The following is a 56,986-nucleotide window of genomic DNA, read 5'->3' on the forward strand; positions in this document are numbered from 1 at the left end:
AAGATGGCCGGTTCGAGAGCCCGCTGCTGGTGCAACACCAGCGCACCGTCGGCTCTGGCCTCCGGGACGACCTCACCATCCGGAACTACTCCGCGCAGCCCACCACGTGCGCCATGGAACTGCTGATCGACGCGGACCTGGCCGACCTTTTCGACGTCAAAGGCGGCCGGGCAAGTACAACCGGGGAGACCGTCAGGTCTGTCCGCGGGAACGATCTGCATATCGAGTCACTGCACGCCGACGGGCAGCGCCGCGGCGTATCCTTCCAAGCCCAGGAAGCTACAGCTACCGAGGACGGGCTCACCTTCCAGGTCACCATCCCGCCCCGCAGCCACTGGTCCACCACAGTGATCGCCCTGCCACTGATCAACGGCAAAGCACCCGACAACCCGTTCATCGCCGGCGCGCCCCTGAGCCACAGCGTGGCCGCCCAACGCTACGTCCAATGGGAAGAGCACGTACCGCGTATCCGGCTGACAGACCAGAACGTGACGGACGTGCTGGACCAGAGCCAACGCGACCTCGGCTCCCTCCGAATTTTCGACGATAACCACCCCGGGCGTGCTGCAATCGCGGCCGGAGCACCATGGTTCATGGCGTTGTTCGGACGCGACTCCCTCCTGGCCTCCTACATGTCCCTCATGATCGACCCCAGCCTGGCCGCGGGAACCCTCCAAACCCTGGCCGGCCTGCAGGGCAGCAAAGTGGACATCGATTCAGAGGAAGAACCGGGGCGGGTGCCCCACGAAGTCCGTTTGGGAGCCAGCGCCGGCTTGTCCTTGGGCGGCACGGCGTACTACGGGACAGCGGACGCGACACCCCTTTTCGTATCCACGCTTGGCGAACTCAGCCGCTGGGGCCTGGGCGAGGACATCATCGAATCCCTCCTTCCCCATGCCGACCGGGCCATCGACTGGATGGAACAGTACGGGGACAAAGACGGCGACGGGTTCATCGAGTACCAGCGGCCCAACAAGCATGGGCTGGTGAACCAAGGGTGGAAGGACTCCTGGGACGGCATCAACTTCGCCGACGGCACGTTGGCTGAGACCCCGATAGCGCTCTGCGAGGTGCAGGCATACGCTTACGCGGCCTACGTGGGCCGGTCCCTGTTGGCGCGCGCGGCGGGCGACACCGCCGTCGAACGTCGCTGCGCCGACCGGGCCGAAGCCCTGAAAGCTGCCTTCAACGAACGGTTCTGGCTCCCGGACCGCGGGTATTTTGCGCTCGCCCTGGACAAGGACAAAAAGCCCGTGGACTCGTGCACCTCCAACATGGGCCACTGCCTGTGGGTGGGCATCGTGGATGAAGACAAAGCGCCGCAGGTTGCCGAACGGCTCATGTCACCGGAGATGTTCACCGGCTGGGGCATCCGCACCCTGGGCTCCGACATGGGTGCCTACAACCCGGTCAGCTACCACAACGGTTCCGTCTGGCCCCACGATACAGCGCTCGCCGCCACCGGGCTCATGCGGTACGGCTTCGTGGAGGAGGCCAGCAAGGTGGCGGGTGGATTGTTCGACGCCGCCGAACACTTCGGCGGCCAGCTCCCCGAACTTTTTTGTGGCTTTGACCGCGGCGACTTCACCAACCCGGTTCCGTATCCGACGGCGTGTTCCCCACAAGCGTGGGCGGCTGCGGCACCGGTCCAACTCGCCCGGATCCTGCTGCGGTTCGATCCCGACTTCACCCGCAGTGTGCTCCACCTGGCGCCGATCCTGCCGGCTTCCCTGGGCACCTTTGAGGCCGACAACGTGCTTCTGGGGCGATCACGGATCAGGGTGGAAGCGAACGGTTCTTCCGGCAGCGTTGCCGGTCTCCCCGCGGGACTGGAACTGAGGTCCGATCCGCGGCCGCCCCTTACCGGCGAGCTGTTCGGCTAGAGTTCGTGCTCCATGACGAAGTCGTGCTCTACGGTGTTACCCAGTTTGAAGGACTTGGTGCCCACTTTCTGGAAACCGCTCTTCTCGTAGAAGCGGATGGCTTTGGCGTTCTCGCTGTTCACGCCGAGCCAGACACCCGCCGCGCCCTTGTCCGCGGCGTTGGCCAGGGAAGCCTGCATCAGCCTTGATGCCGCTCCGTGGCCGTGGTGGTCCGGGTGGACATAGCACTTGCTCAGCTCCGTGGACGGCAGGAACGAGAGCACGGAGGCGACGTCGGGATCGCTGGCCGGCTTGGCAACCAGGAGGGTGTAACCGTTGAGCTGGCCATCGTCGTCGAGCACCAGGATGGTGATCTTCGGATCGGCCAAGTAGTCCAGGAAGTTGGACTCGCTCAGCGTCTTCTCAAGGTGGGCCTGAATGTCCGCCGGTGAAGCGCCGGGCGGGCAGGCCAGCGGAAAGGTGACGGCTGCCAGCTCAGCCAGTTTCCCGGCGTCGTGTGCGGTTGCCGTGCGGATGGTCTCGGTCATGTGTTTCCCCCTCGGAGTCCCTTGGGCAGCTGATGCCCCTAAGAACGAATCTTAAGGGCATCAGCTGGGCGAAAAACTCCGGATCACAAAGTAGGGGTGGCCCTGACGGCGTTGGTGCCCCTGTCCGCGACCACCTGCGCATCACTGCCGGAATCGAGGATGGTGTTGCGCGCTGAAGCGGAATCCACCTGGACGGTGGTCACGGCCAGGTCCTCTACGTCATCAGTGGCCAAGAGGGCATCCACTTGGGCTTCGAAGCAATCATCGCTTGTTGAGGAGTGGACGTTCATGGCCACTACATGGTTGTTGGACACGAAGTTTCCGGCGCCCTCGCGCAGCCGGACGATGACCGGCGTCGCGCCTTCCGGACGGATGCTCGCCGAGTCGATGATCTGCGAGAAATGGTTGCCGATCACGGAGTTGTTGCTGCCGCTGACGGTGAGGATCCCGTGCAGGTCGTCCAGCCCGTTGTCGATCCCCAGGAACGGTGTCCACGGCTCATGGTCGCGCAGGAAGTGGTTGGTGGCTACGAGGTTCTCAGAGCTGTTGCCTTCAAGGACCACCATGCCCGGGTAGAAGGAATGCAGGCGGTTGTTGGTGACGCTCGAGCGGGTGACGCCGCTGAACCGGACGCTGCTCGCCCCGCGGGGGAAGACGTTGTTGGCAGTGACCAGCAGGCCACCATGGTTCTCGGCGTAGATCGAGTGGCCTTTGAAGCCAGCCCCGATCAGGTTGTCCGTGATCTTGGAGGCCTGACCCCAGCCGCGGAGTTCGATGCAGCTTCCACACTCGGCAATGAAGTTGTTGTGGATAGAGAGGGCGTCCGCGTTGTGGATGGTCAGCGCGTGTTCAAGGTAGATGAAGCCCATTTCGTTGATGCGGAACGAATCGTTGGCGCTGGCCACATGGATGCCGGTCTTGCCGTTCACGTAGGTGTTTTCCGCGGGCAGGTCCGAGCCGTCCGGGGTGAAGTGCAGTCCGTCGATGCAGAAGTTGGCGAACTCCACTGAGCTGATCCGGGGGCTGCCCGCCCGCTCGACAAGGAACGCGGCTCCACTCGCAGGGTCCGCGCTGTCACCGACGGGGAGGTCAACCAGGACGCGGCTTCCCCCGGGCCACAGCTCGTGGAGATCCGGCCATTCGTCTTCGGGAACGTTGAACCGGATGCTTGAGGACGTAAAACCGTGTCCCGAGCCCTGGATCCTGAGGAAGCTGATGTCAATCAAAACCTGTGTCCGCAGGCGGTAGTCGCCGGGCGGGAGGTAAATCACGGCTCCCGGCTTGCCGCCGTCGTTCACGTTCGAGACGTTCTGGCGGTCCTTGATGTCGGCGATGATGCTGTTGATGACCTCGCCGACATCTTCGGAGGGATTGCCGACGTGCCAGCTGGTCACGTCGTAGTAGTTGCTGCTGGACATGGTGTGGATCCTCTTGGAGTGGGGGAGGTGGTCAGATGGCGGGTTGGTGGTCGGGCAGTTCGGCCAACAGCTCGTCCGACGTCGGCGGGTTGGCGCCCGCGCGCCGCACCGTGATGGCCGCGGCCTTGGTGGCCAAACGCCCCAACGACTCCAGGGCTTCCGACCCCAGCCCTTCGGCTTCCCTTGCCAGGAGCCCGTAGATCAGGGCGGCCATGTAGGAGTCGCCGGCGCCAATGGTGTCCACCACTACAGACCTTACGGACGGAACCAGAACCTGCGCTCCCGGGGTTGAGAGCAGCGATCCATCTGAACCCTTGGTGACCACGGCAAGGCCGGCCCCCAGGTGCAGGATGCGTTGCGCAATGTCTTCCAGCGCCAACCCCGGATAGAGCCATTGGGCGTCCTCATCGCTGAGTTTGACCACCTCAGTGAAGGGGATGAGGTCCTCAAAGATTCCCTTCGCTTCGGCCTGGCTGCCCAGCAGCGCAGGCCGGATGTTGGGGTCGTAGGTCACCAGGCAGCGCCGGTACGACTGCTCCAGGAGTGTCCGGACTGCCGCCGCTCCGGGTGCAAGGAAGGTGGCGATCGATCCGGTGTGAAGAACCTTGGGAAGGGTCATCGGTGCGGTGGAGGGCAGGTCCCAGGTGATGTCGAAGTCGTAGTGGGCTGAACCGTCGGATGCCAGGGTGGCGGTTGCCGTAGCGGTTCGGTCCCGTTTCCCGGGACCAGCCAGGAGCTCGACGCCGGCACTGGCCAGGTGCCGCTGGATGGCGGCACCGTGGTGGTCGTCTCCGATGGACGTCATCAAGGCGGTGCGGACGCCCAACCGGCCAAGTCCGTAGGCGACGTTTGCCGGGGATCCTCCGGGGTGCTCCACAGTACCGCCGGGGGCGACGACAATATCCACCAGGGCTTCGCCAACAACTACAACGTCGGGGTCTGTTCCAGGGTGGGCAGGTTTTGCTTCTTGCATTCCGGGCTTTTCCTTAGGCGATTGATGAGACGGCGAGCTTGCGGACGGTTGCAGTGCCACCCTCGGCAGACAACCAGTTCTGGAGGCTGTTGGCTTCGGGAAAGACGAGATCTGTCAGGACCACTTTGCCGTCCTGTGCGAAGACTTCCACGGAGCATTGATCCACGACGATCAGCAGTTTAAGAATGCCGTCCTCCAAAGCGGCCGGGGCCGATTCCACCGATGCGAACTTCCCGTGGAACTGCGTATCTCCCGACTGCCTGCGGTCCAGGGTGAGCCGCCCGCTGCGTGTGCTGTAGCCCAGCACCGTGCGCTGGCTCCCGTCGGTGCTGCCAAGCAGGCTGAACTCAACGCGTTCGGCGCTTCCCGGAACAATCTCGGCTTCGATGACTTGTGCGGTACCGGGAACGGCGTCGGCCAGCCTCAGGGCAGTGCCGTCCAGATTGAACGGCGCGGGACCGGGCACTGGGTTTTCCTCCACCCGCTGTTCGGGAAGGACCGGTTGCTGGATCAGTTGGAGGGAGCCGTTTACTGAACTGAGCCGGAGTTCCCGTGCCAAGGTCATCGAGGACCGCCAGGGCGCCGTGGGCAATTGGTTGGCGTAGTCCCAGTTGTTCATCCAGCCGATGGTGATGCGCCGGTTGGCAGGGACGTTGCTGAAGGACACGGAGGCGTAGCAGTCGCGGCCCCAGTCCAGCCAGAGGCATTGCTGCAGCGCCGCCTGAGCCGCATCCTTGTCGGGGAAGGACGACAACCCGGCGGGAGCGGCGAGCGAGCCCGCGTCCGGGACGAAACGGACGCCGTCGAAGTCCCCCACGAAGTACTGGCCGCCCGAACCGCCGGCCACGGCACCCGGGTTGACGTTGACGATCAGCACCCATTTGGTGTTGTCCGGATCGCCGTCCACCGCCAACGGGAACAGATCGGGGCATTCCCATTCACCGGCGTCGGCGTTGGCCGGCCCAAAGTCGCTGAGGAAATCCCACGATTTGAGGTCCCGGGAACGGTACAGGACCACTTTCTGGTGCTGCGCTTCAACTGCGACCATCACCCAGAAGGACCCTTCTGCGCCCTCGTAGCGGAAGACTTTGGGATCCCGGAAGTGCGCTGAATTCCTGGTGAGGACAGGGTTTTCATCGTATTTGAGCCACGTCATTCCGCCATCGGTGCTGTAGGCGAGGGACTGGGCCTGCGTGCCGCCGTACGGGGAGGCGGCCTTGAAGGCGCTGGTGTAGACAGCCACCAAGGCTGGGGAGCCGACCGTTCCAAAACCGGACGTGTTGCCGTGGTCCACAACGACGCTTCCGGAGAAGATGTCCTCAACCTCGTCGCCGGCAATAGCGACCGGGTGCTCAGTCCAATGGATGAGGTCGGGGGACGTGGCATGGCCCCAGGACATGTTGCCCCAGACGTTTCCGTAAGGGTTGTTCTGGAAGAAGAGGTGGTACAAACCGTCGTGGAACACCAGGCCGTTGGGATCATTCAGCCACGTGTCGCTTGCCGTGAAGTGGATGGCAGGGCGGAACCGGGGGGTTACGTCCGGGGCTGTTTCCGGGCGTGCGGCATCAAGGCTACTGGACATGTGGTGCGTTCCTTTTGGGACGTTGAAGTGGCTGGCTGGGTGTTAGCGGGGAGCTGCGACGGAATCGCGGGTCACCAACGGACAGCCCAGGATGGTGGGGTGGAGTGCCATTAAGGACAGGTCTTCCTTGCCCTCAATGGCGTCAATAAGGTGTTCCGTAGCCCAGGCCCCCATCTCGTAGTGGGGGAGGGCGACTGTGGTGAGGCCGGGGTGGAGGTTGGCTGCGATCAGTTCCTGGTCGTCAAAGCCCACTACGGAAAGGTCGCGGGGAATGCTGAGTCCCAGTTCGGCGGCCGCCCGGTAGGCACCCATGGCCATGCGGTCGTTGTAGCAGAACAGTGCCGTAGGCCTCTCCGTCCGCGAGAGAATGCGTTTCGCCGCCTCATAGCCGCCCTGCACTTCGGAGGCCTCGGACTCGACAGGTGCGGCATCGCCGTCGAGCCCTGCTTCGTTGAGCATGGCCCGGAAGGCCTGCAGCCGCTGACGGGTTGCTGGCACATCATCGGTGTTGTTGATGAAGCCCACCCGGGTGTGGCCGGCGTCGAGGAGGGCACCGACAGCGGCGCGGGCGCCGCCATCCTCGTCCGGTACCACTGCGGTGATGTTCCCGCCAATGGCAACGGAGTCCACCAGGACCGATGGGACGCTGGCCAGGTTCTCCGGAAGTTCCACGTTGCGGTGGTACATGGTGGCGTAAAGGATCCCGTCCACACGGCGCTCCAGGAGGGCCTGCACGTCGGCTTGCCTTGATTCGAGGCTGGCCGAACCCGGGGTGTTGATGATCATGAGGTTGTACCCCCGGGCTTTGGCGGCCTCATCAGCGCCAAGGATGATCCTGCCCGCGTGGGGCGTGGTGGCGATTTCCTCGCTGACCAGCCCCAGCATGCCGGTCCTTTGCGTACGGAGGGCCTGGGCCAGGCGGTTGGGGCCGTAACCGAGTTCTTCGGCGGCCATCCTGACTTTGTCCCGCGTTTCGGGGCTGATCCGGGCATAGGAAACCTCGTTGAGGACGTGGGACACGGTGGTGACGGACACGCCGGCGGCGACGGCTACGTCCTTGATACCGATGTTCTTGCTGCTCATTGACTCCCACGTCCTTATGGTTGGTGACGCCCCCGAAGGGGCTATCAGTAGGCTACTCGTTGATGGTGGCGCTAGCCCTTGACCGCACCCAGCGTCATGCCCGCCACGATCTTTCGCTGCAGCAGGAGCGTCAGCAGGATGACCGGGATCGAGTACACCGCGGCGAGGGCCGTCATGGAACCCCAGTCCAGGCCGAACTGCGTTTGGAAGTTCGCGATCACCACTGGCGTTGTCTGGGAGCGGATCGCTGTCATCAGGAGTGCGAACAGGAATTCGTTCCAGGAAGCCAGGAAGGCGAAGATCGCTGTGACGGCGATACCGCCGGACACCACGGGGAGGACCACCCGCCACAGGGCACCGAGCCTGCTGCATCCGTCCACGGTTGCGGCTTCTTCAAGGTCCCGGGGGACGGATTCGAAGAAGCTGGACATCAGCCAGATCGAGAGGGGCAGCGAGATGGTGGTGTGCGCAATGGACAGGGCTATGGGGGTGTCGGCCAGCCCTGCGGAGGACATCATGGACGCCAGCGGAATGCCGATGGCCACCGGCGGGACCATGCGGGTCACCAGTGCGGCCATGATGAACACCCGGCCGCTGGGGGTCTTGTACCGGGTGATGCCGTAGGCGGCCGGCACTGCCAGGACCAGTGACAACAGCGTGCTGATGACCGCTGTTTGGATGCTGTTGATGAAGGACGCCACCACGCCGCTGCGGCCCAGTGCGCTGGTGTAGTTCTCCAGCGTCCACTCGCGGGGCAGGATGGTGGGCGGGACGGCGATGGTGTCGATCGGCGTCTTGAACGACGTGAACAGCAGGTACAGGAACGGGAAACCGTACAGCACCATTGCTACCGCCAGCAGGATCCACAGGATGGTCCGCGTGCTGCGCCGGCCGGCTTCGAGCCCTTCACGGTTGACCCCGCGACGCCGGAGCACTTGTGGTTCGCTAAGGCCCGACGGCGGCTGGCTGGCTATGGTGGCTACGCTCGCGTTGCTCATCAGTTGTCCTTTCCTGGCCGCCAGATGGTTGCCACTGCGACGAAGGCAATGGCAAGCATGGCGAGGAGGTAGATAGTGCCCATGGCGCTGGCGAGCCCGGGGTCGCCGAAGCGGATCATGGTGCGGTAGATCAGCAGGCTCATCGTTTCCGATGCCGACTGTGGTCCGCCGTTGGTCTGGATGAGGATGGTGTCAAAGGCCCTCGCAGCGTCGATTCCGCGGACCACCAAGGCAACAGCGATCACGGGGCGCAGCAGCGGAAGGATGATCCGGAACAGGAGCGCTGGAGCCCGGGCGCCATCCAGGCGGGCGGCCTCGAGCAGGTCGCCGGGAATGTTCTGGAGGCCGGCGAAGAGCACCAGGCACATAAAGGACGTCGTGAGCCAGATATCTGGGATGGCCACCGAGAACAACACAATGTTGGGGTCGGACAACCACCCGATCTGGTTGGGGTCCGACAGGATGCCTGCCTGATGGAGGAGCGTTCCGATGAGGCCGAAGTTATCGATCATCAGGAACTTCCACAGGAGGCCCGCAACGATCGGGGCGATCATCAGGGGGTAGAGGAACACTGTCCGCCAGATCTGGGACTTCTTGCCCAGGGCAGTGAAGAGCAACGCCATGCCGAGGCCGAGGGTGAACTCCAGTGCTACTACCACCACGGTGTAGCCCAAGGTCCGCCATCCGGCGCTGGTGAAGGCCTCGGAGGTGAATGCGGTGACGTAGTTTTGGAACCCCACAAAATCGCGGGGGCCGCCGGCGATGGGGGAGATCTTGAAGAAGCTGTCCGCCACCAGGCGGAAGAGCGGGTAGGCCACGAATACGGCCAGGAACAGTGCCGCGGGCGTCATCAGATAGAGGGCGAAGCGGCGATCGGAGATACGCACGGTTTTCTTTTCTGCTGGTTGGGACCGCGGCCGGCACTGTCATTTGAGTGCTGATGGTGCCGGCCGCGGAGTCTTTACTTCAGGAGGTCCTGGATCTGCTTCTTGGCATCGGCCAGGAGGGCTGAGGTGTCGCCACCGGCCACGGCCTTCTGCAGCAACGGGATCAGGACGGTATCAACGATCTGCTGCCACTTGGCGGTGGCGGGGCGGGTGGCCGTTGCCTGGCCGTTGAGGGTCTCGATGAGTGGCTTGAAGCTCTCGTATCCGGGCTGGTCCTGGTACTTCTGGAAGGCGCTGATCCGCGATGCCAAACCGAGCTTGGATTCGATTCCCTTGTCGTTGTAGTCGTAGGCGCACTTGACGAACTTCTTGGCAGCGTCAGTGTTCTTGGTTGCCTTGGGAACGGAGAGGTACCACGGTCCCGGAACGCCTGCGACGCCGGCGCTGCCGCCAATCATTGCTGCGGCTCCCACCTTTCCTGCCACGGGAGCATCGGCGGGAATCTGGCGGTAGGCGTGGGCCCAGAATCGGGTCATGGCGGTCTTGCCTTGGTTGAACAGGTTCTGTGCTGCCGCCCAGTCAACCTGTGCTGCACCGCTCGGGGCGTCCTTGGCCAAGCTCACGTAGAAGTCCAGGGCTTCCTTGTGGGCGGCGTTGTCGATGACCACATTGTTGTCCTTGTCCAGGACCATGGGGGAGCCGGCCTGGAGGACGTGGGCCAGCCATTCGGTTTCAACTGCGCCCTTGACGTCCGTGCCGTACATGCCGTCCTTGGTGAAGAACTCCGAAATGTCCTGGTACTGCTTCCAGGTCTTGGGCGCAGCGAGCTCGTAACCGTACTTGGCCTGGAAATCGGCCTTGTTCTTGGCGTCCTCAAACAGATCCTTGCGGTACAGGATGATCTCGGCGTTGGTCCAGGCCGGCATGCCGATGAAGTGGCCATTTACGTTTGCTTCCTTGACGAGCGCGGGGAAGATGTCCTTCTTGGCGTCGTCGGTAAAGAGCTCGTCGATGGGTTGGACGGCGTCCTTGAAGCTGGGCAGCCAGACCGAGTCCAGGGCTGCGACGTCGAAGGACACGTTGCCGGAGGAGAACTCGCTGGAAAGGCGGTTGAACATTCCGTCGTAGGGGAGTTCGACGAAGTTCACGTCGACGCCGGCGTCCTTCTTGCACTGTTCGGCGACGCCCGTGAGTTCGGCGTGGCCTCCGGCTTCGACCAAAACGTTGATGGAACTGGATCCTCCGGATCCGCCGGATGAGGGCGCCGGGCCTCCGGCGCCACAACCGGTGGCAACGAGTGCGACGGCGGTGCACAGCCCGCCGAGGGTGACGAGCTTGGAGATGGTGTTTCGAGTGGACATCGCTGTCGACTCACTTTCTCTTGAACGGAGTGGCAAAAACGGTGCTGAGGTTCATTTGGGTGACAAATCGTTTTGCCAAAACGACTTGGCAAGAGTTTAGGCCTCTAATATTTCTGGTGTCAAGGGTCACATCGGCGGGAGGTCCGGAGCGGATCGTGCCAAAATACTGGCCCGGATTTTGGCGTTGACAGCCCTCACAACTGCTCTTAGTGTTTCTCCCAACCCCCCTTGGATAAACGATTTGGCACGCCCGTGCCTGACTGCCACGCCGAGGCGCCGGGCTGTGGACGAGGACTGACAGGAGATCCAGTGGGAACTGGCAGGAAGCTTGAAATGACCGACCCGGGACGCCGAATGCTCGTGGGGGCAGGGGCTGTGGGCGCGCTGGCTGCGGCCTTGAGCCTTGGAACATCCCCAAACGCAGAGGCCGCGGAGGAGACTAAAGGGGGTCCCTTCAACTCGCCGAACGCCTATGACGTCACGGCTTGGAAGATCAAAGGAAAGCCCAAGATCACGGCGGAGTCGGATATCGGTGCCGTCATCAATGACATCATCGCTGACATAAAAAAGCGCCAGGCGACGCCGGAGACCAGGCCGGGAGCCGTTGTCATCATTCCTCCGGGGGACTATGACCTTCGCACCCAGGTGGTGGTGGACGTGGACTACCTCACCATCGCAGGGTTTGGTCATGGCTTCTTCTCCCGAAGCATCAAGGACAACGTCGACACCACGGGCTGGGTAAACCTGCAGCCGGGCGGCAGTCACATCCGCGTCCTGACGCCACCTTCGGCGCCCCAGGCATTTCTCGTGCGCAGGAACGGAAGCCCCCGCCTGTCCGGGATCGTGTTCAGGGATTTCTGCCTTGATGGGGTTTCTTTCACCCCGGACGCGAACAGCTACAAAAATGGGAAGACCGGCATTGACGTAGCATCCGACAACGACTCCATCCACATCACGGGGATGGGGTTCGTCTATCTCGAGCACGCTCTGGTAGTCCGGGGCGCCGACGCCCTGCGGATCCACGACAACATGATCGCCGAATGCGGGAACTGCGTGGAACTGACCGGAGCCGGTCAGGCAACGATTGTCAGCGACAACCTGATGGGTGCCGGCCCCGAGGGCGTGACTCTTCTGGCCGAAAACCACGAAGGCCTCCTGGTCACAGGAAACAACTTCTTCCCCAGAGGACGTAGTCTCCTTGAGTTCACAGGCTGCAACCGTTGCAGTGTGATATCAAACAGGTTCCAGGGCTTCTATCCGGGCATAATGCGCCTTCTGAATGGATGCAAAGAAAACCTCATCACCTCCAACCACTTCCGCCGGGGCGCGGAAGGGTTTCCGCCCTTCATCGACCGCACCAACGGACTCGATGACCTCTACGGCGTCATCCATACGCTGGGAGACAACAACCTCATCTCAAACAACCTTTTCGCTTACGACGTCCCGCCGAACAAGGTTGTCCCTGCCGGTGCCCAGCCGACCATCATCCTGATCGCAGGAGGGGACGGCAACGTCATAGCCACCAACCACGTGGTCAGCAATGTTGCCACCCAGCACGTGGTTCTTGACGGATCGACTACCCATTCGAAGGTACTCGACAGCGGAGCCGCAGCCACCATCACGTCATACAGCCAGGACACGGCCATCCGGCCCACACCCTGACGCTCAACGCATAAAGCACGACGGCGGCTGGCCACCTTGGTGACCGGCCGCCGTCGTGCTTCCCGAACCTCAGTCCGCCTTGACCGCCAGCACGGGGCAGTCCGCCTCCAGCAGGATCCGCTGGGAGACGCTGCCCATGATGAGCTTGCCCACCGGGCTGCGGCGGCGGAGGCCGATCACGATCAGCCCGGCGTCATGCTCATCAGCTGCGTCCAGCACTTCGGCTGCTGCGTCGTGGCCGCGGATGGGCTGCTTGATGACGTGCTGCACGCCCTGCGAAGCAAGACGTTCCTCGATGCTCTGGATGTCCGGCTCCTGGGCGTAACGGTTGTCCACCAGGGCGTCGCCCTTGGAGGAGTTGATGACCAACAGAGTGTCATTGCTCTTCTTGGCCTCTGCGATGGCCTGGGTCAGCGCCGCTTCGCCTTCGGGTGTGGGGACGTATCCCACCACGATGGTCATGGTTTCTCCTGTTTCCGATGGGTTGGGATGGTGGCTTCCGTGGTGGTTGACGGCGGCACGGACGCAACGGCGTGGTCCGCGCTGGGTTCAGCGTCGTCGTAGCCAATGGGCATGGCCTTTGCCGGACGGCTGCGCCGGATGAGCTTGAGCACCAGCGGCCACGCCAGGATGATGCCGATGATCACATAAATTCCGACGGCGATCGGCTCACTGAAGAGCCCGGCAGGGTCGCCGGCACTGAGCTGCAGGGTCTTGCGGAGCTGGCCTTCCAGGCGAGGGCCGAGGATGACGCCCAGGATGAGCGGCAGGACGGGGAGCCCGAACCGCCGCATCATGAAGCCGAGTGCGCCGAGGACCAGCAGGATCACCAGGTCGAACGCCTGCAGGTTCACCGAGTAGGCGCCCAGGGTGGCGAAGAACAGGATGCCTGCGTACAGATACGGGCGGGGGAGTTGCAGGAGCTTGGCCCACAGGGGTGCCAGCGGAAGGTTGATCAGCAGGAGCAGGAGGTTGCCAATGAAGAGGCTGGCAATCAACGCCCAGACCAACGGTCCTTGGCTGGAGAAGAGCTGCGGACCAGGCTGGATGCCGTAGGACGTAAATGCTGCGAGCATCACGGCGGCCGTTGCGTTGGTGGGCAACCCGAGGGCCAGCATGGGGGTGAGCGTGCCCGCCGCCGCTGCGTTGTTGGCAGCTTCTGGCCCGGCCACGCCCTCAATTGCACCGTGTCCGAATTCTTCGGGGTGCTTGCTGAGGCGCTTTTCCGTGACGTAGGAGAGGAACGTGGGGATTTCGGCTCCACCTGCTGGGAGTGCGCCGAACGGGAAACCGAACACTGTGCCGCGGAGCCACGGCTTCCAGGAACGCTGCCAGTCCTTCTTGCCCATCCACGGACGGCCCACCGGAATGATGTGCAACGGAGTACGGCGCAGATGCGCGGCAACCCAGAGCGCTTCACCCACGGCGAAGATAGCGACTGCCACCACCACAATGTCCAGTCCGTCGGACAACAGCGGAATGCCGAACGTGAGGCGGCTTTGACCGGTCACGGAGTCCAAACCAACCAGGCCGATGGCCAGGCCCAGGCCCAAGGAGGCAAAGCCGCGGAGACGTGACTTGCCCAGGACTGCGGTGACGGCCAGGAGCGCCAGCATCATGATCGCGAAGTAGCTGGGCGAGCCCAGGCTGACGGCGAACTTCACAACGATCGGCGCGCAGACGGCAAGGAGGGTGGTGCCAATGGTTCCGGCAACGAACGAGCCGATGGCCGCCGTCGCAAGCGCTTGGGCGGCGCGTCCCGCCTTGGCCATCTTGTTGCCTTCAATGGCTGTAACCACGGATGAGGATTCACCCGGTGTATTCAACAGGATGGAGGTGGTGGAGCCGCCGTACATGCCGCCGTAGTAGATACCGGCGAACATGATGAACGCGCTGGTGGGTTCAAGGGCATAAGTAACGGGGAGGAGCAGTGCCACGGTCATGGCCGGGCCCAGCCCGGGGAGGACACCAACAGCGGTGCCCAGGATGACGCCGATCATGGCGTACATCAGGTTCATGGGAGTCAGGGCGGTGGAGAAACCGTCCATCAAGGAGGACCAGACGTCCATCAGAGGATTCCTTCCAGGAGCCCGGCCGGCAAAGCAATGCCCAGGCCGAGGTAGAAGCCGTAGAAGGTGAGCAGGGAGAGCGCCACGGAGATGATTCCGTCGCGAATGTACCGGCGGCTGCCCAGGGCAAGGACGCTGCCCCAGAACAGGACGGTGCCGGAGATGACCCAGCCGGCCCAGTCGATCAGCAGGATGTTCAGGAGGAATGCACCCGCCAACGGAAGGATGGTCTTCCAGTCCGCAGGATGGGTCAGGTCCACATCCTCGCCTTCTTCGGCTTCGCCTTTACCGCCACGGAGGACGTTGATGGCCAGCAGCACCGCGCAGATCAGGAGAATTCCGGCAACAATGAACGGGACCGTTTTGGGGCCAACGGGGTCTGACTTGGAGTACGGGGTTACCAGGCCGTTGGCGTCGAGGAAAACAAGGACGCCAACCACGCCGAGCAGGAGGGCTACCCCCAGCTCGGCGCGGCCTTTCAAGCCTGTTACTGCAGAGCTCACGCCAGACCAAGCTTGGTGAGGACGTCCGCCACCCGCTTGTCCTGGTCGGTCAGGAAGGTCTTGAACTGATCGCCGGTGACAAAAGCGTCCGTCCAGCTGTGGGTCTTCAGCGCTTGCTTCCAGCCCTCGGAAGCGTGCATTTTCTCCAGTGCGGCGATCAGGGACTGCTTGTCGGCGTCGCTGATGCCTGGAGGGGCCACCACGCCACGCCAGTTGCTGAACACCAGGTCAATGTTGGATTCCTTCAGCGTGGGTGCGTCCACGCCGTCGAGCCGCTTTTCACCGCTGGTGGCGAGCACACGGACTTCGCCGGACTTGATCTGCTCCAGGTACTCACCGGCGCCGGAAGCGGCAAAGCCGAGCTTGTTGCCCAGGATGGCGGGCAGGAGGTCGCCACCGCCGTCGTAGGAAACAAAGTTGACCTTGGTGGCGTCGATGCCAACGGCACCGGCCAACTGCATCGGCAGCAGGTGGTCAGGTCCGCCGGGGGAGGAGCCTCCGCCCACTGAGATGGATCCCGGATCAGCCTTCCAGGCTTTCACAAGGTCGTCGATGGTCTTGTAGGGGGAGTCCTTGCTGACCATGATGGCGCCCGGCTCTTCAATCAGCTTTGCCAGGGGCGTAGTGTCCGTCAGCTTTGACTGCGACTTGTTGGTGTAGCTGGCACCAACGACGCCCAGGCCCATCAACATGGCGAGATCGCCATTGCCCTTCTCATTGACCACCCGGGCCAGGCCGACAGTGCCGCCGGCACCGGCGAGGTTGAAGACCTCGGTGTTGTTGGCGATCTTCTCGTCATCAAGGACCTTGGCCGCTGCGCGGGCCGTGGTGTCATAGCCGCCGCCGGGAGTGTTCGGCACCATGATCTGGAGCCCGGTGATGGGTCCGGCTGCCGCGCCGGAGGTTTCCGAACCGGTGGAGTTCTTGCCTGTGGCACCGCAACCTGTGGCCATCAGGGCGAGGCCGGCGGCGACGGCGGCGACTCGCAATGCGCGGATCTGGCGCATGGTGTTCCTCTTCTCAGTTATGAATTCTGTCCAGGGCGGTCATCGTTGAGCCCCGGAGACTGATGCTAGGCGGGCGCGTGACGGCGATCACTCTTGTGTTCGCAGTGATCTTTAAGTTCATTGCGTTCACGGACCGCAAAGGTCCCGGAAGGGTCTGGGGTATAGTTCCCGTACGCCACGCGGAGCACCCCCCAGCCAGCTCCGATCACCGGCACCACCTAAGGAACCGCACCGTGACTCGACGCAGAGGCATGTCCCTTGCAGGGCAATACCTGGTACTGCAGTTGCTCATTGTGTTGGCCGTCCTGGTAGCTGTTGTCGCAATCTCCCTGGCCCAATCCGCCGAAGCTTTCGAACGGACCGAGGGGCGCAGGGCGTTGTCCGCCGCCGAAGCCCTGGGCAACAACCCCACCGTACGGGCACTGCTGCCCACGGCAGAACCACGTGGCGGTTCAGCCCTTCCGGCAGTTGCCGAGTCCGTCCGCACGGTGTCCGGATCGGCGCACGTAGCGTTGGCCAAATTGGATGGCACCGTCATCACTGCCTCCGACCCCGGACTGATAGGCCGCAAGCTTCCCCTGGGTGAAAGCAGGGTCATGGAGGGCCGTGCCTGGACCGGTGTACTCAACGCCAACAACAGCGAAGTCCTTTCCGCCCACGTGCCGGTCATAGACGACTCCGGAACCATGATCGGCATCGCCTCGATCAGCCGCAACTATCCCTCCACACTGGAACGCCTGGGCGACGCCGTGCCCAACCTGCTCACCTACCTGGGAGTTGCAAGTGTCCTGGGAGTGGCCGGCTCGCTCCTGTTGTCCCGGCGCGTAAAACGCCAGACACTGGGCATGGAACCCCGGGAAATCACAGGTCTGGTGGAGAACCGCGAAGCCATGTTGCAGGGTTTGAAAGAAGGCGTTGTCGCGCTGGATCCCCACGAACGGATCACCGTGGCCAACCAAAGCGCGCGGCAGCTCCTGGGCCTTCCGCCGGACTGCGTCGGCAAGAAGCTCCGGTCCCTTCATGTGGACCCCGCGCTGAAGACCGTCCTGACGCGCGACCAAGCAGACCCGGACCAGTTGGTGCTGGTAGGTGAACGGCTAGTGGTGATGAACCGCGTGGCCCTCCACTCGCATGGGCGCGACATCGGTTCCGTGACAACCCTGAGGGACCGGACAGAACTGTCCTCCTTGGAGAGCGAACTGGGCGCCACCCGCACAGTCACCAACACGTTGCGGGCGCAAGCGCACGAGTTCGCCAACCAACTCCACGTCATCTCTGGCCTGATCCAGATCGGCGAATACGACTCCGTGGTGCAGTTCGTCAACGGCGCCACAGTGGAACGCACCCGGCTCAACGACGACATCACCAGCCGGATCGAAGACCCCGCGCTCGCCGCCCTGCTTATCGCCAAGGCCAGCCTGGCGTCGGAACGTGGCGTGGACGTGCAGTTGGACCCCGGGTCCACTCTTTCGCCGGTGCCCGAGGAACTCTCCCGGGACGTCACCACCGTGGTGGGGAACCTGGTGGATAACGCGTTCGACGCCGTCACCGGGTTTGCGGGGGCAGCGGTCACCGTTCTGGTGGCCGACTCGGTGGACGGCGTCACCGTCACCGTTCGGGACAACGGCCCCGGCGTACCCTCGGATTCCGCAGAAGAGATTTTCCGGCAAGGCTTCTCCACCAAGGACCCGGGCCCCGGAGACGCCCGGGGTTTTGGGCTGGCGCTCTCGCGGGTGATTTGCCGGCGCAGCGGAGGGGACCTGACCGTGGCCAACGACGCGGGTGCCGTGTTCACCGCCCGGTTCACAAAGCAGGATTCACACGCAAAGAAAGAGGCAGCGCAGCCGTGATCAAGGTCCTGATCGTCGACGACGACTTCATGGTGGCCAAAGTCCACGCCGGGTTCATCCAGAGGACACCCCACTTTGAAGTGGTGGGAGTGGCCCACACCGGAGCCCGTGCCGTGATGGAAACCGAACGCCTTCAACCCGACCTGGTGCTATTGGACATCCACCTTCCGGACATCAGTGGCCTGGACCTGATGCACCAGCTCCGGGACGTGGCCCCGGACCTGGACGTACTGGTGATCAGTGCCGCCCGGGAAGTAGAGACAGTGCGCAAAGCCCTGCGTGGCGGGATAGTGCATTACCTGATCAAGCCGTTCTCCCAAGCGGACCTGCAGGAAAGGCTGGAACACTACCTCAGCGCCTACCAAGGACTGGATTCTTCCAAGGACCAGGCTGAACAAGCCGACGTCAACCGGGTATTCGGTGTCAGCGTCTCGGAGCGGTCACTGCCCAAGGGCTGCAGCGTGGAGACCCTCGAACTGGTCGAATCCGCGCTCAAGTCCGCGCCCGGAGACCTGTCCGCCGCCGAGGTTGCCGAACAGCTGGGAACTTCCCGTGTGAGCGCCCGCCGATACCTTGAGTACCTCCACGACGAAGGTGCGTTGGACGTCCGACTCAAGTACGGCGTCGGACGTCCTGAACGGCGATACGTGTTGAAGGGGCGGTGACGGGTATCCCTGCCTAGCCGAACAGGACGGCAGCTTCGTCATAACGGTCCTGGGGAACGGTCTTGAGTTTCCCCAAAGCCTCATCGAAACTCACACTCAATATTTCCGTCCCTTTGAGCGCCACCATGGTGCCCCAACGACCCTCGACGACGGAGTGGACTGCGGCCATGCCCAAACGCGTGGCCAACACACGGTCAAAAGCGGTCGGCACTCCACCGCGCTGGATATGGCCGAGGATCGCAGTCCGGGTTTCGATACCCGTAATCACTTCCAGTTGCGGGGCTAACTGATCGGCGATGCCACCCATACGTGGACGGCCGAAGGTGTCCAGGCCCCGTTCGGAGTGAGGGGTCTCCATGTGGTTAGGAACGAAGCCCTCAGCTACTACCAGCAAGGGTGCCCTGCCGCGGGCATGTGCTTCCAGCATCCATTGGCCGATCCGCTCCACGCTGACCTTTTGCTCAGGAATCAGGATGGCATGCGCGCCGGACGCCATACCTGAGTGGAGGGCGATCCAGCCCACGTGCCGTCCCATGACCTCAGCGATCATGCAGCGGTGGTGCGACTCACCGGTGGTCCGGAGCCGGTCCATCGCTTCGGTGGCGATATGCACCGCGGTATCGAATCCGAAGCTGTAATCCGTGGCGTCGAGATCGTTGTCCACGGTCTTGGGAACGCCCACGATATTGAGCCCGGCATCGGTGAGCCTTTGGGCGGCGGCCAGGGTGCCCTCACCACCGATCGCGATGATTGCGTCAATGCCCAGGCGGTCCAAGTGCCCTTTGATGACGTCCGGGCCACCACCATCGCCGAAAGGGTTGGTGCGCGATGTCCCCAGGATGGTGCCGCCTTGCTTGGCAATGCCGCGGACCATGGAGCGGGGGATATCGACGACGTCACCTTCCACCACTCCGCGCCATCCGTCCCGGAACCCCACGAACTCGAGTCCGTGGATGGCGATGCCCTTCAGGACCGCCCCGCGGATCACCGCATTCAATCCGGGGCAGTCGCCGCCGCTGGTCAGGATTCCAATCTTCATGCTTCAGCTCACTTTGTTGGGGCTGGCTTTTGGACGGCCATCAGGAGCCCGCGGCTGCCAGTACGGACAGGGCTTCCTCCACCATGTTCGCCACGGGGTAGGACGGCCGGTGCACGCCTGCCATTTCCTCCATAATCCGGACAACCTGGCAGCTGTAGCCGAACTCGTTGTCGTACCAGACGTAGAGAACCAGGTTCTTGCCGTTCGAGATGGTGGCCAGCCCATCTACTATCCCTGTGTGCCGGGACCCCACGAAGTCCGTGGAAACAACGTCCGGGGAATCGATGTAATCGATCTGATGCCGTAGGTCCGAATGCAGCGCCATTCCGCGCAGGTAAGTGTTGACGTCGTCCTTGGTGGTGCCGCGCTCAAGGTTCAGGTTCAGTATGGCCATGGACACGTCAGGCGTGGGCACCCGGATGGCGCTTCCGGTGAGCTTGCCCTGCAACTCGGGCAGCGCCTTCGCCACGGCCCTGGCAGCCCCGGTTTCGGTGATGACCATGTTCAGCGCAGCAGAGCGGCCCCGGCGGTTTCCCTGGTGAAAGTTGTCTATGAGGTTCTGATCGTTCGTGAACGAGTGGACCGTTTCCACATGGCCATGGACTATTCCGTACTTGTCATTGAGGGCTTGCAGGATCGGTGTGATGGCGTTGGTGGTGCAGGACGCCGCGGAGACGATCGTGTCGTCGTCGTTGACGTCCCGGTGGTTGATGCCGTGCACGATGTTCTTCAGCCCACCCTTGCCCGGTGCGGTCAGCAAAACACGGGCGGCACCTTGACTCAGGAGGTGCTGCGAGAGGCCTTCTGCGTCCCGCCACCGTCCGGTGTTGTCAACAATCAAGGCGTCCCTGATCCCGTACGCCGTGTAATCGACCGTGGCGGGGTTGTCCGAGTAGATGACCTGGATGCGGACGCCGTTGGCCGTAATGGTGTTGGCCTCGTGGTCTACCTTGATGGACCCTTCGAAGGGTCCATGGACCGAGTCCCGACGCAGCAGGCTGGCGCGCTTGGTGAGGTCGTTCTCCGCGCCTTTGCGAACAACAACCGCCCGAAGCCGCAGGCCATGGCCGCCGCCCGCCTGTTCCACCAGAAGCCGCGTCAGCAGGCGTCCAATACGGCCAAAACCATAAAGCACGACGTCGGTGCTGCCGCCGGCCCCGCCGCCGCGCCTGCCCGCTACTCCCGCGAGTTCTGCGCGGAGGAATTCCTCAACGCTGGTGCCCGTGCGCTTGTCCTTGAACTTCTGGTTCAGGCGGGCGATATCGACGGTTGCCGGTCCGAGCTGGAGTTGGACCAATGCGTTGACCAAGGGAGCGGTCTCTTCCAGGAGGAGTTCCTCCTTGCTGATCCGGCGGGCGAAACGATGGGCTTTGAGGATGCTCATGGCGGACTGATTGACCAGGCTGCGTCCGTGGATGGTGGTGACCACGTTGTTTTCCCGGTAGAGCCGGCCTATGACGGGAATCATGGCCTCGGCGAGGGCCTCCCGCCCCATCCATTCGGCAAGGCAAGTATCTGAAGTAAGCATCGGTCTGCCTTTCCGGAGGAGCTGTGGGACAGGTTCGCCTGCGGCAACGAATGCTGCAGCGGCTGACTTCCATCGTCCTTCGGGCGCGACGAACCCGAAACGCTAATTCGGGATGGTTCTTCCCACTCCTTTGAGTGGGCGCGGTCCTTTCAGTCCCGTTGCTGGGACTGGGCGTACTCGAGGGTGAGTTTCGTGTCGATCAGATGGAAGACGTTCCGCCTGATGTGTTCCTGCACCAAGGCCTCCGCTGTGCCCGGTTGGTCCCGGGCTATTGCCCGGGCCAGTCCAAGGTGCTCGGCGGCAGCGGTTGCGGTGTCTACCGGCACCCCGAGAGGAGTCCATAGCTGTTGGACGGTCTCTTGTTGGAGCCGGATCTCGGCGCTGGCAAGCCTCGGTGACCGGGCGGCGACAGCAAGTTGGATGTGGAACCGGCTATCCGCGGCTGCTCGGACTTCGGGAGACGCAGCACCGTCCAGTACGCCGGCCAACATATGCAGGCACTTGAAGTCCTGGGGTTCGGCGCGCTCGCAGGCAAGACGGACAACTGCCGTGGAGATGGCAATGTGCTCCTCACCGATGTCCCGTATTTCCGGAATCGATGTTGAGAGGAACCACGCCTGCATCTCGTCGGCAGGGTACAGGGGGTATCCGGCGACGAACGACCCGCCACTTCGCCCTCTGCGGGTCTCCACGGTTCCCCGGATGCGCAGTTCAGTCAGGGCTTCGCGAAGAGTCGTGCCCCCAACACCGAACTTTTCCGAGAGGGCGGTCTCCGCCGGCAGGCGTTCACCGACGTTGAGCAAACCCAAAGCAACGGCCGTGGAGATCCTGTCGACGATCGCCTCGGCCCGCTCGATCTCCGGCAGTGGCCGGTAGATCTGCGACTCGAACGGAGAAGGCGGTGCCAAGTGTCTCAGCTCCCAAGAACGGCTACGAGGTGGCTCCAATACTACAGAGCACGGTTGCGCAGGCTGGGCTGAGGACTGCCACCCCATCCTTAAGGGTAGGAAGAACCGTCAGAAAACAGTGTTACCCCATCCCTTGTGTTTCGGAAGCATAGTCAACAACCGAACATCACTCCGAAGGCCCCTACGGGCAGAGGACCGAATCGAAGGGACCATAGATTGTGAATCCGGCAGCAAACGCAACGAATGCGGCTCCGACCACGACCCCGTCCGACATTGCCCGCAACATTTCCCTCGTCCTTGACGAGATGTCGGGGACGGTCGTCAAGATTGATGAACAGCAGATGGCCCGCATTGCAAGCCACCTCGCACACCCTGGACGAATCTTCGTGGCGGGAGCCGGTCGCAGCGGGCTGGTCCTTCGGATGGCCGGCATGCGATTGATGCATTTGGGCCTGGCTGTCCATATCGCCGGTGATGTAACAACTCCGGCCATCTCCTCCGGAGACCTCCTTCTGGTGGCCTCCGGATCGGGCACCACCTCCGGGGTGGTCAAGTCCGCGGAAACGGCCGCTAAGGCAGGGGCCCGCATCGCAGCTTTCACCACCAACCCGGACTCGCCGCTCGCTGGGCTTGCTGATGCATTGGTGATCATTCCGGCAGCCCAGAAGACCGACCACGGATCGTCGAAGACCCGTCAGTACTCCGGCTCGCTGTTTGAGCAGGCCCTGTTCGTGGCCACGGAAGCCATCTTCCAGTCCCTCTGGGACAACGATCCGCAGCCTGCCGAAGAGCTGTGGCTGCGGCACGCGAACCTCGAGTAACCCACCCATCGATTTCTCACACTCAGATCAGTTCTCAACAGAAAGCAGTAACGTCATGAAACTCCAAGTTGCCATCGACCTCCTGACCACCGAAGCCGCCCTGGAGCTGGCTGGTCAGGTCGCCGAATACGTTGACATCATTGAGCTCGGCACTCCGTTGATCAAAGCGGAGGGCCTGTCCGTGATTACGGCGGTCAAGGACGCGCACCCGGACAAGATCGTCTTCGCGGACCTCAAGACCATGGATGCCGGTGAGCTCGAGGCCGACATCGCGTTCAAGGCCGGGGCTGACCTGGTAACCGTGCTCGGAGCCGCTGACGACTCCACCATTGCAGGGGCGGTCAAGGCAGCTAAAGCGCATAACAAGGGCGTTGTTGTTGACCTTATCGGCATCGCGGACAAAGTCACCCGCGCCAAGGAGGTCCGCGCCCTGGGCGCCAAGTTCGTGGAAATGCACGCTGGCCTGGATGAGCAGGCCAAACCCGGCTTCGACCTGAACGGTCTCCTCCGCGCCGGCTCGGAAGCCCGTGTTCCGTTCTCAGTGGCTGGCGGCGTCAAGGTTGCCACCATCGGAGACGTCCAAAAGGCTGGTGCCGACGTCGCTGTGGCCGGCGGCGCCATCTACGGTGCCGACGATCCGGCGGTGGCCGCCAAGGCTCTTCGCGCAGCTATCGTGTAGCAAACGGATCGAAGGTGGTGTCCCGCGGACGATGAGTCTTGGGGCACCACCTTTTTTGATGTCCGCGTCAATCACTTCTACTACTCTTTCGAGTAGTTTCACCCCTGCTGCCGCATGCCGTGGCTGTGGGCCAGCGCGATCGCCTCAGTTCGTGAACCGACGTCGAGCTTTTTGAAAAGGTTCCGCACGTGGAACTTCACCGTATTTTCGCTGATGCCCATGGCCGCGGCGATGGTGCGGTTGCGGTGCCCGGAAGCCAGATGCTGGAGGACCTCCAACTCGCGTGCGGCCAGGTTCCAGCCGGCGACATCGCCAGCCGGACGTGCCGGAAGATCCAGCGGCAGTGAAACGAAGACGTCCGCACCCCAGCCGGACATGACGTCCATCCGCAGCTGACCGGTGAGGGCCTGGACCCTGCGGTCCAGGCGGCCGATATTGGGATCCTTGGTGGTCAACGCCCCGCCGCCGTCGTCGCGCACGTTGATCAGCAGGTTCTCGCCGTCGCAATCCCAATGCGTGCGTATCCGGGTTACCTCCGGCTGCTCCATCATGACCAGGACGAGTCCACGGACGATCGCGCGTGCAGCGTGCGCGACCTCCCCGGGGAGCGCCCGGCCGTTGAGGGGTGGTTCGATGAACTGAACCTCGATGCCGCTGAATCCGGTGAGGGGGCGGAGGTCCTCACGCAGGCGTTCAAAAGCCTTGGCCACAGGTTCTTCGACCAAGTCAGTGGTGCGGTCGCTGTGTGTGCGCAGCGCAATCAACGCTTTCGCGGCGAGGTCTGTCACGGTGGTGCGGGCTGTGGCGTGGTCCAGTGCCGATGACCGCAGCGCGGCCAGAAGCGTTTCCAACGTGGTGGAATGCAGGTCGGTCAGCTCGGCTGTGACCCGGAGCCGCTCCGCCGAAGCCGCCCGCGACTCCACCAAATACGACGGCGGTGCGTCCGCGACCTTTTCCTGTATCCGCCGGGCGGTCAGGTTCCAGAGGAACCGCAGCAGATCCAGCCAGGCACTGGTGTCGGGTTCGATCGGGTTGGGATCGGTGAGGACCAGTAGTGCGTTGCTGGGCGCGTGCTTGAGGGCCAGCGCATGCCTTTGTTTGCCGGCGAGTTCGGCCTCACCGAACCACGGATCCTCATCGGACAACTGCGCGCGAAGCAGGTCGAGCTCGGCAATCGAGACCTTGGAAATGATGTCCTCCGCACCGGCCTTTTTCTGCGGGCGCCCAGTGCAGTCCTCCGTGAAAATGACCAAGGCGCTGCTCCCGACGGAAGGAAGGGCAGCTTCACGGAGCCGCTGCGCTATGTGGGACAGCGGGGCATCGGCCAGGGCGGCCACGGCGTTCAACAACGGCCAGGGAAGGTCAGAGAGAGTCATGGCTGCATCCTTGTGCGCTCAGCAGGGCGGCGCCGCAGCGCGCACCCTGTAGGGGCAGAATCGAACCCCGTCCGAAAGTGTAGTCAAAAACTGTCAGAAAACAGTGTTATCACCCACTCCTTGTTTAGGAAGTATGAGGAGCAAGCAAAAGATGACGTGCTGGCCAGCCTTTTTATGGAGGCCAACTGATCGAAGGGGACATATCGTGAACCAAACAGAGAGCACGGCGGTCACATTCAGCGACTCAGGTCTTGCAGCCACACTGGAGTGGACCGTCGAGGACCAGCGGGCTGTTGACACGGCCCGCGTGTTGGCCGCCGACGCCGTGGAGAAGGTCGGCAATGGCCACCCTGGTACGGCGATGAGCTTGGCTCCGGCAGCGTACCTGCTGTTCCAGAAGCTGATGAGGCACGACCCCCGCGATCCGGAGTGGATCGGCCGCGACCGTTTCATCCTGTCACCGGGCCACTCTTCCCTGACGCTCTACATCCAGCTTTTCCTCTCCGGCTATGGCTTGGAGTTGAAGGACCTTGAGGCACTGCGTACCTGGGGTTCGCTGACCCCTGGCCACCCCGAGTACAAGCACACCGCCGGTGTGGAGATCACCACTGGCCCGCTCGGCCAGGGCCTCGCGTCCGCCGTTGGGTTCGCTTACTCGCAGCGCCGCCAGCGCGGCCTGTTCGACGCCGATGCTCCCGCCGGCGAATCGCCGTTCGACCACACCATCTGGGTGATCGCATCCGACGGCGACATCCAGGAAGGTGTCACGTCCGAGGCATCCTCGCTGGCCGGGCACCAGGAACTGGGCAACCTCGTAGTGATCTACGACGAGAACCACATCTCCATTGAAGACGACACCGACATCGCGTTCACAGAGGACGTCCTCAAGCGCTACGAAGCCTACGGCTGGCACACCCAGCGCGTGGACTGGACCCGCCCTAGCGACAACAATCCGACCGGCGATTACGTCGAGGACGTCCAGGAACTTTACTCGGCGCTGCTCGCAGCCAAAGCGGAGACCGCCAAGCCGTCCATCATTTCGCTGCGCACCATCATCGGCTACCCGGCCCCGAAGAAGCAGAACACCGGCAAAATCCACGGCTCCGCACTCGGTGCCGAGGAAGTCGCAGCGCTCAAAGAGGTCCTTGGCTTTGACCCCGGGAAATCCTTCGAGGTCGAACAAGCCGTTCTGGACCACGCCCGCAAGGTTGTTCAGCGGGGTGCAGCTGCCCGTGATCACTGGGATGCGACGTTCTCTTCCTGGCAAAATTCACATCCGGAGGGCGCCGCCCTTCTGGAGCGCATCGAGGCTAAGCAGCTTCCGGCCAATCTTGGCGAGGTTCTGCCGGTGTTCGAGGCCGGCAAGGACGTTTCCACCCGCGCGGCCTCGGGCAAGGTCTTGAACGCCATTGGCCCGGTCCTTCCTGAACTCTGGGGCGGTTCCGCTGACCTTGCCGAGTCGAACAACACCACCATCGAGGGTTCGCCGTCGTTCATCCCGACATCTCGTTCCACGGACGCCTGGAAGGGCAACCCGTACGGACGTGTCCTGCACTTCGGTATCCGTGAGCACGCTGCCGCGTCGATCGTGAACGGTATCTCCCTGCACGGCCGTACCCGCGCATTCTCCGGTACGTTCCTGATCTTCAGCGACTACCAGAAGCCGGCTATCCGGTTGTCAGCGTTGATGGGGGTCCCCTCCATCTATGTGTGGTCCCACGATTCCATCGGCCTGGGTGAAGATGGGCCTACCCACCAGCCTGTGGAGCAGCTCGCGACCCTCCGGGCCATCCCGGGCCTGGACGTTGTCCGCCCGGGCGACGCCAATGAGGTGGGGATCGCCTGGCAGACCATCTTGGAGAACCACCAGAACCCCGCAGGCATCGTGCTGACCCGCCAGAACGTGCCGGTCTTTGAGCGCGGTGACGGCGAAGCCACCGGGGATACCTTCGCGTCCTCCGCAGGTGTTGCCAAGGGTGGCTACGTCCTGGCGGAGGCTTCCCGCGATGGTCAGACGGTCGACCCGCAGGTGATCCTGATCGGCACCGGTTCAGAGGTCCAACTCGCCGTCGCTGCCCGCGAAGCCCTCCAGGCCGAAGGCATCGCTGCCCGCGTGGTTTCCATGCCCTGCGTTGAATGGTTCAACAAGCAGGACGAGGCCTACCGCGAGTCTGTCCTTCCCGCGTCCGTAAAGGCCCGCGTCTCCGTCGAAGCCGGCCTGGCCCTGGGTTGGAAAGAATTCGTCGGCGACGCCGGCCGCTCCATCTCCCTGGAACACTTCGGCGCCTCCGCCGACTACAAGCGGCTCTTCAACGAATTCGGCATCACCGCCGAAGCCGTTGCCGCCGCAGCCAAAGACTCCCTCGCTGGCTTGACGGCCTAATCATCGACTACAGGAGAATCACCATGTCTACTACTCCCACCCAGCAACTCTCCGACGCCGGTCTCTCCATTTGGCTGGACGATCTTTCCCGCCAGAGGCTCTCAAGTGGCAGCCTGCAGGACCTCATCGACCACAAGAACGTGGTGGGTGTGACCACCAACCCGTCCATCTTCCAGGCCGCCATCACGTCCGGCACGGATTACGACGACGCGATCATTGCGCAGGCCGCAGCAGGGGCCAGCGTCGAGGAAACGATCTTCGAGCTCACTACCACCGACGTCGCAGATGCCTGCGATCTTTTCGCACCCATCGCCGCTGCCACCGATGGTGTTGACGGCCGGGTCTCCATCGAGGTGGACCCCCGCCTCGCCTGGGACACGTCCGGCACCATCGCCGAGGCCAAGAAGCTCTTCGCCAAGGTCAACAAGGAGAATGTCCTGATCAAGATCCCGGCCACCCGGGAAGGACTCCCAGCCATCAGCGCGGTTCTTGCGGAGGGAATCAGCGTCAACGTGACCCTGATCTTTTCCCTCGCCCGATACCGGGCTGTGATCGATGCCTTCCAGTCGGGCATCAAGCGGGCCATGGAAAACGGTCATGATCTTTCGAAAATCCACTCTGTGGCATCGTTCTTCGTCTCCCGTGTCGACACGGAAATCGATCAGCGCCTTGACGCCATCGGCACCGAAGAAGCCAAGGCACTCAAAGGCAAGGCAGGGTTGGCCAATGCCCGGATCGCCTATCACGTGTACGAAGAACTTTTCTCCACGGAGCGCTGGGCTGTTCTGGCTGCAGCGGGGGCGCGTCCACAGCGTCCTCTCTGGGCTTCAACCGGTGTCAAAGACCCGGCATACCCTGACACCCTCTACGTCACGGAACTCGTTGCGGCCGGCGTAGTGAACACCATGCCGGAAAAGACACTGGATGCCACCTTTGACCATGGCATCGTCACGGGAGACACCATCGCGGGTACCTATGACGAAGCGACTGTCGTCCTCAGCTCCCTCCGAAACCTCGGCATCACCTACAACGAGGTGGTTGACCAGTTGGAATCCGAAGGTCTTAACAAGTTCGTCGCGAGCTGGAACGACCTGCTTTCCGACGTCGAAAGTGCCCTCACCGCCGCCCGCAATGCAGCGTGACCACCTGGCAATGCCAGCTCTGACCCTTACCGAAAGGCAGGCACCATGTCCCGCTCGCCCCTGACTTGCTGCATCAATCCCAGCATCCTCTCGGCTGACTTCGCCAACCTCGAATCCGAGCTGGCCCGCATCAGCAACGCAGACGCAGTACACGTCGACGTCATGGATAACAGCTTCGTCCCCAACCTGACCATCGGTCTGCCTGTCGTGGAGCGGCTGCAAAAGGTCAGCCCGGTACCGCTGGATGCCCACCTGATGATTTCCGACGCCGACCGTTGGGCACCGCTGTACGCGGACGCCGGCCTCTCGTCGGTCACCTTCCACGTGGAGGCCGCGATGGCTCCCATCAAGCTCGCACGCGAACTCAGGGCCCGGGGGGCCAAAGCGGGCATGGCTCTGCGGCCAGCCACTCCAGTGGAGCCTTACCTTGACATGCTTTCGGAGCTTGACATGCTGCTGCTCATGACGGTGGAGCCGGGCTTTGGTGGCCAGGCGTTCTTGGACGTGGTGCTGCCCAAGATCCGACGTGCCCGTGAGGCCGTGGATGGTTCCGGAGTGAGCGTGGCCATCCAGGTTGACGGTGGCATTACAGAGGAAACCATCCTCCGCGCAGCGGAGGCCGGCGCCAATGTCTTCGTGGCGGGTTCGGCCGTTTACGGTAAGCCTTCACCGTCCGAGGCGATTGAGGCGCTGCGGACCAACGGACAGCTTGCATTGGCCTCCAACAATCCACGGAAAGCCTGAGGCCACGCATGCGTGTTCACATAGCGACAGACCATGCCGGGCTGAAACTCAGCTCGCACCTGATCACTGCGTTGACGGCCAGCGGCTACGACATGGTGGACCACGGACCCGCGTCCTTCGACCCGGACGACGACTACCCGGCGTTCTGCATTAAGGCGGCGACCGCCGTCGTCAATGACCAGGAAGCGGGCGTGGAGGCGCTGGGGATCGTGCTGGGCGGGTCCGGCAACGGCGAACAGATATCGGCGAACAAAGTCAAGGGTGTGCGAGCAGCGTTGGTGTGGAACGTGGACACCGCTGTGCTGGCCCGGCAACACAACAACGCAAACGTAATCGCTGTGGGTGGACGCCAACACAGTGTGGAGGAAGCCACGCAGTTGATCAGAGCGTTCCTTGCCGAACCGTTCAGCAACGCCGAACGCCACGAGCGTCGAATCGGCCAAATTACCGCATACGAGACCGACGGGGAGGTTTCCGAGTAGCCATGCCCATTGCAACCCCAGAGATTTACTCCGAGATGATTGATCGTGCGAAGGCTGGCGGTTTCGCTTTCCCTGCGGTGAATGTGACGTCGTCGCAGACTCTGAACGCTGCGATCCGCGGTTTCGCTGAGGCCGAATCGGACGGCATCATCCAGGTTTCCACCGGTGGTGCAGCGTACTGGTCCGGTGCTTCGGTCAAGGACATGGTGGCCGGTTCGCTGGGTTTCGCCGCGTTCGCCCGTGAAGTTGCGAAGAACTACAACGTCAACATCGCCTTGCACACGGACCACTGCCCGCAGGATAAGCTGGCGGACTTTGTCCTGCCGTTGCTGTCCGCGTCCGAGGAAGCCGTGAAGGCCGGCAAGGACCCGATCTTCAACTCGCACATGTGGGACGGCTCGCACGAGACCCTGGAGGAGAACCTGCGCATCGGCCGGGAACTTTTGCAGCGCGCGGCTGCTGCGAAGATCATCCTCGAGGTTGAAATCGGCACCGTTGGTGGCGAAGAAGACGGCGTGGAGAACGAGATCAACGAGAAGCTCTACACCACCACCGAGGACGCCCTGGCTACGATCGAGGCCTTGGGTGCCGGGGAGAACGGCCGTTACCTGACCGCGTTGACGTTCGGTAACGTGCACGGTGTGTACAAGCCGGGCAACGTGAAGCTCCGCCCGGAACTGCTCAAGCAGATCCAGGCCGAGGTGGGTGCGAAGATCGGCAAGGAAAACCCGTTCGACCTCGTCTTCCACGGCGGTTCGGGTTCCACGGAGCAGGAAATCGCTGACGCTGTTTCCTATGGTGTGATCAAGATGAACATCGACACCGATACCCAGTACGCGTTCACCCGCCCGGTGGCCGGACACATGTTCTCCAACTACGACGGCGTCCTGAAGGTCGACGGCGAAATGGGCAACAAGAAGACCTACGACCCCCGCGTGTGGGGTGCTTCGGCCGAAGCAGGCATGGCCGCACGCATCGTCGAAGCCGCCCAGCAGCTCGGATCCGTCGGCAAGACCTTCTAGCCGTGGAACATCACCTGATTATCGATGGCCACAACGACATGTTGTGGAAGCATCATGAACTGGCTGGCTTGGACTTCGAACGTCTCGATCCTTCGCGTGAGCAGCTGCTGTTGCAGACGGACCTGGTCCGCCTGAAGCATGGGGGAGTAGGGGCACAGTTTTGGTCCATCTGGGTACCCGCCGACTCAGACCCGGCCGAGGCGGCGGCCCTCACACTGGCCCAGATCGAGGCCGTCCACCGTCTATGCGAGACCTACCCGCAGCTCACTGCCCTCGCGCGGTCCGCGGATGACATCGAGCGATGCTTCTCTGAAGGGAGGATCGCCTCCCTGATGGGAATGGAAGGCGGGCACCAGATCCTCGATTCCCTCGATGTGCTGCGGTTCATGTACCGCAACGGCGTCAGGTACATGACCCTCACGCACAACAGAAACACTGCGTGGGCGGACAGCGCAACGGATGTCCCAAGCGTGGGAGGCCTCAACGCCTTTGGCGAGTCCGTGGTGGAAACGATGAACGAACTGGGCATGTTGATTGACCTGTCGCACTGCGCAGATTCGACGATCGAGCAGGTCACCCGCCTCAGCAAAGCCCCGTTGTTCTTCTCGCACTCCGGCGCCCGGGCCCTATCCGACCATCCCCGTAACGTCACGGACAGCATGTTGGGCGCGGTCAGGTCCAGCCGGGGGATCGTCATGGTGGTGTTTCTTCCAGAGTTCCTTTCCGAGGAATACCGTCGATGGTCTGCTGCGCGTCAATCCGCGCAAGGGGACTGGATCGGGCCGCAGGCGGCGGTACGGGAAAATGCCTGGCTCGCGGAGAACCCAAAGCCTCCCTGCGGCATTCGGGAGATCTGTAACCACATCGAGCACATTCGGGACGTCGCCGGCGCGGAGCACGTCGGAATAGGCAGTGACTTCGACGGGATGACCCCGCCTCACGACATCGCATCGGTGGACCGCTTCCCCGCTTTGCTCGAGGAGCTGGAACGCCGCGGATGGTCCAGCTCTGAGATCGCCGCGCTGACCCACGGCAATCTGATCCGCGTCCTGCGGGACACCGAAGCGTCGGCGGAACACTAAACACGCCCCCGAACGGTCATCAGGGTGCCATCCCGCTGATTCGGATTCTTCCTGAAGTGAGTCGGACGCTGCTGCGAACGGCGGGTTCGGACGCATGAACGGCGTGCTTCGGGAGTCCGGCGGTAGCGGCTGTTCGGGAGGTTTGGGCAGGCATAGGTTGTCTCTCAGTTTGCATCATTCGTCAACTAACGGAGCCCTCGGGACTCCTGCTGAAGGAGTAACCATGTCTGGAAGCCCCGACGCCCATGTGGACCTTACCTATGACCGGACCCTTGCTACGCGTCGACCACCTGGCAAACGGAATTGCCCAGTGGCAGGCGGCCAGCCCCACGCAGAAGGGCCCACCGGGCTCGACCTGAGATGCCTCAGCAGGCCCAGCCGTGACGCTAATCCGATGGGCGACGATTTTGATTACGCCAAAGAGTTCCTGTCGGTGGACTTGGACGAGCTGGCCCGGGATGTGGACCAAGTGCTGACCACATCACAAGAGTGGTGGCCTGCCGACTTCGGACATTATGGACCGCTTGTCCTTCGCATGGCCTGGCACAGTGCCGGCACATATCGTCTGGGTGACGGGAGGGGAGGCGCCGGCGCTGGCATGCAGCGTTTCGCACCTCTCAATGGCTGGCCGGACAACCGTAACCTCGACAAGGCGCGCAGGCTCTTGTGGCCGGTGAAACAAAAGTACGGCTACAAGGTCTCTTGGGCTGATCTGATGATCTTCGCCGGCAATAGGGCCTTGGAGTCCATGGGTTTCAAAACCTTCGGGTTTGGGGGTGGACGCGAGGACGCCTGGGAAGCTGACGACACGTACTGGGGTCCGGAGGACACGTGGTTCGCCGACGAACGCCACAGCGGCATCCGGGATCTGCAGGAGCCCCTCGCGGCCAGCGAAATGGGTCTGATCTACGTGGACCCGCAAGGCCCAGCCACAGTCCCTGACCCCATCGCCGCAGCCCGGGACATTCGTCAAACATTCCAACGCATGGGGATGGACGACCAGGAAACGGTTGCCTTGGTAGCTGGTGGCCATACGTTCGGCAAGACCCACGGAGTCGCCCAGCCCGGCACCCATCTGGGACCTGAACCGGGGTTCGGAGGCTTCGAACTGCAAGGTCTGGGCTGGCCCAATTCGTTCGGAACAGGCAAGGGTGCCGACACCATCACCAGTGGGCTGGAAGGGATTTGGACGCCCACCCCGACCACATGGGACAACAGCTTCCTTGAAATACTGTTTGCGTACGAGTGGGACGTGGTTCTTAGCCCGGCAGGTCTCTGGCAGTGGGTTCCCAGCAATGGCGAAGGGGCCGGTACGGTTCCCGATGCCCACGACCCGTCCAAGAGCCACGTCCCCACGGTACTCACCACGGACCTTGCCCTGAAGGAAGACCGAAAATACGAGGTGATTGCCCGGCAATTCCTGGAGAATCCAGAACAACTGGCGGATGCCTTTGCCCGTGCCTGGTTCAAACTCACGCACTCGGATATGGGCCCCGTCAGCCGATATCTGGGCCCGCTGGTCCCGCGCGAACGACTGATCTGGCAGGACCCGGTGCCGGAAGCGGACCACGAGCTGATTGGCGCGGATGACATCCGCACGCTGAAGAGCCACGTGCTCGCATCGGGCCTGTCCGTGGGACAACTCGTCTCTACCGCGTGGGCTTCGGCCTCTACGTTCCGTAACAGTGACAAGCGCGGGGGCGCCAACGGAGCGCGCATTCGCCTTGATCCCCAACGGGGCTGGGACGCGAACGATCCTGAGTCATTGGCCAAAGTACTCGACACTCTTGAATTGATCCGGGATCAGTTCAACACCTCCCAGTCTGGTTCGAAAACGATATCCCTGGCTGACCTGATCGTGCTGGGCGGCTGCGCAGCGGTGGAACACGCCGCAGCCAAGGGTGGCCACGACGTCGAGGTCCCTTTCCGACCGGGCCGGACAGATGCCACGCAGGAGTGGACTGATCCTGAGCGGTTCTCCGTGCTTGAACCCACAGCGGATGCATTCCGTAGCTACCTTGGACCGGCTAACCGTCTCCCATCCGAAGTCCTAATGGTGGAGCGCGCTCATCAGCTGACACTTACTGCCCCCGAGATGACTGTTCTGCTCGGTGGTCTGCGGGTGATGGGTGCCAACCACCAGAACTCACCCATGGGCGTCCTGACCTTAACTCCGGGCGTTCTGAACAACGATTACTTCGTCAACCTGCTGGACATCGATACCGTTTGGACGCAGACGGCTGACGGCAATACGGGTGAAGAGGCCTATGAAGGTAAGGACCGGACGAGCGGGCAACGCAAGTGGGTCGCAAGCCGCACTGACCTCGTCTTTTCGGGAAATGCCGAGCTGCGTGCCCTATCGGAGCTCTATGCGGGCCGGCATGCCGAATCAAAGTTCATCAACGATTTTGTCTTCGCGTGGCAGAAGGTCATGGACCTCGACAGGTTCGATCGCTAGCGATGCGATGCACGAGCACCTTGCCAGGGACTGGCAACACCAAAACTAAGGAGCAAATGGATGTCTCTCGGAACAGTTTTCCTTTCCGAACTCTTCGGAACAGCAATACTGACCCTCTTGGGCTGCGGCGTAGTGGCGAACGTTGCCCTTAAGGGCACTAAAGGAAACAACGCCGGATTCCTTATGGTGACGTGGGGATGGGGTATCGCCGTTTTTGCCGGCGTCTTTGTCGCCGTGAAGTCGGGCGCACACCTCAACCCGGCAGTTACCTTGGGCCTGCTGATCAACGGCAAAGCGGAGTATGCGCCAGGTGTGGCAGTGGACTTCGCCTCCACGGTCACATATTTCGGAGCGCAGTTGTTGGGGGCAATCCTCGGGGCCGTCTTCATGTGGGCCGCACATAAGCAGCATTTTGATGTCGAACCCGAGCCGGTCAACAAGCTGGGCGTTTTCGCCACGGGGCCGGCCATCAGGTCCACGCCCTGGAACCTGGTCACCGAGATCATCGGCACGTTCGTACTGGTCTTCGGGATCCTCACGTTCGGCGGCACGCCTTCTGGACTGGGTCCCCTTGCCGTCGCCCTTCTGGTGGTTGGCATTGGGGTGTCCCTTGGCGGTCCCACCGGTTATGCCATCAATCCTGCCAGGGACCTGGGCCCCCGAATTGCCCATGCGCTGCTTCCCATTAAGGGCAAGGGCTCCAGCGATTGGGGCTACAGCTGGATTCCCGTTGTGGGGCCACTCGTCGGAGGAGCGCTGGCCGGAGTGGTCGCCGCGGTCGTGCCAATAGTCGCGCCCTGAAGAAAGCAGAGCATCATGAAACTACAAGTCGCCATCGACCTCCTAACTGCCGACGCGGCCCTCGAGCTCGCAGGCAAAGTGGCCGACTACGTGGACATCCTGGGGCTCGGGGCTCCGTTGATCAAGTCTGAAGGTCTCCCGGTTGTCAGCGCCGTCAAGAAGGCACACCCCGACAAACTTGTCTTGGCGGACCTCCAGACCATGGATGCTGGAGAGCTTGAAGCAAACCTTGCCTTCGCGGCAGGTGCGGACCTGGTGACGGTGCTCGGTGTCGCTGACGACTCGACCATTGCCGGTGCGATCACAGCGGCCGCGGAATGCGACAAGGGCGTGATCGTCGACCTCATTGGCGTGGCGGACAAGGTGGGCCGGGCCAATGAGGTCCGGGCCTTGGGCGCCAAATACGCGGGGATGCATGCTGGATTGGACGAGCAAGCCCAACCGGGCTTCGACTTGGCGCGGCTGCTCCGTATGGGCAAAGAATCCGGTGTCCCTTTCTCTGTTGCAGGCGGTGTAGAGCTGACCACGATCACCGACATTCAGCAGGCTGGGGCTGACGTGGCCGTCGTCGGAAGTTCCATTTATGGCGCCGCGGACCCGGCCCAGGCGGCGCGGAAGCTCCGCGGTGCTGTCATGTGGCTTCCTGTTCCGAGGACGTGACGACGGATGCGTAGGTCAATCAGCAAAGCCTGGCACCAACTGCTGCAGGCAATGTCTTACGTGCATCCGCTTCCTCCCGGTCAGGAACCCGTCAGCTGCGTGGTGTGCGGGCACAAGGAACCCGGAGACAACGCGGACCAGCTGGACTGGTTCGTCGTCGCCACCGGGTTCTTACCGAGCTGCATAAACTGCGCCTAATCCCTGATGTGGCTTCCCTATATCAAGATCGATGAACGGCTTACGGACAGTTACGTTTGCTCACGGCGTTGATGCTTTTCCGAGTTGATGAATTTCGCAGGGGCAGTACATGTTCCGGCACGTGTAGCAGGCGGGCATCATTTTGCACCGTTGGCAGACCTGGCAGTCGACCGGGTCAACATGCCGACCCGATCCTGCTGACGTATAAGGTTCACCGCAGTGATAGCAGGGGGGACGCGTTGGGTCATCTTCAAGGCCATGAATTTCAAGGTTCTCCATTAGTCACCATCCGTAGGGGCGATGCCCTCATCAATGATGTCGACGCCCAGGAGCATGAGGCATGCCACGACCAGGAGGACAACCCCGGTCAGCAGGTCCATGCGGAGGCGGGGCAGGAAACGGGGAAGGAAGCTGGCGATCGTTCGGCCAATTTGGTGTCCGGCGACTGACATCACAAACGTGGTCAAGGCGAACAGGGCCGGCGCCAGCCAGGGCGAGTGGCCGGCCAGCCCCAGGGTGGCCCCGGCGGCAACATTGTCGAGGCTCAGGGGCAGGGGAAGCCAGCGCCGTGCCGTTTTCATATCGAGATCCGCGTGTTCGGGAGAGCGCAAGGACTTGATGATGAGCCACAGGCTGTAGGCGGCCAAGCCGATCGCACCGATGACTCCCGCCAAACCCTCAATCTTTGTGCTCAGATAGGCGCCGAGCAGGATCCCGGCGACCGGTGCCACGCCGTCCCACATGGCGAAAACCAGCGATGTCCGCACGGACGTGCGCCAATTGGGTTTGAGGCCACCAAGCACAATGGACGTCCGGAAGTTGTCCAGGCCGAGGGCAAATCCCAACCCGAGCAGGGCGATCATGCCTTCTCCCTGAGTATGGTCGGGGACAGCTGGACAGGTATGCCTGTGGTCCTTCGCGGTGTGACATTCGTAGCCCGGTTGGGACGACCCATCGCCATACGGGGGATCAGTGTCCCGCCGGCGGGCCGGGAGGGATCGTTAGCCGTCGCCACAGCCGCCTCGATGAGGCCGTGGTCGGGGGAAAGGTGGCAGACCGGATCTGTTCGCGCGGCGTCGCCGGTCAGCGCAAAGGCCTGGCACCGACAACCACCGAAATCGATCTCCTTGCGATCGCAGCTGCGGCAGGGGTCGGGCATCCATGAGTCGCCCCGGAATTGCTGGAAGAGCGGTGCCTGTTCCCAAATCCATCCCAGGGAGTGCTCACGCACGTTGGCCGCCGGCAGCCCGTGGCCCAATGCCAGCTCGTGGGCGGCCGGACACGGCAGTGCATCGCCATTGGGCACCACGGTGAACTGCCGGCTGGCCCATCCGTCCATGCAGGGTTTTGGGTACTCGCTGTAGTAGTCCGGGATGACGTAGATGATCTCCATGGATTCCGCGAGCCGTTCCCGTGCCTCGCGAACAACATCCTCGGCGTGGTCGAGCTGCTCCCGGCTTGGAAGGAGTTCGGGCTGGTTAAGCCCTGCCCAGCCGGCATATTGCGTGTTCGCCAGCTCGATGCGGTCCGCGTGCATCGCTTCTGCCATGGCGATGATGCCGCCGATCCGATCGATATTGAGCCGGTGCAGGACTACGTTGAGGGTGAGCGGCCAGCCCAGATCCTTAACCTGCTGGGCGACTATCTGCTTGCGGGCAAATGAGGGGGTGCCCGCAATGTCATCGGACAGTGATCGCTCATCCGATTGAATGCTGAGCTGCACATGGTCCAGGCCCGCCTCGCGAAGCTCGGCCGCACGACGCCGGGATAAGCCAAGGCCGCTGGTGATCAGGTTGGTGTAAAGGCCCAACTGGTTGGCGGAGCGCACCAACTCGACAATGTCGTGGCGTTGGAGGGGCTCACCCCCGGATAAGTGCAACTGCAGCACGCCTAGTTCGGCGGCTTCGGCGAAAACCCGTTTCCAGTCCTCTGTGCTCAATTCGTCCCGGTAGTCGTCGAGCTGAAGTGGATTAGAGCAGTAACCGCACTTGAGCGGGCAGGCATAGGTGAGCTCAGCGAGCAGTCCGTAGGGCCTATCCATGTTCTACCTCCATGCCGTGCTTGGTGACGAGCCCCGCCACGAAGCGTTGGATGTCGCCGTATGCGACCTGGTCATACTGGCCGCGCAGTTCGGCCTCGATCTCTGCGAGGGTCCTGGTGGCGTCGCACAGCTCCACGATGGCGGCCCCCGTGGCGTTGATGGTCCAAATGGTCTCGGGCGAGAGCAATGCGTACTCCCCACGCGCGGCGTTGAAGACCAGCCGAACGTGGGGAGACAACCTCGGCCGGGCGGTAGCGTCAACGATTTCCATAGCCCTGGTCAATCGCATCGAGCATGCTCCACAGCACATCGCATTTGAAGGACAAAGCGGCGACGGCGGCGGCCTGCGTTTCGGGGGTGACGCAGTACTTTCTAACGATCTCCAGGCCATGTTCGGAGTCGCGGGGGGCTTGGGAGATACGTGCCCGGAAATAGGCAAGGCCTTCCGGAGCAATCCAGGTGTAGTAGCGCTCAAACGCCGAGAGCCGTTCTGCCATAAGGTCCGGGGCGAACAGCTCGGTCAGAGAAGACGCGACGGACTCCACCCAGGGCTTGGTGCGGGTAAAGGTGACGTACGCATCGACGGCGAATTTCACGCCGGGGAGCAGGTGCCTGGAGTCCTCGACTTCCTCACGGGTCAAGCCGACGGCTTCGCTCAACCGCAGCCAGGACTCAATTCCGCCGGTCCCTTCTGTGACGCCGTCGTGGTCGATGATCCGTTGTACCCAGCGTCGCCGGACGTCGCTGTCCGGGCAGTGGCTGAGGATCGCCCCGTCTTTCCGGGGGATGTTCATTTGATAGTAGAAGCGGTTTGCCACCCACCCCCGGAGTTCTTCCGGGGTGGACTGGCCCGCGTTCATGCGCCGGTGAAAGGGATGCTCGCTGTGATATTGCTTGGCATGCGCGCGGAGGGACTCTTCGAGCTCGTCCGGCGTGAGTATTGCTGTCATGGCTGCTCCTTAGATTTCAAACTCAAGCCCGTCTACAGCGACCTCCACGCCATGCCGGTCGAGGTGCAGGCGTTCTGGCGAGTCGTCGAGCAGGATCGGGTTGGTGTTGTTGATGTGGACGTAGATCTTGCGCGGGATCTCGAGTGCGGACAACGCTTCGAGGCTGCCGCCGGGCCCACTGATGGGAACGTGTCCCATGTCCCGAGAGGTCTTGTCGGCCAGGTCAAGGCTGGCCATTTCGTCGTCGCGCCAGAAGCTTCCGTCGAGCAAGATCGCCGAGCAATCCTGGAACTCCCCGAGGACGCCGGGGGTGAGTTGCTGCACGCCGGGGAGGTAGACAAAGGAGCGGTCTGTGCTGATGTCCGTGACGCGGTACCCCACTACCCGGCCGTAAGAGATTGTTTCCGCGAAGCGCTTCGGCTTGGCAGTGGGAACATTGAAGGCACGATAGGACAACCCCGTCCCAAGTTGCGCCTCCACACCCGGGATCACGGGTGTCCACTTCACAGGGCAATACTGTTGGAGCGTTTGCAGAATCCCTGTACCGGAAGTGAGTGTTCCATGGACGGATTCCGTGGCATGCACTTCGACGCCACGGCCCTCACGCATCAACAGCAGGCCCAGCGAATGGTCAAGCTCAGCATCCGTGAGCAGGATGGCTTGCACCCGTGGACCTTGCCCAGGCACGGGGTGCAGGGCTTCAAAGGATTCTATTTGGGACTGGATGTCCGGTGAACAATTGAGCAGGAACCACTGGTGGCGGTCAGCGCTGACCGCGATGGACGATTGGAGGCGCGGTACACAGGGACGGGATCCGTCCCTCGCCGCGCTGCACGAAGGACAGGCACAGTTCCACTGCGGAAACCCTCCTCCGGCTGCTGAACCCAGAACGCGTACCCACATCTCCGATGATGCCTTTCGTCCGTGTTGGTGGAGGTATGCCGGCGAAGTACCGGCATACCTCCGGGCCACTACTTGGTTGCCACGTAGGCAGTTACTTCTGCCGAGACGCGGATTTCCGCGAGCGTGGGAGCTTCCCAGCTCTTCTTGGTGCTTTGATCAGTCATGTTCCTTCTCCTTTCATTGATGGGTGGGTTTGCAGGACACAGCTCAGTCGGGCAGAGCGAAGGCGATGACCGCGCTGCCGTGGCCTTGGCCAAGTAGTCCGGGCACGATGCCTTCGAGCCAACCGCCCCAACCAACGGGGACGACGACGAACTGCTTGCCGTCCACGCTGTAGGTCGAGCAGCTGCTGTGGTGGCCGCTGCCGCACTGGAATTCCCAGAGCTTTTCACCGGTGCGGGCATCCAGCGCTACGAATTCCCCCGTCGGGGTGCCGGCGAATACCAGGTCGCCGGCCGTGGCCAGCACGGACGCGGCCATGGGGTAGTCGATGCGCCAGCGCCATTTCTCTTCACCGTAGGTGTCGAAAGCGCTGACGGATCCGGCCATGTTGTCGATGTCCACCTGGACACCGGCACCCCAGTACGGAATGCCTTCCTTGAACTCGCGCCGCCGGCGCGTGGCGGTAGCACCGACGTCGGCCACTGGCACGTAGAACAGCTCCGTCTTGCGGCTGTATGCGGCGTGCGTCCATTCCTTCGCGCCGGCCGGGCCGGGGTAGAAGTGGACCGGTTCGCCTTCCTTGTCGGGGTACTTCCGAGGAGTTACTTTCCCATCACGGGTGATGACGCCCCAGTCGATGCGGTCCACAAAGGGAGTTACGTGCTGCAGCTCGCCGTTGGTCCGGTCCAGGACGAAGAAGTAACCGTTCTTGTCGAAGTGGCCGAGGAGCTTCTTGCCATCACGCTCAAACAGGGTCATCTCCATGGTGGAGTCGTAGTCCCACAGATCGTGCGGGGTGAACTGGTAATGCCATTTGATTTCCCCGGTGTCGACATCCATCGCCACGACACTGTCGGTGTAGAGGTTGTCCCCTTCACGGACCCCGCCATCGAAGTCCGGAGCAGGGTTGCCGGTACCTGCGTAGTACAGGTTCAGCTCAGGATCGTACGTACCGGTAACCCAGTGGTTACCACCACCGCGCTGCCAGGCCTCACCGTCGGCGGGCCAGGTTTCCGAGCCGGGTTCGCCGGGCTTGGGCACAGTGTAAGTACGCCAACGCTGCTCACCCGTTTCCAGGTCCCAGCAATCGATATGGCCACGTACCCCGAACTCTCCGCCGGCGCTGCCGGTGATCAGAGTGTCCTTGATGACGGTTGGGGCAATCGAGGCACTTTCACCTGCACGCACATCGCCAATGGTTTTTTGCCACACCACGTCGCCGTTTGTTGCATCCAGTGCCAACAGCTGGGCGTTCGGGGTCACGAAGAAGACTTTCCCCTTGGCTACTGCACATCCCCGGTTGACGTTGCTGCAGCACAGCGAAACGTCAAAAGGAATCGCATGCTTGTAGCGCCACAGCTCCTTGCCGGTCACCGCGTCCAACGCCCAGAACCAGCCGTCCCAGCCGGTGACGTACATGACGCCATCGACAACCAGGGGGCAGGCTTCGAAGGCATAGGTGGAGGTAGCTGCCATCTGACCGGAATGGCCGGCCTGGAAGATCCACGCAGGGCTGAGCTTGCTCACGTTCCCCGTGTTGATCTGGTCCAACAGGCTGTAGCGCTGTCCGTCATAGGCGCCGTAGTACGTCAGCCAGTTCTGTGATTCCGAACGCGCGTTCAACAGGCGCTCGTAATCAATCTCGTTTGTCACGGCGGGGGCGACCCCCGCCATGCTGCTTAGCGCGCTATGGTCTATAGCCTCGCCTGCGTCAACATACTCAACAGTCATCGATCTGGTCCTTTCTATTCGCGGGGTTGGGTGGGACGATCCAGGCGGGCTTCAGGGGGGACTTCGCCCTGCACGACGATCGCGGCAGTGAGGCCCCGTCCTTCGTCGTTGCCTCCCGGCGAGCTGTACCAGTAGTAGCCCGGGCCATCCAGACGGATTTTCGCCTTTCCCCGCGAATGGTTCACCAGCCACAGGAACTTTTGGTCGCCGTTGCTTGGCAACAGGCAGGCATGGGTGTTCTTGTCATCGTTGATGACGGTCAGTTCCAGATCACCGCCATGCGGCAGAACGAGAATGGCCGGATCCCAGCAAACCTCGTCTTCCTTGATCCGGATGGTCGCCTCCATAGTGCCGTCGGCACGTTCCGTCGCCTCCGCGATCGAACCAGTGGCCAACACCCGGCCCATGGATGCTTTGTTCTGTCCGTCCAAACCGAGCCTGGCCAGCAACTCTGACCGTTCCTCAGTAATGTTTTCTTCAGCAATCGTCACCAGACATCACCTCCTCGTGAAATCACATACGAATTACGCGAGCATTCATGCGTAACAGCCAGCTCATCCGAGCAGCTGAGAGCTAACCGTATGCCCGCCCAAACCGGCCGAAAAGGTACTACCGCCGGACCCGCGGAGGCTGCCGTTCAGGCGCTCGAAGGTGCCGTTCACGCTCACATCCATGGCACGCAGACCACCCACTTCGGGCATGCTTTGGGGTTGGGAGGACATGGCGCCCCACGGTGGATCTTTGTGAACTACGTCACGAAACCTGCGGAGCTTCCACTAATGGCATAGACGCGGGCCATGGTTGGCCTTCGGTTCAGAACGCGTTCCTTAACGGGCGCCGAGGAGGTTTTCGTGCCAGGTGAGCATCAATCACAGCAGATTTCCACGCAGTCCAACCGAACCGCCGTATTTCATGCGTGGGAGCGCTTTGTGGGCGGTGGGGATGATGTCCAAGGAGTGAGGCCCGAGGTAGCGATCTCGTGGCAACGCTCCCGGGATGTCTACCGGATAGACCCCTTTCTGACAGAGGCGCCCAACGCGGTATCGGATGCTACCCACTCCCTCGACCAGGACACAGTCTTCGCGGAGCTGGGATTTTGCGCTGCTGCGATGGCGCACGAGTTGGCAAAGGTCGGTGGTGTTGCGACGATCGCCGATGCCAATGGCCGGATAGTTGCCGCTTGGGGCGACAGGAACACGCGCACGATCGCTTCAGAGGGTGGGCTTGCGCCCTTTTTCAGCTGGTCGGAGAGCTCCGTTGGAACGAACAGCATGGGGACCGCCCTGGAAACCCGGCGCGCAGTGATGATCAGGCAATCAGAGCACTGGTTGCAGGCTTTTCATGAGTGGTCCTGCGGTGCCATCGCGGTGCGGGAGTTGGTGGGTGGAGAGCCCATTGCGGTCCTGAACATCTCGTGCTGGGGCGGCGAACTGCCCGGTTCTGCAAGGAAATGGCTGGAGACGTCGGCAGCCCGCACCCAGAATGTCCTGAGGGGAAGGGCCCACGACAGCGGCAACGAGTTGCTCGCAGTGTTTGCCCAGGCCAGGGGACGTACCACCGATCCTCTGGTCGCCGTGGACACTGAAGGAGGCGTGGTGATCGCCGACGACAGGGCCAGCATGATCCTGGGCATCCCGGGAAATGCGCCCGCGGTGGATCCGGTGTTGCGTTGGACTCCGCAACTTCCCCCGTTCATCCATGCCGCACGCTATGCCACCAAGCGCGCCGCTGTTGACTCAGGCTGGACCGGGTCGACCCAGATCTTCACCCGTTTTACGGACGAACCGACGTCGATCGGCATTCGACCAGTGTTCCTCCATAAGAATCTGATCGGGCACCTGATGTCTTTCGGGGCCGTGGCGGGCGAGCACTTTCCACAGGCCGAAACAGGCGGCGTGCTGCTGGGAGGATCGCGGCGGGTCGTAGCCCTACGCGAGGAGAACCGGATGGTGCTGTTGGCAACGTCGGAGGTAGCGGTGGCGGAAGCGGAAGGGAACGAGGTATGGCTGCTGACCGATGAGGGCAGGCTCCGTGCCGCATTGTCCGGCTTGGACAAGCTCGAAACCGATCTGTCGGACACAGGGAGCTTCCTGCGGGTGCACCGTCAGTACCTTGTCAATCTCAGCCGCATCCGCGAAGTGGAGCGACGGGAAAAGGGGGAGTGGGTCCTCATCATGGACAATCCAGAGCGCACAATGGTCCCCGTTTCACGACGAAACACCCGGGCTGTGCGTCGGGCACTGAATATTTAGGCCCTCTCACCCGGTCTGACCTACCCCCACCGTCTTCAAGTAGCTCCGGATCCCGTCGATCACCAGCTGGTGGTCGTCATCGGACGACAACCCGGAGACCGTGATCGCCCCAATGACGCCAACCCCACGAACCCGGAGCGGGAAGGATCCCCCAGCCAAGGTGTAGTCCTCCGGAGCGAGCCACCCACCGCCAAGCGGGTTGCGCTCAGCGAACTGTTCCCCCAGCAAGGCCGTGCTGTGCTCAAACCGCAGCACGGATGCAGCCTTCCGGCGGATCCATTCTTCCTGGTCTGAGGTAGCACCGGGAAGGACGCAGCGGAAGAGCACGATGTTGTGGCGGCGAATGTCGATTGCCACACCAAACCCGGAAGAGATCGCGTGGTTGGCGATCAGCGAGCCCAGCCGCCAGGCATCATGGTTGTCGAAGGCTGCGAAGACCAGCTCTTCCTCCTGCTGGAGGAGTTCCACGAGGCGGGGTGAGTCGCTCATGCGGCATCAGCCCTGTTGGAAGCGCCGTCAGCGTCGTAGCTCAGGCCGATCTGCCGGCGGATCTCGTCCATGGCAGCCATGATGGCCACGGTCTCAGACTGGGGAAGCGTCGTTCCGGAGGTGGAACCCTCCCGGACCAGGCGTTCCAGTTCCGCTGCCTGGTACTGCATGCCCCTGCTGTTCACGGGCTGGTCGTAGCGTTCCAGCACTTCCCCGTCGGCTTTGAAGACGGTAAAGGGAACAGGGTTGTACCAGGTGTGCTCGATGTCGATCCAACCCTCGGTGCCGATCACCATGGCCCGGTTGGCGCTCGCAGCGTCCAGTTCGCAGTCCACTAAAGCCTGCGCACCGCCGTCGTAATCAAAAATTGCTGCCGTCTGCCGGTCCACGCCGGTGGGCGTCATCGAAGCGCTCGCCCGGATCGCGGCGGGCGTACCCAGGATGTCGAAAGCGAAAGAGATGGGGTAGATGCCGAGGTCCAGCAGGGCCCCGCCGCCCAGTGCGGGATCATTCAGCCGGTGCGCGGGATCCTTGGGCAGGCTTTGGTTGTGGCTGGCCACCACCTTCCGGACCTCGCCGATGGTGCCCGCAGCGATGACCTCGCGCACACGGATCATGTGTGGGAGGAACCTCGTCCACATGGCCTCGAGCGCCACGAGCCCTGTCGAGCCGGCCAAATCAACAACGTCCTGAGCCTCGCGCGCGTTCATGGTGAAGGACTTCTCCACCAACACGTGCTTGCCGGCGTTCAAGGCCAGCAGCGCATTGGCGTGGTGGAAAGGATGCGGCGTGGCGATGTAGACCACGTCAACCAGGGGATCAGCCACCAGGTCTTCGTAGCTGCCGTGCGCTGTGGTGACGCCGTACTCTGCGGCGAAAGCCTTGGACGAGTCCAGCGACCGCGATCCGACAGCCTGAACTGTGAAGCCGTTTTCCTTCAGATCCTTGGTTTGCAGGCCCGCGATGAAGCCGGTGCCGAGAATTCCCCAGCGGATGGTGCCGTCGGAAGTGCCATTGCTGAAGGTCACGGGCTTAGTCCTTTGATGGGTCGGTGAGCGGGTACGCCACAAACGCAAAGCGCGTCGAATCCGGCGACCAGCTGTTGACGTTGAGGGTACCTTGGCCGCCAAAAAGTGGCCACGTTTGGAGGGGAACCGTCCAGTCTTCGGTGGATACGAGGACGACGGCGACCGGCAAGTCGGCGGGATGGCCTTCGGTGCCGCTGGGGAACCGGATGTACGTCGCGAAGCGGCCGTCGGGGGAGAGATGCGGGAACCAGTCGACGGAGTCTGACGTCAGGAGCCGCTCGAAACTGCTCCTGTCCCGTCGGATGCGGGCCAGTTGCGCGTGGCCGGGAGCAGAAGTGAAGGACTCGGTATTGAGGTAAATCCACTGGCCATCCGGCGAGTATTCCGGCCCGTCGCAGTGACCGGGCCCAACATCCACGCGGGCGGCAGTGCCGCCGTCGGACGCTATGGTCATGAGGCGACCGGGCTGCGTAAAGTCGCCCGCCTCGATACCCACGTATGCCAGCTCCTTGCCGTCGGGACTGACGCCGTGGAGGAAATGGAATGTGCCGTCCTCGTCCGTGATCCGCCGGGCAGGACCGCCGCTCAGTGATGCCCGGTAGATGTGGCCGTCGTTGGCGGAAAGGTAGATGCCGGCACCGTCGGGCGCGAGCACGTGATCGTTGTTCAGGTCCGGCACGCCGGTCAACGGAACTTCTACGGGTTCGCCACCTGGAACGTCCAGGGTCCACAACTTGCCGTCCCCGTTGAGGACCAGTGCCGTCCCGTCGAGGGTCCAATTCGGGGCCTCAAACAGGACGTCAGTGGAGGTGAACAGCAGCTCGGCCTGGCCGCTGACCGACGCGACCCACACCTCGCAACGCTGACCGGGTTGAAGGGTGCGGGTCGCGTCGGCCAAGGGCTAGTCCTTGCTGCTGAAGGCAGCGTCGAAGCTGGTCTGCGACACCGGGAAATCGAACTTCTTCAGCGCGGCGAGGGCTTCGGGGGCGCCGTGGAGTCGGTCCATGCCGGCGTCTTCCCATTCGATGCTGATGGGTCCCTTGTAGCCGATGGCGGTCAGGGCGCGGAAGGACGATTCCCACGGCACGTCGCCGCGTCCTGCGGAGACGAAGTCCCAGCCACGGCGGGGGTCGCCCCAGGGCAGGTGCGAGCCCATGACGGTGTTCCGGCCGGTGGGGCGGAGCTTGGTGTCCTTGCAGTCCACGTGGTAGATCCGGTCCTTGAAATCCCAAATGAAGGACACGGGATCGATGCCCTGCCACATGAAGTGGGAAGGGTCCCAGTTCAGGCCAAACGCTTCACGGTGGCCGATCGCTTCGAGTGTCCGGACAGTGGTCCAGTAGTCGTAGGCGATTTCGGACGGGTGCACTTCGTGGGCGAAGCGGACACCGCATTCGTCGAAGACGTCCAGGATGGGGTTCCAACGGTCGGCGAAGTCCTGGTAGCCGGCGTCGATGACCTTCTCGGGGACGGGCGGGAACATGGCGACGTACTGCCAGATGGAGGAGCCGGTGAACCCCACCACAGTGTCCACGCCGAGCGCCTTGGCGAGGCGGGCGGTGTGCTTCATTTCCTCTGCGGCGCGTTGGCGGACGCCTTCGGGATCGCCGTCGCCCCACACCTTGGAACCGACGATGGCTTCGTGGCGGAAGTCGATCGGGTCATCGCAGACGGCCTGGCCTTTGAGGTGGTTGGAAATGGCCCAGACCTTCAGGTTGTACTTTTCCAGCACAGCCAGCTTGGACTCGACGTAGCCGGGTTCGTCCCAGCGCCAGGCGTCCAGGTGGTCTCCGGAGACGGCGATTTCCAAGCCGTCGTAGCCCCAGCCCGAGGCAAGGCGAGCGACTTCCTCGAAGGGGAGGTCGGCCCACTGGCCGGTGAACAGGGTGTACGGGCGGGGCATGTCAGGCTCCTTCAATAGAGGTTGCATTGAGCTGGATCAGTGAACTTTTGGCGGCCGCCGACTCTTCGATCGCGGCCAGTATGTGTTGGACGTTGAGTCCTTCTTCGAACGACGGCGACGGCTGGCTTCCGTCGCGAATGGCGAGAAGGAAGTCCCGGATTTGGTGCGTGAACGTGTGTTCCCAGCCGATGATGTGGCCCTGTGGCCACCAGGCTTCCAGGTAGGGGTGCTCGGGCTCGTTGACCAGGATCCGGCGGAATCCTTGTTCCCGGACCGGCACGGTCGCATCCAGGAAACCCAGTTCGTTCAGGGCCTCCAGGTCGAACAGGATGGTGCCTTTGTCGCCGTAGATTTCAAGTTTGAGGGAGTTCTTCTGGCCCGTCGCCACCCGGCTGACCTCCACCGACGCGATTGCTCCGGAGGCGAGGGTCAGGGTGGCCCAGGCGGCGTCGTCGACCGTTACTTGTTCCGGGCCGTTGGGGCCGGGACGCTGGTCGACAAAAGTGTGCAGGCGGCCGGAGACTTCCGTGACGGCATCGCCCAGGAGGTAGAGGACCTGGTCGATGGCGTGGGAGGCGATGTCGCCCAGGGCGCCGGATCCGGCGGTTTCCTTGCGGAGCCGCCAGGTCATGGGAGACTCTGCGTCGGAGAGCCAGTCCTGGAGGTAGGCGGCGCGGATGTGGCGCACGGTGCCGAGGCGGCCTTCGGCGATGAGTTCGCGGGCCAAGGCAAGGGCGGGGACGCGGCGGTAGTTGAAGCCGATCATGGACTGAACCCCGCGTTTGCGGGCCTTCTCAGCGGCGGCGGTCATAAGTTCAGCCTCGGCCAGGGTGTTGGCGAGAGGCTTTTCCACAAGGACATGCTTGCCGGCTTCGAGGGCTGCAATAGCGATCTCGGCGTGCATCCAGCCCGGGGCGCAGATATCGATGATGTCGATGTCGTCCCGATCAACGACCGAACGCCAGTCAGTGGCGGATTCGGCCCAACCATACTTGGCAGCGGCTTCGGCCACCTGGGCTGCGTCCCGGCCCACGAGGACCTTCTGCTCGAAGGCCGGGACGTCGAAGAAACTGGCCACGTTCCGCCACGCATTCGAGTGGGCCTTCCCCATGAAGGCGTAGCCGATGGCGGCAACCCCCAGTGGGCGGTCGGAAGGCAGGGACGAGTGTGTGGGCGTGCTCATGGTTCGTTTCCTCGCTGGGTTCGCTGGGGTTTAGAGGGTTGCGGTTTCCGGCGCCCAGTCCTCGGGCAGGGCAGCCGAGGTGGGGGCGTTGCTGGTGACATCGACGAAGGTGCCGGATTCGACGGACTCTGCGATTGAGACCATGCTGTCCAGCACGTGGTAGGCGAGGTCACCGGTAGCCCGGTGCGGGGTGCCGGCACGCAGGGCCCGGGCCATGTCCAGCACGCCCAGCCCACGGCCGTTGGCGGGACCTGTCGCGGAGATGATTTCGGGTTCTTCCGCGCCGGGTCGCCAGAGCTTCAGGTCGCCGTCGAAATAGTTCGGGTCCGGCAACGAGAGCGTCGCCTCCGAGCCGGTGATCTCCACGAAGCCCATGCGTTGGCGCGGCGACTCGAACGAGAACACGCTGTGCGAGGACTGGCCGCCCTCGAACTGAGCCATGGCCGAAACGTGCGTGGGGACCTCGACGGCGAATTCCTCGCCGGCCTTGGGACCGGAACCGATCACGCGGGTCGCCTTCGCGGAGGAGCCGACGGCGGCCACCTTGCGGATCGATCCGAAGGTCTGGATCAGTGCGGTCAGGTAGTACGGGCCCATGTCGAACAAGGGTCCGGCGCCGTGCTGGAACAGGAACGCAGGGTTCGGGTGCCAGGATTCCGGTCCGGGGGTCTGGAACGTGGTCATGCCGGTCAACGGGGTACCGATGTCGCCGCGCTCGATGATCCGTCGCGCGGTCTGCAGGCCCGCACCAAGGAACGTGTCCGGTGCGGTGCCCAGGCGGATGCCCGCGGCGTCGGCTGCCTTGAGCAGGCCAAGACCGGACTCGCGGTCCAGGGAGAAGGGCTTCTCGGTCCAGACGTGCTTGCCGGCGTTGACCGCCGCCGTCGCCACCTCGACGTGAGCTGCAGGGATGGTCAGGTTCACGATGATTTCGACGTCGGGATGGTTCAGCGCCAGCTCCGGGGCACCCCATTCGGGGATCCCGTATTCCTCGGCGCGCGCCTTGGCCGCCTCTTCGAAGAGGTCGGCGATGACCAGGACCTTGACGTCCGGGAAGGTGGTGAGGTTGTCCAGGTACTGCTTGCTGATGTTGCCTGCACCAATGACGGCTACGCCTACAGTGCCTTTACGGGTGGAAGGTGTGAAGCTCATGCCTTGGCACCTGCCGATTCTGCGTTGAGGAATGCGAGGCTTTCCGTGATTCCTTCGAAGATGTCGCCTGAGTAGTCGTCAAATTCAACGACGCCAACCTCCAAGGACTTCGCCGCCGCAATGACATCCAGCACGGGGATGGTGCCCTGGCCCGCGGGCTGCTGGGCCTTGGTGTCGGTGTTGCCCGGGCCGTCCTTGATGTGGATCAGCTTCACGCGGTCACCGAGCCGGGCCAGCAGCTCCACGGGGTCCTGGCCGCCCACGGCAACCCAGTAGGTGTCTACCTCGAGGACGAGTTCCGGATCCAACAGGCCCTCGAAGTACTCCAGCGCGGTCTTGCCCTCGATGGTGGACTCCAGTTCCCATGCGTGGTTGTGGTAGCCCACGCGGATGCCGTACTCCGCACCCTTCTTCGCGGCGGCGTTGAGCTTGGCTGCCGTACCCTGGATGGTTTCCGCGTCCTGCCAGTGTTCAGCCGGGAGGAACGGGTCGATCACGGTGGTGATGCCCAGTTCCTTGGCGGCGGCGAAGATTTCGTCCTGGTCGGCCGACAGGAGCGGTGCGTGTCCTGAAGGAGCGGTCAGGCCGTTTTCCTTCAGCGCAGCCCCGAGCTCGGCTGCGGTGGCCACGAAGTTGTACGGTTCAACCTGCGTGAAACCGATCTCGGCGACCTTCTTGATGGTTCCAGGCAGGTCCTCCTGGATGGCATTGCGGAGGGTGTACAGCTGGAGTGAGTACGACATTGTTTTCCTTTGCGGGAGTGGTTTGTGCAGGGAATTCAGGCGTTGGCGCCAGTCTAGTTAGCGCCCGGCGAGGGAGCCACCGATTCCGCCAACGCTGAAGTACTTGTTCAACGTGGCGAAGACGATGATCGGGGGAAGCATCATGACGACGGCCAGCGCCATCACGGAGGTCCAGTCTGTGGCGTTCTGCTGGAAGAAGGATTGGACACCCATGGGGAGGGTGAAGATCTCATTGGAGCGGAGGAAGACGATGGCCACGAGGTAGTCGTTCCAAGCGAGCAGGAAAGCAAAGATCGCCGTGGAGAGGATGCCCGGCAAGGAGTTACGCAGCACCACCTTGGTGAAGGAACCAAACACCGAGCAGCCATCGATCCAGGATGCTTCTTCGAGGCTGATGGGGATCGAATCGAAGTACGCGGCCATCATCCACGTGGCGACGGTCATGGTGGAACCGACGTAGATGATGGTGATGCCCAGCAGGTTGTCCACCAGTCCCATCCCTGCGAAGAGGATGAACAGCGGAACCACCGAGGTGATGATCGGCAGGGACTGCATCACGAACAGGAGCAAGGAGTAACCGGAGACTGCCTTGGACCGGCCGCGGGACAGGACGTAGCCCGCCGGCGCTGCCACGGCAACGGACACCACAACCGTGGAGAGCGTGGTGACCAGGCTGTTCTGCAGCCACGTCGCAGCCAGTGTCCCGTTGAACACGTTGGCCAGGTTTTCGAAGGTGAACCCGGTAGCGGTGCTGTTGGGCCCTGGCGTGAAGGCGAGGACCACGGTGACCATGATGGGTACCAGGACGATCACAGTGATGGCCAGGATCAGGACAAAACGCCACCAGCGTCCGCGCATGCCGGCTTCGGAGAGGACCCGGCGGGTTTTGCCTGATTCGCTGATGCCGAGGGCCGGGCCGGTTTCGGGGTGGGCGTGGAGTACAGCGCTCATTATTCGACGCTCGACTTTCGGATCTGGCGGTACAGGATGACGGAGATGACCACCAGGGTCATGGTCATGAGGAAGGCGATGGCAACACCGGGGCCGGTAGCGAAGTCCTGGAAAACCGTTCGGTAAGCCAGGACCACCAGCGAGGTGGTGGCACTGACCGGGCCGCCGCCGGTGAGGAGGTAGATGGTGGGGAAGTCGTTGACGCAAAAGATCGTCATGAGGATCCACGAGATGTACGTGGAGCGGGCGATCAGCGGCAAGGTGATTTGGGTGAATTGCTGCCAACGGCTGGCACCATCCATGCTCGCGGCTTCGTAGACGGTGGTGTCCACCGAGGCCAGGGCCGCGGAGATCATCATCATCATGAAGGGGAAGGAAACCCAGACCTTGAACACCATGACAGTGATGGACGCGAGGGTCGGGTCGGCCAGGAACAGTGGGGTTCCCAGGCCGAGGCCCCGGAAGATCGAGGGGATCAGGCTGTCAGGTGTGGCAACCAGCCAGTTCCACGCGGTGGAGGAGACCACAATCGGCACCACCCACGGCAGGAGCAACAGGACCTTGAAGGTATTGCCTGCGGGGATTTTGGTCCGCAGCAGCAGGGCCAGTCCCAGGCCAACAAGCCAGGAGCCGAACACGCCAACAATCGTGAACCACAGGGTGAACTGTGCAGCCTTCCAGAACGCCGGGGAGGAAAGGACGTGGGCAAAGTTTTCCCCGCCAACGAAGTTTCCGGTCTGGAGCAGGTCGCCGTCGTGGGTGGCCTGGACCGCGGCGTGGATCAGCGGATAGCCGTGGATCAGGACCAGCAGGACCACGGAAGGCAGCAGGAGCCAGAAGAAGGTCCTGGTGGTTTGCGCGCTCAGTTTGCTCTTGCGCTTACCAGGGGAGGCCCCCGGCCCGCCGGGGGCGAGCCCCCGGCGGGCCCGGGACAAGCCCGAAGGTGCGGTGGTGGATGTCATGGCTGGACCCGTTCTACTTCTTCAGGACGGATTCGAGGCCGGACTGGAACGTCTGCAGGGCGCTCTTGGCGTCCTTTGCCTGGCCGGTCAGGATGGACTGGCTGAACTGGTTGAGGGCCTGGCCGCCGTCGAGGGCTGCGAGGTTGGCGTTGAGGGTGCTGCCCTGGGAAGCGAACGTCTTGGCGATGGGCTGCCAGTCCTTGACGATCTTGACGTTGTTGGGGTCATTGGCGAACTCGGGCGTTTCGGTGATCGACTTGAAGACCGGAAGCGCGGACATGAGCTTCTGCTTCCACAGTTCCTTGAGCTGGCCCATGTAGTAGACAAGGAACTCTTCGGAGGCCTCCTGGGAGGGGGTGTTCTTGTACATCATGATGTTGTTCGGGAACACGATGGTGGCTTTGTCGCCGTGCGGGCCGGTGATGGGGTCGGCCACCAGCAGGTCGCCGGAGGTGTCGCCCACGCGCTGGGGAACGTTGACCTGGAAGAGGCCGAAGCCTGCCTTGCCGTCCTTCCACTGTGCCGACATGTTGTCCGTGGTGTAGCTGACCGCGGCAGGATCGATGATGCCGTTGGATACGAGTTCCAGGACGAATTCCATGGCTTCGACGTTGCGGTCGTTGAGGAGGTCCAGTTCGCCGTTCTTGTTCCAGACGCCGCCGCCGTTGTTGACCATCATCATGATCATGGAGTGGTTGCCGTAGTTGTTGCCCGAACCGGCGCCTGTGGCGAAGCCAAACGCGCCAACCTTCTTCAGTGCCTTGCCGGCTTCGAGCAGGGATGGCCAGTCGGTGGGCAGGGAAACCCCGGCTTTCTCGAACAGGGACTTGCGGTACCAGAACACGCGCATGTCCAGCTGCCACGGAACTGCGACATAGCCCTTGTCCGACTTGAACGGATCCAGCACTCCCGGAAGGAAGTCGTCGAACTGGCCGTTGGCCTTCATCTTCTCGATGACTTTGTCTGCGTAGGCGATCTGACCCTGCTGATCAAACTGGAACGCCTGGAAGCCACCACCGGTGGAAACAGCCGGACCGGTTTTGGAAGCGATGGCCGAGGAGAACGTCTGGTAGAAGTTGTTCCACTGGATGATCTGGTAGTTGGCCTTGGCGTTGTTGGCGCCGGAGAAGCCTTCAGCGATCTTCTTGGCGGAATCGTTGTAGGCCGGTGTTGCCCACGGCATATCCCAGAACTTGATAGTGCCACCGGCGCCGCCGCCACCGCCGCCCTGGCTGGCTGAGCCACCTCCGCAGGCGGCGAGAAGCGGCACTGAGGCCGCGGCGGCGGTCAGGCCGAGGAAGCCGCGGCGGGAGAATGCTTTGTTGGCTGTGGACTGAACATTCATAGTGATTCCTTTCGGGACCGGCAACGCGGAGTCCGCGTCGCTACGCCGGTCCAGCTCAACTTTGAGTAGGGCAAACGGATACTGAATGGCTGGTACTGCTTTGTGTTGCGGTGATTCAGGTGAGGGTGGAAACGGATTCGGTCAGTTCCGCGAAGTGGCGCAGATCTGAGGGGACGATGCCTGCGTCGAGGTGTTCCTTCAGCCGGCGCCACGTGGCGCGGTGGGCGGACTCGTACAGGGTGGGCAGAAGCAGTTCGCCGTGCGGACCGGTGACCTTGACCGTGGCCGGCCACGCCGCGGACGGTTCGGGCAGCGTGAGGCTGACGCCGCCGTCGTCAACCAGCATGCTGAGCTGCAGGGACGCGGGCCGGGCGTCGGACAGGATGCCTTGCAGCGCCACCGGCGCGCCGTTGGCGAGCACCGCCGTCGCCGTGTAGCCCCGCGGTCCGCGGTGGAGGAGGCGGAGGCCGTCCAGCGGACCGGTAACGCGTACGACGGCGGCAAGATGGTCCGCCAGCAGCTCACCGGAGTTGGTGCCGGCCGGGGCGGTTGCGACGGTGTCGAGCATCGCGGCACGTCCGGCGAGGGAGCGGACTGCATCCTCGGCTGCCGGCATTGCTGGGTTGGATGCCCAGCGCTGGTCGAGGACCACTGCGGTGTTGCTGCGTTCGGCGGCTGCCGCGAGCGAGTCGGTGTTTTCCGGTGCAGGGTTGATCACCACAATGCCGCGAGCCCCGCCGTCAATGGCGGTGGCTGCCTCGGTGGTCCATCCGGGCTGGCCGGAAACGACAACTACGTCGGCTTTTGCTTCGGCGTCCGGACCGAACGATTCGGGAAGGGATGCGACCACCAAGGCCACGGCACCGGCCGCCTGCGCCTCGGGCGCAGCCTTGACTGTGTACGGGTGGCTCATGCGCGGATTCCTTCGGTAACTGCGTGCTGCGTCTCAAGGCTGGCTACCGTGGCGTCGGCAATGTCCAACGCGAAGGTCAGGTCGTCAATCAGGGTTTGCGCGGTGGGCGGCTGCTTCGCTCCCGTGGCCAGGGCCGCGAGTTCGCGCCACTCACCTTCGTAACCGTTGTGGTCGAAGGGGCCGAGCACCGTGGTCGTGGTGCCCCGCGTCAGGGTGGCGGTGGCTGAACCGGCCTGCACGTATGACGGTGTGAAGTCGATGTGCAGGGCAGCGGCATCGGAGATGGCTTCGAAGCTCCATTCCGGCTTCCATGTGTTGTTCATGGCCGCGCGGAGTTCGATGGTCCGGGTGGGGGTGCGCAGCGAGATGACGTAACCGAAGGGGCGGACGTGGCGTGCCTCGAGCACCTCGATGTCCTTGAAATCCGGGGTGAACCGGCGGATCAGCGGGAGGTCGTGGATGGCCAGGCCCATGATGCCGCCCCGGAGTGCGCCCTTGATGACCTCAGGGTCGGAGTAATCAGGAGTGCCACCAGCGGGCCGCGTGATGATCTCGGTCGCGAAGTCCTCGAACCGGGCGTTGGGTGGGAGGACGATCGAGGAGCGGATGGTGTGCGTGGTCTCCGGGAGGGCGCCCCAGTTGTCCTGGGCGGCGAGCCAGCCCGGATCGAACGTGTGCATGGCACCGACGATGATCGGCACGCCCGTCTCGGCACTGACTGCCGAGATTCGTGCGGCTTCTCCGGCGTTCATGGCAAAAGGCTTCTCGCAGAGGACGGCCTTCTTGCCGGCATGGCAGGCGGCGATAACTTGTTCGGCGTGGAACTGGTGGGGGCTGCAGATCGCGACAATCTCAACGGCGGGATCGCTGAGGAGGGCTTCGACGCTGGTGCTGTGGGTTGCACCGACGCGGGCGGCGACGGATTCGGCGACGGAGGGGTCGACGTCCATGATGTGCCGGACGGTGAGGATGTCGCCGAGCCGGGCGAGGGACGGCAAGTGGATGGCCTGGGTGACCGGGCCGGCGCCGAGGATGCCAACACCCAAAGGGCGGGTGGCGTCTGTGTGGCTGGACAAGTTCAGTTACCTCTTCGTAAGCGGACTTCTGGAGGTGAATCGATGCGGGAGATGGTGAGTATCGATCGCCTTGATGTGCTGCTCATCACAACCTAGGGGGACTTTTGCCGAGCGTCAAGCAAAAGTTGAAATAGGGCCGACATACTTCTGCTGCATGACACGCATAAGCAATCGTGTTTCACTAAAGGCATGACTTCAGCCAGCGGACACGACGCCGGAAATGCCTCCGTGGTGGAGGCCGGCAACCTTTCGCGCGCTGGCGACCTGTTCCAACTTCTCCGCGACGGCCAGGCCCGCACCCGTGCCGAACTTGCCGTCACCACTGGGCTCGCCCGTTCAACGGTCGCTTCCCGCATCGATGCCCTGATTAGTTCGGGTCTGGTCGGTCCGGCAGGGGAGGCCAGCTCCAGCGGCGGCAGGCCGCCGTCGCGCTTCGCTTTCAACCCGGCTGCGCGCGTGGTCCTGGCGGTCGACGTCGGCGCAACCCACGTGATTGTTGCCGTCACCGATCTCAGCGGCAGCATCCTCGCTGAGCGGCGGCTTGGCCAGGAAGTCGCCGACGGCCCCGAAGTGGTCCTGGGCCGTTTGGTTTCCGCGGGGCGTGAGCTCCTCGCGGAGGCAGGGCGGGAGCTCGGGGACCTCGCCGGAATGGGCATCGGACTGCCAGGGCCTGTTGAGCATGCCACCGGGCGGCCCGTGAAGCCGCCCATCATGCCCGGTTGGGACGGATTCGACGTCGTCACTTACGTTCAGCGATTGCTGCCCGTTCCGGTTTTGGTGGACAACGACGTCAACATCATGGCCCTCGGTGAACGGACCGCATTCTGGCCCGACCACGACAACTTCCTGTTCATCAAGGTCGCTACTGGCATCGGTGCAGGCATCATCAGCAGCGGCGAGTTGCAACGCGGCGCCAACGGCACTGCCGGCGACCTTGGACACGTCCGCGTTCCCCGCGGCGATGACGTCCTCTGCCGATGCGGCAACTACGGCTGCCTCGAAGCGCTGGCCTCAGGTCCCGCCGTCGCCCGCCAACTCAAGGCCCAGGGTCTCGAAGCTGCCACGGGCGGGGACGTTTTGCGGCTCGTGGGCGAGGGAAACCTGCAGGCCATCCAGGCGCTGCGTCAGGCCGGGCGCGACGTTGGCGACGTATTGGCCACCGTGGTCAACCTGCTCAATCCGTCCATGATCATCATTGGCGGCAGCGTGGGGGAGGCCGGCGAACACCTCGTAGCCGGCATCCGCGAAGTGGTCTACCGGCGGTCCCTGCCACTGGCCACCACCCACCTGCGCATCGGTATCACCATGGCCGGGGACCGTGCGGCCATCCTGGGCGCGAGCCAAATGGTCACGCAACATGTTCTTTCGCCGGCCGTGATCGAAGCCACGCTGCAAGCTGCCGGCTAAGTCT

53 protein-coding genes (1 of these 53 only partly in view) are annotated in these 56,986 nt (G+C 63.0%); 17 read left to right on the forward strand and 36 right to left on the reverse strand.

Annotation, left to right across the window (positions count from 1 at the left end; all coding sequences use genetic code 11):
- Window positions 1-1,883: the 3' portion of an amylo-alpha-1,6-glucosidase gene (locus QRM57_RS01665; protein ID WP_284985306.1), read on the forward strand. The gene continues 253 nt to the left of window position 1, outside the view; only the last 1,883 of its 2,136 coding nucleotides appear in the window; its start codon lies beyond the left edge, outside the window; it ends in the stop codon at window positions 1,881-1,883.
- On the opposite strand, the gene QRM57_RS01670 is transcribed toward QRM57_RS01665, so the two are convergent.
- The 8 genes from QRM57_RS01670 to QRM57_RS01705 form a co-directional block, all read right to left on the reverse strand.
- Window positions 1,880-2,410, reverse strand: a complete 531-nt coding sequence (locus QRM57_RS01670) for a GNAT family N-acetyltransferase (RefSeq protein ID WP_284985307.1) — start codon at window positions 2,408-2,410, stop codon at window positions 1,880-1,882. The two genes, QRM57_RS01665 and QRM57_RS01670, sit on opposite strands and share 4 nt — an antisense overlap.
- An 83-nt stretch (window positions 2,411-2,493) precedes the next feature.
- Entirely contained in the window at window positions 2,494-3,828 is a 1,335-nt protein-coding gene (locus QRM57_RS01675; RefSeq protein WP_284985308.1) for a right-handed parallel beta-helix repeat-containing protein, read from the reverse strand.
- A 31-nt stretch (window positions 3,829-3,859) separates the two neighbouring features.
- Complete coding sequence (locus QRM57_RS01680) at window positions 3,860-4,801, reverse strand: carbohydrate kinase family protein (RefSeq protein WP_284985309.1); 942 nt, start codon at window positions 4,799-4,801, stop codon at window positions 3,860-3,862.
- Between the two features lie 13 nt (window positions 4,802-4,814).
- On the reverse strand, window positions 4,815-6,383 hold the full coding sequence (locus QRM57_RS01685) for a glycoside hydrolase family 32 protein (protein ID WP_284985310.1): 1,569 nt from the start codon (window positions 6,381-6,383) through the stop codon (window positions 4,815-4,817).
- A gap of 42 nt (window positions 6,384-6,425) precedes the next feature.
- Window positions 6,426-7,466 carry a LacI family DNA-binding transcriptional regulator gene (locus tag QRM57_RS01690; protein WP_284985311.1) on the reverse strand — a complete coding sequence of 347 codons (1,041 nt, stop codon included), beginning with the start codon at window positions 7,464-7,466 and terminating at the stop codon, window positions 6,426-6,428.
- Window positions 7,467-7,537: 71 nt separating this feature from the next.
- Window positions 7,538-8,464 carry a carbohydrate ABC transporter permease gene (locus QRM57_RS01695; RefSeq protein ID WP_284985312.1) on the reverse strand — a complete coding sequence of 309 codons (927 nt, stop codon included), beginning with the start codon at window positions 8,462-8,464 and terminating at the stop codon, window positions 7,538-7,540.
- Complete coding sequence (locus tag QRM57_RS01700; RefSeq protein ID WP_257370482.1) at window positions 8,464-9,351, reverse strand: carbohydrate ABC transporter permease; 888 nt, start codon at window positions 9,349-9,351, stop codon at window positions 8,464-8,466. Before QRM57_RS01700 ends, QRM57_RS01695 begins: the two co-directional genes overlap by 1 nt.
- Window positions 9,352-9,425: 74 nt before the next feature.
- Window positions 9,426-10,712 (reverse strand): ABC transporter substrate-binding protein, encoded by a 1,287-nt coding sequence (locus tag QRM57_RS01705; RefSeq protein WP_284985313.1) that lies wholly within the window; start codon window positions 10,710-10,712, stop codon window positions 9,426-9,428.
- A gap of 333 nt (window positions 10,713-11,045) precedes the next feature.
- Between QRM57_RS01705 and QRM57_RS01710 the strand changes: the two genes are divergently transcribed.
- A complete protein-coding gene (locus tag QRM57_RS01710; protein WP_284985314.1) occupies window positions 11,046-12,374 on the forward strand; it encodes a NosD domain-containing protein in 1,329 nt (442 codons plus the stop codon).
- Window positions 12,375-12,443: 69 nt separating this feature from the next.
- Here QRM57_RS01710 and QRM57_RS01715 read toward each other — a convergent pair whose 3' ends face one another.
- From QRM57_RS01715 to QRM57_RS01730, 4 genes are read right to left on the reverse strand one after another with little or no spacing between them, the layout of a single operon-like run.
- Complete coding sequence (locus QRM57_RS01715) at window positions 12,444-12,836, reverse strand: universal stress protein (RefSeq protein WP_235519818.1); 393 nt, start codon at window positions 12,834-12,836, stop codon at window positions 12,444-12,446.
- A complete protein-coding gene (locus QRM57_RS01720; RefSeq protein ID WP_284985316.1) occupies window positions 12,833-14,443 on the reverse strand; it encodes a tripartite tricarboxylate transporter permease in 1,611 nt (536 codons plus the stop codon). Before QRM57_RS01720 ends, QRM57_RS01715 begins: the two co-directional genes overlap by 4 nt.
- Complete coding sequence (locus QRM57_RS01725; protein WP_284985317.1) at window positions 14,443-14,946, reverse strand: tripartite tricarboxylate transporter TctB family protein; 504 nt, start codon at window positions 14,944-14,946, stop codon at window positions 14,443-14,445. Before QRM57_RS01725 ends, QRM57_RS01720 begins: the two co-directional genes overlap by 1 nt.
- Window positions 14,943-15,953 carry a Bug family tripartite tricarboxylate transporter substrate binding protein gene (locus tag QRM57_RS01730; protein ID WP_284985318.1) on the reverse strand — a complete coding sequence of 337 codons (1,011 nt, stop codon included), beginning with the start codon at window positions 15,951-15,953 and terminating at the stop codon, window positions 14,943-14,945. Before QRM57_RS01730 ends, QRM57_RS01725 begins: the two co-directional genes overlap by 4 nt.
- A gap of 251 nt (window positions 15,954-16,204) precedes the next feature.
- On the opposite strand from QRM57_RS01730, the gene QRM57_RS01735 reads away from it, so the two are divergent.
- Both QRM57_RS01735 and QRM57_RS01740 read left to right on the forward strand, forming a co-directional pair.
- The gene (locus QRM57_RS01735) at window positions 16,205-17,803 is read left to right on the forward strand and encodes a sensor histidine kinase (protein ID WP_284985530.1); all 1,599 of its coding nucleotides are present in this window, start codon (window positions 16,205-16,207) and stop codon (window positions 17,801-17,803) included.
- Window positions 17,800-18,468 carry a response regulator gene (locus tag QRM57_RS01740; RefSeq protein ID WP_284985319.1) on the forward strand — a complete coding sequence of 223 codons (669 nt, stop codon included), beginning with the start codon at window positions 17,800-17,802 and terminating at the stop codon, window positions 18,466-18,468. The genes QRM57_RS01735 and QRM57_RS01740 overlap by 4 nt, the downstream gene beginning before the upstream one ends.
- 13 nt (window positions 18,469-18,481) lie before the next feature.
- Here the strand turns inward: QRM57_RS01740 and QRM57_RS01745 are convergent, their stop codons facing one another.
- From QRM57_RS01745 to QRM57_RS01755, 3 genes are all read right to left on the reverse strand, one after another.
- Window positions 18,482-19,507, reverse strand: a complete 1,026-nt coding sequence (locus QRM57_RS01745; RefSeq protein WP_284985320.1) for an ATP-dependent 6-phosphofructokinase — start codon at window positions 19,505-19,507, stop codon at window positions 18,482-18,484.
- Between the two features lie 40 nt (window positions 19,508-19,547).
- On the reverse strand, window positions 19,548-21,035 hold the full coding sequence (locus tag QRM57_RS01750) for a glyceraldehyde-3-phosphate dehydrogenase (RefSeq protein WP_284985321.1): 1,488 nt from the start codon (window positions 21,033-21,035) through the stop codon (window positions 19,548-19,550).
- Between the two features lie 149 nt (window positions 21,036-21,184).
- Entirely contained in the window at window positions 21,185-21,943 is a 759-nt protein-coding gene (locus QRM57_RS01755) for a FadR/GntR family transcriptional regulator (protein ID WP_284985323.1), read from the reverse strand.
- A 218-nt stretch (window positions 21,944-22,161) separates the two neighbouring features.
- Here QRM57_RS01755 and hxlB point away from each other — a divergent pair, with 218 nt between their 5' ends.
- Both hxlB and hxlA (QRM57_RS01765) read left to right on the forward strand, forming a co-directional pair.
- A complete protein-coding gene (hxlB, locus tag QRM57_RS01760; RefSeq protein ID WP_284985324.1) occupies window positions 22,162-22,764 on the forward strand; it encodes a 6-phospho-3-hexuloisomerase in 603 nt (200 codons plus the stop codon).
- A 55-nt stretch (window positions 22,765-22,819) separates the two neighbouring features.
- A complete protein-coding gene (gene hxlA / locus QRM57_RS01765; RefSeq protein ID WP_235519826.1) occupies window positions 22,820-23,443 on the forward strand; it encodes a 3-hexulose-6-phosphate synthase in 624 nt (207 codons plus the stop codon).
- Window positions 23,444-23,541: 98 nt separating this feature from the next.
- Here the strand turns inward: hxlA (QRM57_RS01765) and QRM57_RS01770 are convergent, their stop codons facing one another.
- On the reverse strand, window positions 23,542-24,819 hold the full coding sequence (locus QRM57_RS01770; RefSeq protein ID WP_284985325.1) for a helix-turn-helix transcriptional regulator: 1,278 nt from the start codon (window positions 24,817-24,819) through the stop codon (window positions 23,542-23,544).
- 205 nt (window positions 24,820-25,024) lie between these two features.
- Here QRM57_RS01770 and tkt point away from each other — a divergent pair, with 205 nt between their 5' ends.
- The 9 genes from tkt to hxlA (QRM57_RS01815) all read left to right on the forward strand — a co-directional run bounded on the left by tkt (window position 25,025) and on the right by hxlA (QRM57_RS01815) (window position 35,593).
- Window positions 25,025-27,202: a transketolase gene (gene tkt / locus QRM57_RS01775; protein ID WP_502868610.1), complete on the forward strand. Its 2,178-nt coding sequence runs from the start codon at window positions 25,025-25,027 to the stop codon at window positions 27,200-27,202.
- A 23-nt stretch (window positions 27,203-27,225) separates the two neighbouring features.
- Window positions 27,226-28,344: a transaldolase gene (gene tal, locus QRM57_RS01780; protein WP_284985326.1), complete on the forward strand. Its 1,119-nt coding sequence runs from the start codon at window positions 27,226-27,228 to the stop codon at window positions 28,342-28,344.
- Between the two features lie 45 nt (window positions 28,345-28,389).
- Complete coding sequence (rpe, locus tag QRM57_RS01785) at window positions 28,390-29,088, forward strand: ribulose-phosphate 3-epimerase (RefSeq protein WP_284985327.1); 699 nt, start codon at window positions 28,390-28,392, stop codon at window positions 29,086-29,088.
- 8 nt (window positions 29,089-29,096) lie between these two features.
- On the forward strand, window positions 29,097-29,570 hold the full coding sequence (locus QRM57_RS01790; RefSeq protein ID WP_284985328.1) for a ribose-5-phosphate isomerase: 474 nt from the start codon (window positions 29,097-29,099) through the stop codon (window positions 29,568-29,570).
- Window positions 29,571-29,572: 2 nt separating this feature from the next.
- Complete coding sequence (gene fbaA / locus QRM57_RS01795; protein WP_284985329.1) at window positions 29,573-30,592, forward strand: class II fructose-bisphosphate aldolase; 1,020 nt, start codon at window positions 29,573-29,575, stop codon at window positions 30,590-30,592.
- A 2-nt stretch (window positions 30,593-30,594) separates the two neighbouring features.
- Window positions 30,595-31,674 (forward strand): dipeptidase, encoded by a 1,080-nt coding sequence (locus QRM57_RS01800; protein WP_284985331.1) that lies wholly within the window; start codon window positions 30,595-30,597, stop codon window positions 31,672-31,674.
- A 223-nt stretch (window positions 31,675-31,897) separates the two neighbouring features.
- Window positions 31,898-34,132, forward strand: coding sequence for a catalase/peroxidase HPI (gene katG / locus QRM57_RS01805; RefSeq protein ID WP_284985332.1), 2,235 nt, complete (start codon window positions 31,898-31,900; stop codon window positions 34,130-34,132).
- A gap of 60 nt (window positions 34,133-34,192) precedes the next feature.
- Complete coding sequence (locus QRM57_RS01810; protein WP_284985333.1) at window positions 34,193-34,933, forward strand: MIP/aquaporin family protein; 741 nt, start codon at window positions 34,193-34,195, stop codon at window positions 34,931-34,933.
- A gap of 15 nt (window positions 34,934-34,948) precedes the next feature.
- Complete coding sequence (gene hxlA / locus QRM57_RS01815; RefSeq protein WP_284985334.1) at window positions 34,949-35,593, forward strand: 3-hexulose-6-phosphate synthase; 645 nt, start codon at window positions 34,949-34,951, stop codon at window positions 35,591-35,593.
- A 476-nt stretch (window positions 35,594-36,069) separates the two neighbouring features.
- Here hxlA (QRM57_RS01815) and QRM57_RS01820 read toward each other — a convergent pair whose 3' ends face one another.
- The 8 genes from QRM57_RS01820 to QRM57_RS01855 all read right to left on the reverse strand — a co-directional run bounded on the left by QRM57_RS01820 (window position 36,070) and on the right by QRM57_RS01855 (window position 42,069).
- Window positions 36,070-36,654, reverse strand: coding sequence for a manganese efflux pump MntP (locus QRM57_RS01820; RefSeq protein ID WP_284985335.1), 585 nt, complete (start codon window positions 36,652-36,654; stop codon window positions 36,070-36,072).
- On the reverse strand, window positions 36,651-37,832 hold the full coding sequence (gene pqqE, locus QRM57_RS01825; RefSeq protein ID WP_284985336.1) for a pyrroloquinoline quinone biosynthesis protein PqqE: 1,182 nt from the start codon (window positions 37,830-37,832) through the stop codon (window positions 36,651-36,653). Before pqqE ends, QRM57_RS01820 begins: the two co-directional genes overlap by 4 nt.
- The gene (gene pqqD, locus QRM57_RS01830; protein WP_284985337.1) at window positions 37,825-38,103 is read right to left on the reverse strand and encodes a pyrroloquinoline quinone biosynthesis peptide chaperone PqqD; all 279 of its coding nucleotides are present in this window, start codon (window positions 38,101-38,103) and stop codon (window positions 37,825-37,827) included. Before pqqD ends, pqqE begins: the two co-directional genes overlap by 8 nt.
- Complete coding sequence (pqqC, locus tag QRM57_RS01835) at window positions 38,090-38,782, reverse strand: pyrroloquinoline-quinone synthase PqqC (protein WP_284985338.1); 693 nt, start codon at window positions 38,780-38,782, stop codon at window positions 38,090-38,092. Before pqqC ends, pqqD begins: the two co-directional genes overlap by 14 nt.
- 9 nt (window positions 38,783-38,791) lie before the next feature.
- Window positions 38,792-39,685, reverse strand: coding sequence for a pyrroloquinoline quinone biosynthesis protein PqqB (gene pqqB, locus QRM57_RS01840; protein WP_284985340.1), 894 nt, complete (start codon window positions 39,683-39,685; stop codon window positions 38,792-38,794).
- Window positions 39,686-39,753: 68 nt separating this feature from the next.
- Window positions 39,754-39,849 (reverse strand): pyrroloquinoline quinone precursor peptide PqqA, encoded by a 96-nt coding sequence (gene pqqA / locus QRM57_RS01845; protein ID WP_235519855.1) that lies wholly within the window; start codon window positions 39,847-39,849, stop codon window positions 39,754-39,756.
- A 43-nt stretch (window positions 39,850-39,892) separates the two neighbouring features.
- Entirely contained in the window at window positions 39,893-41,578 is a 1,686-nt protein-coding gene (locus QRM57_RS01850; protein ID WP_284985342.1) for a PQQ-dependent dehydrogenase, methanol/ethanol family, read from the reverse strand.
- A gap of 14 nt (window positions 41,579-41,592) precedes the next feature.
- On the reverse strand, window positions 41,593-42,069 hold the full coding sequence (locus QRM57_RS01855; RefSeq protein ID WP_284985343.1) for an MSMEG_3727 family PQQ-associated protein: 477 nt from the start codon (window positions 42,067-42,069) through the stop codon (window positions 41,593-41,595).
- 360 nt (window positions 42,070-42,429) lie between these two features.
- Between QRM57_RS01855 and QRM57_RS01860 the strand changes: the two genes are divergently transcribed.
- Window positions 42,430-43,830 (forward strand): DNA-binding protein, encoded by a 1,401-nt coding sequence (locus tag QRM57_RS01860; protein ID WP_284985344.1) that lies wholly within the window; start codon window positions 42,430-42,432, stop codon window positions 43,828-43,830.
- A 6-nt stretch (window positions 43,831-43,836) separates the two neighbouring features.
- Here QRM57_RS01860 and QRM57_RS01865 read toward each other — a convergent pair whose 3' ends face one another.
- The 12 genes from QRM57_RS01865 to QRM57_RS01920 form a co-directional block, all read right to left on the reverse strand.
- Window positions 43,837-44,319 carry a heme-degrading domain-containing protein gene (locus QRM57_RS01865; protein ID WP_284985346.1) on the reverse strand — a complete coding sequence of 161 codons (483 nt, stop codon included), beginning with the start codon at window positions 44,317-44,319 and terminating at the stop codon, window positions 43,837-43,839.
- A complete protein-coding gene (locus tag QRM57_RS01870) occupies window positions 44,316-45,347 on the reverse strand; it encodes a Gfo/Idh/MocA family protein (protein WP_284985347.1) in 1,032 nt (343 codons plus the stop codon). The genes QRM57_RS01865 and QRM57_RS01870 overlap by 4 nt, the downstream gene beginning before the upstream one ends.
- A gap of 4 nt (window positions 45,348-45,351) precedes the next feature.
- Window positions 45,352-46,245, reverse strand: coding sequence for a TolB family protein (locus QRM57_RS01875; RefSeq protein WP_284985348.1), 894 nt, complete (start codon window positions 46,243-46,245; stop codon window positions 45,352-45,354).
- Window positions 46,246-46,248: 3 nt separating this feature from the next.
- The gene (locus QRM57_RS01880; RefSeq protein WP_284985349.1) at window positions 46,249-47,250 is read right to left on the reverse strand and encodes a sugar phosphate isomerase/epimerase family protein; all 1,002 of its coding nucleotides are present in this window, start codon (window positions 47,248-47,250) and stop codon (window positions 46,249-46,251) included.
- A 1-nt stretch (window position 47,251) separates the two neighbouring features.
- Window positions 47,252-48,433 carry a Gfo/Idh/MocA family protein gene (locus QRM57_RS01885; protein ID WP_284985350.1) on the reverse strand — a complete coding sequence of 394 codons (1,182 nt, stop codon included), beginning with the start codon at window positions 48,431-48,433 and terminating at the stop codon, window positions 47,252-47,254.
- 30 nt (window positions 48,434-48,463) lie between these two features.
- Entirely contained in the window at window positions 48,464-49,585 is a 1,122-nt protein-coding gene (locus tag QRM57_RS01890; RefSeq protein WP_257370470.1) for a Gfo/Idh/MocA family protein, read from the reverse strand.
- Window positions 49,582-50,328 (reverse strand): sugar phosphate isomerase/epimerase family protein, encoded by a 747-nt coding sequence (locus tag QRM57_RS01895; RefSeq protein ID WP_235519868.1) that lies wholly within the window; start codon window positions 50,326-50,328, stop codon window positions 49,582-49,584. The genes QRM57_RS01890 and QRM57_RS01895 overlap by 4 nt, the downstream gene beginning before the upstream one ends.
- Before the next feature lie 57 nt (window positions 50,329-50,385).
- Window positions 50,386-51,279 carry a carbohydrate ABC transporter permease gene (locus tag QRM57_RS01900; RefSeq protein WP_257370469.1) on the reverse strand — a complete coding sequence of 298 codons (894 nt, stop codon included), beginning with the start codon at window positions 51,277-51,279 and terminating at the stop codon, window positions 50,386-50,388.
- A complete protein-coding gene (locus QRM57_RS01905) occupies window positions 51,279-52,241 on the reverse strand; it encodes a carbohydrate ABC transporter permease (protein WP_257370468.1) in 963 nt (320 codons plus the stop codon). Before QRM57_RS01905 ends, QRM57_RS01900 begins: the two co-directional genes overlap by 1 nt.
- 13 nt (window positions 52,242-52,254) lie before the next feature.
- The gene (locus QRM57_RS01910; protein WP_257370467.1) at window positions 52,255-53,586 is read right to left on the reverse strand and encodes an ABC transporter substrate-binding protein; all 1,332 of its coding nucleotides are present in this window, start codon (window positions 53,584-53,586) and stop codon (window positions 52,255-52,257) included.
- 115 nt (window positions 53,587-53,701) lie between these two features.
- Window positions 53,702-54,499 (reverse strand): hypothetical protein, encoded by a 798-nt coding sequence (locus QRM57_RS01915; RefSeq protein WP_284985352.1) that lies wholly within the window; start codon window positions 54,497-54,499, stop codon window positions 53,702-53,704.
- Window positions 54,496-55,575, reverse strand: coding sequence for a Gfo/Idh/MocA family protein (locus QRM57_RS01920; protein WP_284985353.1), 1,080 nt, complete (start codon window positions 55,573-55,575; stop codon window positions 54,496-54,498). The genes QRM57_RS01915 and QRM57_RS01920 overlap by 4 nt, the downstream gene beginning before the upstream one ends.
- A 189-nt stretch (window positions 55,576-55,764) precedes the next feature.
- Here QRM57_RS01920 and QRM57_RS01925 point away from each other — a divergent pair, with 189 nt between their 5' ends.
- Window positions 55,765-56,982 (forward strand): ROK family transcriptional regulator, encoded by a 1,218-nt coding sequence (locus QRM57_RS01925; RefSeq protein WP_284985354.1) that lies wholly within the window; start codon window positions 55,765-55,767, stop codon window positions 56,980-56,982.
- The last annotated feature ends 4 nt before the right edge of the window (window positions 56,983-56,986 follow it).

This window comes from Arthrobacter sp. fls2-241-R2A-172, from assembly GCF_030208885.1.
Lineage (GTDB): Bacteria > Actinomycetota > Actinomycetes > Actinomycetales > Micrococcaceae > Arthrobacter.

Bases quoted from the DNA above. Each gene is read 5' to 3' on its own strand.
- QRM57_RS01670 (WP_284985307.1), bottom strand. From the start codon at position 2,410: ATGACCGAGACCATCCGCACGGCAACCGCACACGACGCCGGGAAACTG.
- QRM57_RS01675 (WP_284985308.1), bottom strand. From the start codon at position 3,828: ATGTCCAGCAGCAACTACTACGACGTGACCAGCTGGCACGTCGGCAAT.
- QRM57_RS01680 (WP_284985309.1), bottom strand. From the start codon at position 4,801: ATGCAAGAAGCAAAACCTGCCCACCCTGGAACAGACCCCGACGTTGTA.
- QRM57_RS01685 (WP_284985310.1), bottom strand. From the start codon at position 6,383: ATGTCCAGTAGCCTTGATGCCGCACGCCCGGAAACAGCCCCGGACGTA.
- QRM57_RS01690 (WP_284985311.1), bottom strand. From the start codon at position 7,466: ATGAGCAGCAAGAACATCGGTATCAAGGACGTAGCCGTCGCCGCCGGC.
- QRM57_RS01695 (WP_284985312.1), bottom strand. From the start codon at position 8,464: ATGAGCAACGCGAGCGTAGCCACCATAGCCAGCCAGCCGCCGTCGGGC.
- QRM57_RS01705 (WP_284985313.1), bottom strand. From the start codon at position 10,712: ATGTCCACTCGAAACACCATCTCCAAGCTCGTCACCCTCGGCGGGCTG.
- QRM57_RS01710 (WP_284985314.1), top strand. From the start codon at position 11,046: ATGACCGACCCGGGACGCCGAATGCTCGTGGGGGCAGGGGCTGTGGGC.
- QRM57_RS01715 (WP_235519818.1), bottom strand. From the start codon at position 12,836: ATGACCATCGTGGTGGGATACGTCCCCACACCCGAAGGCGAAGCGGCG.
- QRM57_RS01720 (WP_284985316.1), bottom strand. From the start codon at position 14,443: ATGGACGTCTGGTCCTCCTTGATGGACGGTTTCTCCACCGCCCTGACT.
- QRM57_RS01730 (WP_284985318.1), bottom strand. From the start codon at position 15,953: ATGCGCCAGATCCGCGCATTGCGAGTCGCCGCCGTCGCCGCCGGCCTC.
- QRM57_RS01735 (WP_284985530.1), top strand. From the start codon at position 16,205: ATGTCCCTTGCAGGGCAATACCTGGTACTGCAGTTGCTCATTGTGTTG.
- QRM57_RS01745 (WP_284985320.1), bottom strand. From the start codon at position 19,507: ATGAAGATTGGAATCCTGACCAGCGGCGGCGACTGCCCCGGATTGAAT.
- QRM57_RS01750 (WP_284985321.1), bottom strand. From the start codon at position 21,035: ATGCTTACTTCAGATACTTGCCTTGCCGAATGGATGGGGCGGGAGGCC.
- hxlA (WP_235519826.1), top strand. From the start codon at position 22,820: ATGAAACTCCAAGTTGCCATCGACCTCCTGACCACCGAAGCCGCCCTG.
- QRM57_RS01770 (WP_284985325.1), bottom strand. From the start codon at position 24,819: ATGACTCTCTCTGACCTTCCCTGGCCGTTGTTGAACGCCGTGGCCGCC.
- tal (WP_284985326.1), top strand. From the start codon at position 27,226: ATGTCTACTACTCCCACCCAGCAACTCTCCGACGCCGGTCTCTCCATT.
- rpe (WP_284985327.1), top strand. From the start codon at position 28,390: ATGTCCCGCTCGCCCCTGACTTGCTGCATCAATCCCAGCATCCTCTCG.
- QRM57_RS01790 (WP_284985328.1), top strand. From the start codon at position 29,097: ATGCGTGTTCACATAGCGACAGACCATGCCGGGCTGAAACTCAGCTCG.
- fbaA (WP_284985329.1), top strand. From the start codon at position 29,573: ATGCCCATTGCAACCCCAGAGATTTACTCCGAGATGATTGATCGTGCG.
- katG (WP_284985332.1), top strand. From the start codon at position 31,898: ATGTCTGGAAGCCCCGACGCCCATGTGGACCTTACCTATGACCGGACC.
- QRM57_RS01810 (WP_284985333.1), top strand. From the start codon at position 34,193: ATGTCTCTCGGAACAGTTTTCCTTTCCGAACTCTTCGGAACAGCAATA.
- hxlA (WP_284985334.1), top strand. From the start codon at position 34,949: ATGAAACTACAAGTCGCCATCGACCTCCTAACTGCCGACGCGGCCCTC.
- QRM57_RS01820 (WP_284985335.1), bottom strand. From the start codon at position 36,654: ATGATCGCCCTGCTCGGGTTGGGATTTGCCCTCGGCCTGGACAACTTC.
- pqqE (WP_284985336.1), bottom strand. From the start codon at position 37,832: ATGGATAGGCCCTACGGACTGCTCGCTGAGCTCACCTATGCCTGCCCG.
- pqqD (WP_284985337.1), bottom strand. From the start codon at position 38,103: ATGGAAATCGTTGACGCTACCGCCCGGCCGAGGTTGTCTCCCCACGTT.
- pqqC (WP_284985338.1), bottom strand. From the start codon at position 38,782: ATGACAGCAATACTCACGCCGGACGAGCTCGAAGAGTCCCTCCGCGCG.
- pqqB (WP_284985340.1), bottom strand. From the start codon at position 39,685: ATGTGGGTACGCGTTCTGGGTTCAGCAGCCGGAGGAGGGTTTCCGCAG.
- pqqA (WP_235519855.1), bottom strand. From the start codon at position 39,849: ATGACTGATCAAAGCACCAAGAAGAGCTGGGAAGCTCCCACGCTCGCG.
- QRM57_RS01850 (WP_284985342.1), bottom strand. From the start codon at position 41,578: ATGACTGTTGAGTATGTTGACGCAGGCGAGGCTATAGACCATAGCGCG.
- QRM57_RS01865 (WP_284985346.1), bottom strand. From the start codon at position 44,319: ATGAGCGACTCACCCCGCCTCGTGGAACTCCTCCAGCAGGAGGAAGAG.
- QRM57_RS01880 (WP_284985349.1), bottom strand. From the start codon at position 47,250: ATGCCCCGCCCGTACACCCTGTTCACCGGCCAGTGGGCCGACCTCCCC.
- QRM57_RS01885 (WP_284985350.1), bottom strand. From the start codon at position 48,433: ATGAGCACGCCCACACACTCGTCCCTGCCTTCCGACCGCCCACTGGGG.
- QRM57_RS01890 (WP_257370470.1), bottom strand. From the start codon at position 49,585: ATGAGCTTCACACCTTCCACCCGTAAAGGCACTGTAGGCGTAGCCGTC.
- QRM57_RS01895 (WP_235519868.1), bottom strand. From the start codon at position 50,328: ATGTCGTACTCACTCCAGCTGTACACCCTCCGCAATGCCATCCAGGAG.
- QRM57_RS01900 (WP_257370469.1), bottom strand. From the start codon at position 51,279: ATGAGCGCTGTACTCCACGCCCACCCCGAAACCGGCCCGGCCCTCGGC.
- QRM57_RS01905 (WP_257370468.1), bottom strand. From the start codon at position 52,241: ATGACATCCACCACCGCACCTTCGGGCTTGTCCCGGGCCCGCCGGGGG.
- QRM57_RS01910 (WP_257370467.1), bottom strand. From the start codon at position 53,586: ATGAATGTTCAGTCCACAGCCAACAAAGCATTCTCCCGCCGCGGCTTC.
- QRM57_RS01915 (WP_284985352.1), bottom strand. From the start codon at position 54,499: ATGAGCCACCCGTACACAGTCAAGGCTGCGCCCGAGGCGCAGGCGGCC.
- QRM57_RS01925 (WP_284985354.1), top strand. From the start codon at position 55,765: ATGACTTCAGCCAGCGGACACGACGCCGGAAATGCCTCCGTGGTGGAG.